The 44544-nt window shown below is 45.7% G+C and carries 38 protein-coding genes and 3 tRNA genes (1 of these 41 running past the window's edge); 18 read left to right on the top strand and 23 right to left on the bottom strand.

Features of this window, described 5'->3' with window-relative positions:
* The 5 genes from LZT21_RS09350 to acs form a co-directional block, all read right to left on the bottom strand.
* Nucleotides 1–1405: S8 family serine peptidase (locus tag LZT21_RS09350; protein ID WP_233990352.1), on the bottom strand; the 1405-nt coding region annotated here is incomplete at its 3' end.
* Nucleotides 1406–1474: 69 nt separating this feature from the next.
* A complete protein-coding gene (locus tag LZT21_RS09345; protein ID WP_233924320.1) occupies nt 1475–2161 on the bottom strand; it encodes an outer membrane beta-barrel protein in 687 nt (228 codons plus the stop codon).
* Between the two features lie 429 nt (nt 2162–2590).
* A complete protein-coding gene (locus LZT21_RS09340) occupies nt 2591–4630 on the bottom strand; it encodes a hypothetical protein (protein WP_233990351.1) in 2040 nt (679 codons plus the stop codon).
* Between the two features lie 741 nt (nt 4631–5371).
* Nucleotides 5372–5461, bottom strand: a tRNA-Ser gene (locus LZT21_RS09335).
* A gap of 92 nt (nt 5462–5553) precedes the next feature.
* Entirely contained in the window at nt 5554–7527 is a 1974-nt protein-coding gene (gene acs / locus LZT21_RS09330) for an acetate--CoA ligase (RefSeq protein WP_370634819.1), read from the bottom strand.
* Nucleotides 7528–7744: 217 nt separating this feature from the next.
* Here acs and LZT21_RS09325 point away from each other — a divergent pair, with 217 nt between their 5' ends.
* The 6 genes from LZT21_RS09325 (at nt 7745) to LZT21_RS09300 (ending at nt 12734) form a co-directional block, all read left to right on the top strand.
* Nucleotides 7745–9289, top strand: a complete 1545-nt coding sequence (locus LZT21_RS09325; protein ID WP_233990349.1) for a fumarate hydratase — start codon at nt 7745–7747, stop codon at nt 9287–9289.
* Nucleotides 9290–9314: 25 nt separating this feature from the next.
* Complete coding sequence (murI, locus tag LZT21_RS09320; protein WP_233924317.1) at nt 9315–10139, top strand: glutamate racemase; 825 nt, start codon at nt 9315–9317, stop codon at nt 10137–10139.
* Between the two features lie 10 nt (nt 10140–10149).
* Entirely contained in the window at nt 10150–10839 is a 690-nt protein-coding gene (locus LZT21_RS09315; protein WP_233924316.1) for an energy transducer TonB, read from the top strand.
* A gap of 8 nt (nt 10840–10847) precedes the next feature.
* Entirely contained in the window at nt 10848–11549 is a 702-nt protein-coding gene (locus LZT21_RS09310) for a MotA/TolQ/ExbB proton channel family protein (RefSeq protein WP_233924315.1), read from the top strand.
* 2 nt (nt 11550–11551) lie between these two features.
* On the top strand, nt 11552–11968 hold the full coding sequence (locus LZT21_RS09305; protein ID WP_233924314.1) for a biopolymer transporter ExbD: 417 nt from the start codon (nt 11552–11554) through the stop codon (nt 11966–11968).
* A gap of 70 nt (nt 11969–12038) precedes the next feature.
* Nucleotides 12039–12734 (top strand): outer membrane protein, encoded by a 696-nt coding sequence (locus LZT21_RS09300; protein ID WP_233924313.1) that lies wholly within the window; start codon nt 12039–12041, stop codon nt 12732–12734.
* Between the two features lie 3 nt (nt 12735–12737).
* On the opposite strand, the gene LZT21_RS09295 is transcribed toward LZT21_RS09300, so the two are convergent.
* Nucleotides 12738–14162 (bottom strand): transporter substrate-binding domain-containing protein, encoded by a 1425-nt coding sequence (locus LZT21_RS09295; RefSeq protein ID WP_233924312.1) that lies wholly within the window; start codon nt 14160–14162, stop codon nt 12738–12740.
* A gap of 24 nt (nt 14163–14186) precedes the next feature.
* Nucleotides 14187–14276 (bottom strand) — tRNA-Leu (locus LZT21_RS09290).
* Nucleotides 14277–14355: 79 nt separating this feature from the next.
* On the opposite strand from LZT21_RS09290, the gene LZT21_RS09285 reads away from it, so the two are divergent.
* The 5 genes from LZT21_RS09285 to LZT21_RS09265 all read left to right on the top strand — a co-directional run bounded on the left by LZT21_RS09285 (nt 14356) and on the right by LZT21_RS09265 (nt 19693).
* Nucleotides 14356–16824, top strand: coding sequence for a penicillin acylase family protein (locus LZT21_RS09285; RefSeq protein ID WP_233990347.1), 2469 nt, complete (start codon nt 14356–14358; stop codon nt 16822–16824).
* Nucleotides 16825–16880: 56 nt separating this feature from the next.
* Nucleotides 16881–17288, top strand: a complete 408-nt coding sequence (locus LZT21_RS09280; protein ID WP_233937352.1) for a surface-adhesin E family protein — start codon at nt 16881–16883, stop codon at nt 17286–17288.
* Complete coding sequence (locus LZT21_RS09275; RefSeq protein WP_233990345.1) at nt 17275–17604, top strand: hypothetical protein; 330 nt, start codon at nt 17275–17277, stop codon at nt 17602–17604. The genes LZT21_RS09280 and LZT21_RS09275 overlap by 14 nt, the downstream gene beginning before the upstream one ends.
* 68 nt (nt 17605–17672) lie before the next feature.
* Nucleotides 17673–18740 carry a tartrate dehydrogenase gene (locus tag LZT21_RS09270; RefSeq protein WP_233924308.1) on the top strand — a complete coding sequence of 356 codons (1068 nt, stop codon included), beginning with the start codon at nt 17673–17675 and terminating at the stop codon, nt 18738–18740.
* A complete protein-coding gene (locus LZT21_RS09265) occupies nt 18737–19693 on the top strand; it encodes a tripartite tricarboxylate transporter substrate binding protein (protein WP_233924307.1) in 957 nt (318 codons plus the stop codon). Before LZT21_RS09270 ends, LZT21_RS09265 begins: the two co-directional genes overlap by 4 nt.
* 15 nt (nt 19694–19708) lie before the next feature.
* Here LZT21_RS09265 and LZT21_RS09260 read toward each other — a convergent pair whose 3' ends face one another.
* Complete coding sequence (locus LZT21_RS09260) at nt 19709–20053, bottom strand: hypothetical protein (RefSeq protein ID WP_233924306.1); 345 nt, start codon at nt 20051–20053, stop codon at nt 19709–19711.
* Between the two features lie 489 nt (nt 20054–20542).
* On the opposite strand from LZT21_RS09260, the gene LZT21_RS09255 reads away from it, so the two are divergent.
* Nucleotides 20543–20926 (top strand): BLUF domain-containing protein, encoded by a 384-nt coding sequence (locus LZT21_RS09255; protein ID WP_233937349.1) that lies wholly within the window; start codon nt 20543–20545, stop codon nt 20924–20926.
* A gap of 7 nt (nt 20927–20933) precedes the next feature.
* Here LZT21_RS09255 and LZT21_RS09250 read toward each other — a convergent pair.
* From LZT21_RS09250 to LZT21_RS09180, 15 genes are all read right to left on the bottom strand, one after another.
* A tRNA-His gene (locus tag LZT21_RS09250) sits at nt 20934–21009 on the bottom strand.
* A gap of 16 nt (nt 21010–21025) precedes the next feature.
* Nucleotides 21026–22120, bottom strand: coding sequence for a tRNA dihydrouridine(20/20a) synthase DusA (gene dusA / locus LZT21_RS09245; RefSeq protein WP_233924304.1), 1095 nt, complete (start codon nt 22118–22120; stop codon nt 21026–21028).
* Nucleotides 22092–23909, bottom strand: coding sequence for a translational GTPase TypA (gene typA, locus LZT21_RS09240; RefSeq protein ID WP_233924303.1), 1818 nt, complete (start codon nt 23907–23909; stop codon nt 22092–22094). The genes dusA and typA overlap by 29 nt, the downstream gene beginning before the upstream one ends.
* Nucleotides 23910–23941: 32 nt before the next feature.
* On the bottom strand, nt 23942–24865 hold the full coding sequence (truB, locus tag LZT21_RS09235) for a tRNA pseudouridine(55) synthase TruB (protein WP_233990343.1): 924 nt from the start codon (nt 24863–24865) through the stop codon (nt 23942–23944).
* A gap of 18 nt (nt 24866–24883) precedes the next feature.
* Nucleotides 24884–25255, bottom strand: coding sequence for a 30S ribosome-binding factor RbfA (gene rbfA / locus LZT21_RS09230; protein WP_233924301.1), 372 nt, complete (start codon nt 25253–25255; stop codon nt 24884–24886).
* Nucleotides 25256–25270: 15 nt separating this feature from the next.
* A complete protein-coding gene (gene infB / locus LZT21_RS09225; RefSeq protein ID WP_233990342.1) occupies nt 25271–28042 on the bottom strand; it encodes a translation initiation factor IF-2 in 2772 nt (923 codons plus the stop codon).
* 13 nt (nt 28043–28055) lie between these two features.
* Complete coding sequence (gene nusA / locus LZT21_RS09220) at nt 28056–29534, bottom strand: transcription termination factor NusA (RefSeq protein WP_233924299.1); 1479 nt, start codon at nt 29532–29534, stop codon at nt 28056–28058.
* Entirely contained in the window at nt 29531–30022 is a 492-nt protein-coding gene (rimP, locus tag LZT21_RS09215; protein WP_233924298.1) for a ribosome maturation factor RimP, read from the bottom strand. The genes nusA and rimP overlap by 4 nt, the downstream gene beginning before the upstream one ends.
* Nucleotides 30023–30167: 145 nt before the next feature.
* Entirely contained in the window at nt 30168–31922 is a 1755-nt protein-coding gene (locus tag LZT21_RS09210) for a pseudouridine synthase (protein WP_233990340.1), read from the bottom strand.
* The gene (scpB, locus tag LZT21_RS09205) at nt 31915–32529 is read right to left on the bottom strand and encodes an SMC-Scp complex subunit ScpB (RefSeq protein WP_370634814.1); all 615 of its coding nucleotides are present in this window, start codon (nt 32527–32529) and stop codon (nt 31915–31917) included. Before scpB ends, LZT21_RS09210 begins: the two co-directional genes overlap by 8 nt.
* 156 nt (nt 32530–32685) lie before the next feature.
* The gene (locus LZT21_RS09200; protein WP_233937343.1) at nt 32686–33396 is read right to left on the bottom strand and encodes a C40 family peptidase; all 711 of its coding nucleotides are present in this window, start codon (nt 33394–33396) and stop codon (nt 32686–32688) included.
* 38 nt (nt 33397–33434) lie between these two features.
* A complete protein-coding gene (locus LZT21_RS09195) occupies nt 33435–35105 on the bottom strand; it encodes a dipeptide ABC transporter ATP-binding protein (protein ID WP_233924295.1) in 1671 nt (556 codons plus the stop codon).
* Nucleotides 35098–36129, bottom strand: coding sequence for an ABC transporter permease (locus LZT21_RS09190; RefSeq protein WP_233924294.1), 1032 nt, complete (start codon nt 36127–36129; stop codon nt 35098–35100). The genes LZT21_RS09195 and LZT21_RS09190 overlap by 8 nt, the downstream gene beginning before the upstream one ends.
* The gene (locus tag LZT21_RS09185; protein ID WP_233924383.1) at nt 36126–37187 is read right to left on the bottom strand and encodes a microcin C ABC transporter permease YejB; all 1062 of its coding nucleotides are present in this window, start codon (nt 37185–37187) and stop codon (nt 36126–36128) included. The genes LZT21_RS09190 and LZT21_RS09185 overlap by 4 nt, the downstream gene beginning before the upstream one ends.
* Before the next feature lie 11 nt (nt 37188–37198).
* Nucleotides 37199–39070, bottom strand: coding sequence for an extracellular solute-binding protein (locus LZT21_RS09180; RefSeq protein WP_233990338.1), 1872 nt, complete (start codon nt 39068–39070; stop codon nt 37199–37201).
* 48 nt (nt 39071–39118) lie between these two features.
* On the opposite strand from LZT21_RS09180, the gene fabI reads away from it, so the two are divergent.
* The 6 genes from fabI to LZT21_RS09150 all read left to right on the top strand — a co-directional run.
* Complete coding sequence (gene fabI, locus LZT21_RS09175) at nt 39119–39904, top strand: enoyl-ACP reductase FabI (RefSeq protein ID WP_233924292.1); 786 nt, start codon at nt 39119–39121, stop codon at nt 39902–39904.
* The gene (gene chrA, locus LZT21_RS09170) at nt 39901–41223 is read left to right on the top strand and encodes a chromate efflux transporter (RefSeq protein WP_233924291.1); all 1323 of its coding nucleotides are present in this window, start codon (nt 39901–39903) and stop codon (nt 41221–41223) included. The genes fabI and chrA overlap by 4 nt, the downstream gene beginning before the upstream one ends.
* Nucleotides 41224–41234: 11 nt before the next feature.
* Nucleotides 41235–42128 carry a MaoC family dehydratase N-terminal domain-containing protein gene (locus LZT21_RS09165; protein ID WP_233990336.1) on the top strand — a complete coding sequence of 298 codons (894 nt, stop codon included), beginning with the start codon at nt 41235–41237 and terminating at the stop codon, nt 42126–42128.
* An 18-nt stretch (nt 42129–42146) separates the two neighbouring features.
* Nucleotides 42147–43544, top strand: a complete 1398-nt coding sequence (locus LZT21_RS09160) for an MmgE/PrpD family protein (protein WP_233990334.1) — start codon at nt 42147–42149, stop codon at nt 43542–43544.
* Entirely contained in the window at nt 43531–44370 is an 840-nt protein-coding gene (locus tag LZT21_RS09155; protein ID WP_233990332.1) for a CoA ester lyase, read from the top strand. Before LZT21_RS09160 ends, LZT21_RS09155 begins: the two co-directional genes overlap by 14 nt.
* A 94-nt stretch (nt 44371–44464) precedes the next feature.
* Nucleotides 44465–44544, top strand: the beginning of a protein-coding gene (locus LZT21_RS09150; protein WP_233924287.1) for a tripartite tricarboxylate transporter substrate-binding protein. Its footprint extends 937 nt past the window's final position; the window shows 80 of its 1017 coding nt (coding positions 1–80); its start codon is at nt 44465–44467; its stop codon lies beyond the right edge, outside the window.

The raw sequence follows: 44544 nt of genomic DNA, 5'->3' as shown, positions 1-44544 counted from the left end.
CAAATCCATACCAATTCGAATAGTAAATTCCGGCTTGGTTCTTTTGCCAACCATAGTCAATTCTGGCTGAGGTTTGTCCATCAACCAATTCCTTACTGGTTTGATTTGAAATCGTCGGGTTTAATGTCAAATTGACCTGATGATTGCGATACCCTTGATTGCCGTAATCAACATCGATAAGCCGAGCTGTTTTTCGCAAAATATCGCGCACATCTCGCCAACCCAAATTCGGATTAGCGCTTAACATTAATGCTACAACTCCGGTAACAGTGGGTGCTGCAGATGAAGTGCCGTTCATTTGATCAAAATCACAATTTGGGTTTTTTTCTTTATTAATGGGCGAGCCACCAATCATGAATTGAGCAGTATCAACTGCAGACAACCCATTCTTGCTATAGCCTCGCTCACAGCCCATTAAATCTGTAGAATAAATCTGTGGCCCCTGCTTATTGGCTGCGCTACCTGCCTCGCCGTAATTACCAATTGACCGCAGCTCTCCACCAAGCCCTGTAATCCAGATCACTGAGCCTGCCGAGGAATAGCTTGATTTGTAGCCCATGGCATTGCCCGCTGCAGTGACAATGACCGGAAGCGCAAGCCTCTGGGTATCAGAAGATGGATTTACACAACTAACAAGGCGATAGAAAGAATTGCCGTATTGAAATTGTGGGCAATTGTAAGTGAAACCGAGAGTATAGTCGTCATGATCCTCGTACGCATTGCCCGCAGACTTAACCACCACAGCACCTTTGCCGCCCCGCAAATTCGGCAAGCTCTCAAGCCATGACGAGCGTCCGAAATATCGTGGTAATGGTGGTGCACTTCCAAAGGACGTATTAAATACATCCGTATATTTTGACCATTCTGCGCCACCGTAAGCGTCAAGGATATTGTTTGTAGTAGTCACAAAACCCACGAATCTTGCTCCGCCCAGCGTAGCTCTAGGGGCGATTCCCATGACGCCAATCCCATTTTGGGCGGCTGCAATCATCCCGGCAACATTAGTGCCATGGGCATCAGCTGGATTTGAAGGCGTTGAATCAGAAGTGCCGGTTTCAAAATTCCATGTCATTGCCGGATTGATATTGGCTTTCAGATCAATATGATTGATCTCCATTCCATCATCTAAGACCATGACATTGATGCCTTGCCCTTTAATGCCTAGCTTATGTACTGCCTCAACATTTAAATCTGTAAAACCATCGGCAACAAGGGGAAATCCAGCAAAGAAACTTTGCGCAGCATTTAAGGCCCATTGATAGGTATATAGGGGTTCTGTAGCGCCTGTTTGGCAGGCATAGGGACCAGATTCAGAACAAGATGAAGTACTAGTGCTATCTCCACAAGATACGAGCTGTGTTCCCAGCGCAACAATAACGAGCAACGCTAAAAAAGTCTTTATCAATTTATCCTCCGCCAAGCTAACAGACTAGTTCAATAGATAGGCATGATTTATCGTTTAACTATTTGTTTACTAAAACTTATAGCCAATACCTACTAATAGGTTATAGACATTGGCACTAAAGGTGGTTGAAAGAGACGCTGCTGTTCCGCTAACTTGGGCTTTGCTAGTAGAGGTTAAATTTCCATAAGTAAAGTAGTTAACTTCACCAAAGCCATACCAATTACCCATAAAGAATTGTTTATAGCCAAGGCCTAATGAATAACCTGTTAAGGTGTCGGTCGAGGTGTCACTTTGTAAAGTATATTTAACCGAACTGCCCGTGTAGCCAACTTTGAAATATCCCAAACCATCCTTACCGATATTCATACCCGGGGCTAGGTAAATGTTATAGACATTTTGTTTTTGGTAGGTACCATTAAAAGTATTACCAAGTGCGGTGGCAGAGAAGTTACCCGACTGACTATTCACGGGATAGTACTCAACCCCAAGGGCTAAAGTGAAGTCCTTATTAACTGCGGCGGTATAACCAACGGCGACATTTCCGGTAGCCCCTGATGTTGTACTAGCAGAAGTAGAAAGGGGGATGGTGCCAGTATTAGCTCCGCTAATTACCAAGGGAGAGTTTGTCAGGCTAGGATTAATGCCTTCAAAGCCAACGCCGACCTGACCATAAAAGCCTTCAAATTTAGACTGAGCAAAAGATGGTGCTGTAAGGCTAATTAATCCAACAGCTAGTATCAGCAATCTAACCTTCATATAACCTCCATTAGTTATCATTTTTATGAAATATGGTAAATCCACGACTAAATCCTAGTATAGGTTAAAGAGAATAAAAAGACGGAATTTCACTAGATTAGCCAAGGGCCTACACCAAAATATTAAATAATTAGAAAAATATCACCACCTTTTTTTGCTTTGAAATATTGAAGGGGGAGGTGTTGCATCTGAAAATTCTTTCAGATGATCTTGGGAATTTGCAACCCATGAGCAAAATACTATGTATAGGTTGGCTTAGTGAAGTGGTCGATTTAGGCTAGTGGGGGTACGGTAGGGTCTTGGTTATGGCAAAGCGTTAAGGAGTGACCCTACACATAAAATAAAACCCCCTTGGTTTGACTTGATGTCAAACTTTTGGGGGTCAGTTCAGAAGGTGGATGAATCAAGCAAATATGTCAATACATAGCACTAGTTAATCTGAATATTAAATCTATTTTCGGCTGGTTTGAACATATTAACTGCCGGACCAGTACCATCGGGCTTTGTCCCATTTTTAAATTGAATGGTTTGTTGATCGCCTAGTATTGTGCAATCAGCTGTCAAGCAAGAGAATTGATATTTATTGATCTCTTGGGATGCATTAAATACAAACCCGAGCAGATAGGTATACTTGCGCCCATTTATATCTGGTACGTAATCTGTGATTGCTAGGGCGGCAGATAAAATCCCACCATTACTATTCAGAGATTCATAAAAAGTATTATTAGGGTCGTAATTAAAATATGTTAAAACATAATTATTTCCTTCTGCCCCAACTCCATTTTTGTAACTTTGGGGGCAAGAAAGCTGTCCTCCACAAAAAACGGCCTTATTATTCACCATCATAGTTGACTGACTCTTAAGATAAAAATCATCTCTATATCCACCAGTTGTCGTATATGGGGTGGCCGTTAGTCTGCCTGAAGTATAAGAAACCTCGCTACCAACTAAAACGCCCATCACATTTCTAGCGGCAGTTGCGCCTGTATAATAAAATTTCGAGTAAGTTGTCTGACTGCCATTAGAGCAATTTGCCACTACATATGGCCCCCATGGAGTATTCGGGCCTGAATACCACGCCGAGATATTGGGCTGATAAGATGCGCCATCCGCATTCAATCTAGAGCAACCTAGATCTTTGTTAGCGATACTTTGTAGAATGGGAAAACCATCCATTAGGCCATAAGTTGCAGGTAAGCCATCAGTGACATTTGTCAAGGCTGCTTGAGCATAGCTTCTTACATCTACTTTTTGTAGCGCTACAGTTTCTCCTTTAAATGGGTTATCAAAACTCTGAGACAACTTAGCCAGCCTTGCTACCTCAAGCACATTAAGCTCATCTATAAGCATATTTTGGAACATACCTTGATAAGCGGTAATTTGAACCAATAAACTAATAATCATGTTATTGCATGCTTTACGAATAGCTAATAAATCACCAACTGCGTTTTTCATGCCCGGATCTGTTGCGCAGACGTTATTCAGGTTGGTTTTTATGAGATCAAATCGGGTTGGTTGTGCTATATCAGTTAGCAGTTTTCGTTGGACATCTAAAGAACTTATTAGCTTTATTGCGCCGGCCTGAACTCCATTTTTAGTGCTACCTGGAACCATCGAGGCAGTATCTAAGCCGCCAGTTTGAGCAAAAAAATCAACGAGACTTGCATATTGACCTTTTTGTGGGCCCACAAACTTTTGGTAACTGGCTAGTACACCATCCATGTCACTAATAATCGTTTGAATCTCCAAAAAACTAGTCTTAGCTTGATTCAGTGAGACGGTATTTTGTATTGCGTTAATCGAATTCTGTACATTGTCTAGGCCAGTTTGCAGACTTGTTAATTGGGCCTTTATTGAATCTAACTGATCAAAAATTGCCTGGAATCGGTTTTCAGTATCATCACAGGCAGCGCCAAAAAGAGCCGCTATTCCTTTTGAAATGGCCCCGAGGTAGGGTATGTTATCTACTATTTTATTTTCTATATTAATAGACTGTCCTCCCCACGCTGCGACTGCACCTGCGGCTCCACCCACGATAGCGGCAGCCCCCTTAGTGGCAACACTGCATTTTGGGGTTGGCGCAGCAGCAATGACTGGCGAAGCGGCAACGATTATTTTTGACTTAACTGGGGACGCTGATGGATTTGAAAGAGGTGTTGCAAGTATTTCACCTTTGTCTAAAGAAGCTTGTAGCTGTTGATAGTACCCCGTTGCAGATTGTGCTCCTGTCGCTGCAAAATAGGTATCACTATCCATCTTTAAGTTAAGAAAAAAATCTGGCGTCTGCCCTTGTGCTATTGCTGCAGCGTTACTTTTAGAAAAATAGTGGTTTATCTCCGCTACACTCAGATGGTTCTCTTCGGGGTTGGCCTTATCCAACTGCCCAAAAAGATAGGCCCCCAAATGAGTTGCAGAAGCATTGATTGATGTAAAGCTAGCTGGTGGTGAACTACTAGTCCAAGCACCCACTAAATCGCCATCTGCGTTATAAAATAAGACGGTGTATCCCTCCTTAGTGTTAGCTGCAATAGTAAGGCTACAGGTATTGGCACTAGGGCAAGAAAAAGGGCCACTATAAAGGTTGGTATTACTAGAATCAGTGGTAATGCTAACGCTAGTAAAATCTTGGCTTACGCCATTGGCGACTGAAAATTTGATGTTGCCATTAGGATTACCCTCTTGGGTACTTGAAGTGCCATCGCCGCCACAGGATACAAGACCTAACATCACTAAAGGGGTAACAAGCCCAATAATTAGTGATTTAAATTTCATATACCCACCTTTAGTTATTAATATTATGAAATATGGAAAATTCACTACTAAATCCTAGCATAGATAAAAGAGAAAATAAAGACTGAATTTCACTAGATTAGCCAAGGGTAGTTGGTACGCCAAAATATTAAATAATCAGAAAAAATACCCCCACTCTTTTGATTAGAAACAATGACGGGGGGGTGTTTCTATAAGCCCGCTTACTCCCAGTCTGGAAACTTCAGTAAGGGGTACCCCCTGAGCAAAATACTATGTATAGGTTGGCTTAGTGAAGTGGTCGATTTAGGCTAGTGGGGGTACGGTGGGGTCTTGGTTATGGCAAAGCGTTAAGGGGGGTGCGCTGTCACCTTAACATTGTTAGAGTGAGGAAAATAAGTTGCTACTTCACGCTCACAGGCGAATGATGTGTGAATTGCCGCTTTAAAATTTATGGGCTGTTGGCGGAGAGAGCGGGATTCGAACCCGCGGTAGGTTTAACCCTACGCACGCTTTCCAGGCGTGTGACTTAAACCGCTCATCCATCTCTCCGGAACCCGTAATTCTATACGCTTAAGTAGCCTAAAGAGAATGGATCGCGCTTCGTGCCTTATCTTCTGGCTGCTTTACCTTAAATACTGCCTTTATATCGGCTCTTTTAGCTGATCCAAAATAGCCGGATTTTCTAAAGTCGAGGTATCTTGGGTAATCTCCTCCCCCTTCGCAATCACCCTGAGTAAGCGACGCATAATTTTGCCCGAGCGAGTTTTAGGTAAATTATCGCCAAAACGCACATCTTTTGGTTTAGCTATCGGCCCAATTTCTTTGCCAACCCAATTACGTAGCTCAGTCGCAATCATTTTGGCTTGATCACCAGTCGGCCTGCCACCTTTGAGCACTACGAAAGCGCAAATGGCTTCACCGGTCATTTCATCGGGGCGCCCTACGACTGCAGCTTCGGCAACTAAGGGGTTAGCCACTAAGCAAGATTCAATCTCCATCGTGCCCATGCGGTGACCAGACACATTAAGCACGTCATCAATCCGTCCGGTAATAGTGAAGTAGGTCGTCTCTTTATGGCGTATCGCGCCATCGCCAGCTAAATACAAGGTACCACCCAATTCTTCAGGGAAGTAGGCTTTGACAAAACGGTCGGGGTCGCCCCAAATGGTCCGAATCATTGCGGGCCACGGCCGTTTTACAACCAAAATTCCACCGTGGCCATTGGGTACATCATGACCAGCCTCATCCACAATCGCCGCCATAATGCCGGGCAATGGCAAAGTGCATGAACCAGGTACCATGGGTGTAGCTCCGGGCAGCGGAGAAATCATATGGCCCCCGGTTTCAGTTTGCCAGAAGGTGTCTGCAATGGGACAACGCGAACCACCGACTTGTTCGTAGTACCACATCCATGCCTCAGGATTAATCGGCTCACCAACAGAGCCCAATAAGCGTAGTGAGGATAAGTCATATTTATTCGGATGTATTTTCTCGTCAACGCTTGCTGCTTTAATTAAAGAGCGAATTGCAGTTGGAGCAGTATAAAAAATACTAACTTTATGTTTTTGAATCATTTCCCAAAAACGGCCGGCATTGGGATAAGTGGGGACGCCCTCAAACACTATCTCAGTCGCACCTACCGCTAAGGGGCCATAGGTAATATAAGAATGTCCTGTCACCCAACCGATATCAGCGGTACACCAAAAAATATCATTTGGCTTAATGTCAAAAGTCCATTTCATGGTGAGAATTGCCCACAATAAATAACCACCAGTAGAGTGTTGAACGCCTTTGGGTTTCCCAGTGGAGCCCGAGGTGTAAAGAACAAACAAAGGATGTTCTGCACTAACCCATTCAGGCTCACAGCTAGTGGGTTGGCCGGCCATCGCATCATGCAACCAAGTATCGCGCCCAGCCTGCATAGGAATGGTTCTGCCAGTGCGTTTATAAACTATGACATTTTTTACTTTTTCACAATCGCCCAGCGCTAATGCTTCGTCAACAATCACTTTTAAAGGCAACTCTTTACCGCCGCGCATTTGCTCATCAGCAGTAATCACTGCGACAGCGCCCACATCAACAATGCGCTCTTGTAATGATTTTGCTGAGAAACCGCCAAATACCACCGAGTGGGTTGCACCAATTCGTGCGCAGGCTTGCATTGCAATCACGCCTTCAATGGACATCGACATATAAATAATGACGCGATCGCCAGATTGAATTCCCATCTTGCGTAAGGCATTAGCCAGTTGGCAAACCCGCCCGAGTAAATCCTCGTAACTTACTTTGGTAACAGTACTATCGTCCGCTTCAAAAATAATCGCTGTTTTTTTACCATCACCTTTTTCAATGTTCCGATCGAGGCAGTTATAAGAAGCGTTGGTTAAGCCATCTTCAAACCATTTATAAAATGGTGCTTTTGACTCATCAAGAACTGTAGTAAAAGGTTTTTTCCAATACAAATTTTCTCTTGCTAAGCGCGCCCAAAATCCCGCGTAATCTGCCTCAGCCTCGGCACATAATTTCTGATAGGCGGCCATCCCGGAAATTGCCGCATTTTTGGCAAAATCGACTGGTGGTTGAAAAACGCGGTTTTCATTGCTCATTGCTTCCATTGGTGCGGCCATAGTTGCATTACCCCTAAAAAAACTCTGATGAAATTAGTACTAGTTTTTGTACTATTAATAGCTATTGTATAAATAAAGCAAAATACCTTGAAATCTGACTTACATAGACCCTCGAAGATAATTCAAATCAATTTGGATTTGCCCTATGGCAAACCCTTAAAATAGGCTTTTAGTAAAAAATTCACCTCAATTTGGGCCCCAAACCATGACTAATATCAAGCAAGCCGACCTGATTAAAAGCGTTGCCGACGCCTTTCAGTTCATTTCCTATCTGCATCCCAAAGACTTCATTCAGGCAATGGGCAGGGCTTATGAGCTCGAAAAAGGCGATGCGGCGAAAGATGCTATTGCCCAAATTCTGACCAATAGTAAGATGTGCGCGGTCGGAAAACGCCCGATTTGCCAAGATACAGGTATTGCGGTGGTCTTTATTAAAGTTGGCATGAATGTGCAATGGGCCGATGCCACGATGAGCGTAAGCGATATGATTAATGAGGGTGTACGCCAAGCCTATTTGAATCCTGATAATCCTTTGCGTGCTTCGGTACTAAGCGACCCAGCCGGTAAACGTAAAAATACCGGTGATAACACCCCTGCTGTTATCCATTATGAAATCGTACCGGGCGATGGTGTTGAAGTCACCTGCGCAGCTAAAGGTGGTGGCTCAGAAAACAAAGCGAAGTTTGTAATGTTAAACCCCTCCGATTCAATCGTCGATTGGGTAATAAAAACAGTGCCATCCATGGGCGCTGGCTGGTGCCCCCCAGGCATCTTGGGAATTGGCATTGGCGGTACACCCGAAAAAGCCATGGTCTTAGCCAAAGAATCCTTAATGGGTCCGGTTGATATTCAAGAATTAATTGCGCGTGGACCCAAAAACCGAACTGAAGAATTACGGCTTGAAATTTATAAGCAAGTAAATAATTTAGGTATTGGTGCGCAAGGCTTGGGCGGTTTAACCACGGTACTTGATGTGAAAATTTTAGAGTACCCCACCCATGCGGCGTCTTTACCAGTAGCGATGATTCCGAATTGTGCGGCTACGCGCCATATTCATTTTTATTTAGATGGAAGCGGTCCAGCTATTTTAGAAGCACCTACCCTTTCGGATTGGCCAGACGTTTTATGGGTGCCGGATATTGAAAAATCCAACCGCATCAATCTCGATACCCTTACCGCTGCAGAAGTGGCTAGCTGGAAACCGGGTCAAACTTTATTACTCAATGGCAAAATTTTGACAGGTCGCGATGCGGCCCATAAACGTATTCAAGATATGTTGGCAAAAGGTGAGCCTTTACCAGTGAGCTTTAAAAACCGCGTTATTTATTACGTTGGTCCCGTTGATCCCGTGCGCGAGGAAGCGGTTGGTCCTGCTGGTCCCACTACCTCAACGCGGATGGATAAATTTACCGAAATGATGCTTAGTCAAACTGGCTTAATTGCGATGATTGGTAAAGCAGAACGTGGGCCGGTGGCAATTGAGGCGATTAAAAAACATAAATCGGCTTACTTGATGGCAGTAGGCGGGGCAGCCTATTTAGTCTCTAAGGCAATTAAACATGCAAAAGTAGTTGGCTTTGCAGACCTAGGCATGGAGGCAATTTATGAATTTGATGTCGAAGATATGCCTGTGACGGTTGCTGTTGATTCTACGGGGGTATCTATGCATCAGGCAGGTCCACGTGATTGGCAGACCCGAATCGGCTTAATTCCGATTACCGAACTGCATGACGCAGCCGAGTCGCATTAAACCCTGAATCCAGAGATTATTTTCAGTGGCGCTGATTGGCGTATTCGATTCTGGTGTGGGTGGGTTATCTATCTTGGATGAAGCGCTAAGGCAATTACCCCAAGACAATTTTATCTATTTAGCCGACTCAGCAAATGCGCCTTATGGCGAAAAATCAGCCGAGTGGATTGCACTACGCAGCCTTGAGCTATGCCGCTATTTAGTCGCGCAAGGCTGTGAAGCAATTGTAGTCGCTTGCAATACCGCGACCGCTGAAGCGATTGCACATATTCGGCTGGCTTTGCCGCAAATTCCGATTATTGGTGTCGAGCCAGGTATTAAGCCAGCAGCGATGCAAACCCAAAATGGCATTGTGGGCGTGTTGGCAACTCAAGCAACCTTAAATAGCGATAAATTTAATGCCCTACTTGCAACCTTACCAGGGAATTGCCAATTTATTAAACAGGCCGGCGCTGGCTTGGTGCCCCTCATTGAAGCCGGTCAAATTAATAGTGCTACGACCTTAACTTTACTCGAGCAACATCTTACGCCCATTCGTTTAGCAGGTGCTGATACCTTAGTATTAGGCTGCACCCATTACCCTTTTTTAAGTCCATTAATTCGAAAAATTATTGGCAATAAAATTAATTTAATTGATACAGGTGATGCGGTTATCAAACAATTAGCGCGGCAATTATTATTGCTAATACCAGGCCGAAATAGTTCAAGTCAAGCTAATGCTACAAACTTAGGTACGCTTACCCTTATCACTACAGGCGATCGCAATAAACTCCTTCACATGAGCGAACAACTACTCCAGTCGCCATTGCTGCGGCGTCAAGTCAGTACCCTACAGCTGCTGGTGCAATAACTCGGTCTCTATGAGAGCCTCTACTAATCCCTCAGCTAAGCGCCGCTTTTTACTCATTAGTCGTGATGAGTGGATCATCATTGCGATTGTGGTGTTGGTGCACGTATTATTTTTCGTGGTGCCATACCTTGAATTTCCTTACGAAAAAAAAGCGCCACCCGATGACACTCGGGTTATGGCTAATTTAGTCAGCCCCGAGCCCACTAAAGCCGACACCCCCAAACCACCCGCTCCACAACCCAAACCCAAAAAGGAAGAGCAAGCCAAAAAACCGGTTGAACCTAAAGTTGCAGAAGCGCCATCGCCCAAGCAAGCCGAGCAGCCTCCCTCACCCCAGAATAAGGCGAGCGATTCACCTATAGCAAATACGGCTGTAGCTCCCTCATCTAGCGGCGGGGCAAGTGGCACGCCGATTCAGACTGATATTGGTAAACTAGTCGTTTTATATCAACCTGATGCCGACCCCTACTATCCCTCATTCTCAAAGCGCGCAGGTGAACAAGGCGCGGTAGTAGTGCGACTCATTATTAACGAAAGCGGGGAAGTTTACGAAGTAGCCTTATTACAATCAAGCACCTTCCAACGCTTAGACCGTGCAGCAATTGAAATTGGTCGACGTTATCGTTTTAAACCTTTTTTAGTAAATGGCGCACCCGTAAAAATTTCTACTAACTTACTCATTAAATTTAACTTAAAGTAATTAACATTATGAATACTGCATTTGGCATGGCAAATCTCTGGCTCGAAGGCGATGCAATTACGCGCTTTGTCGCGGTTCTTCTAATCGCTCTGTCGATAATCACTTGGGTGATTTTATTGTCGCGCTACTGGAGTTTGCGCAAATTAGGTCAAGTAAAATTACAAACTGAACAGTTTTGGCGCGCGACTTCATTCGACGATGGGCTTAATAGCTTTACTGACCCCGCCATCAACCCTTATTACTTTATTGCTAAAGGCGGCGCCAATGCCTCGACCCACCATCAAAACCAAATGTCGAGCCGCCGTGAATTACTGCAAACCTTGAATTATTCTGAATGGATGGCTCGCTCGATTAAGACCAGTGTTGATCGCTGCGCAGGGCAATTACAAAAGGGCCTCACCTTCCTTGGTTCAACTGGTGCAGTAGCCCCGTTTATTGGCCTCTTTGGTACAGTCTGGGGCATTTACCATGCTCTTATAGCAATCAGCAGCTCTGGTAGCGCGCAACTTGATCAGGTAGCGGGCCCCATTGGTGAATCACTCATCATGACTGCCCTTGGTTTGGCAGTGGCAATACCAGCGGTTTTAGGTTTTAACGCCATTAATCGGGCTAACAAGTTAGTTATGGCTGATCTCAATCGATTTGGCAATGATTTGCTGGCTTATTTCGTGACCGGTGCACGTGTTATTAACCCAGAAATTGAAGCTTAATCATGTCATTTAATCAACTCTCCAACGAGGATGATGATTCCAACATCATGGCGGAAATTAATATGACGCCCATGGTCGACATCATGCTAGTTTTGTTGATCATTTTTATTATTACCCTGCCCGTGATCCAACAGGCTGTAAAAGTCGAGTTACCGAAAGCCAATAGTGCTCGCAATGAAGTTAAGCCTGAGTCAGTCCAGCTCACCATTAATGCAACAGGGCAAATTTTTTGGAATAGCGCACCCATCGACTTAAAAACCTTTACAGGCTACGCTGAAAACGCTGCCAAGAAAGAGCCGCAACCTGAAATTAATTTACGTGCAGATAAAGCGGTACGTTATGAAACGGTTGCCCAGGTCTTAGCTGCCTCGAGACGTGCGGGTTTAACTAAATTAGGCTTTGTCACTGAGCCTGATTAAGTAGATTGCTTTACACTCACACCTTAATTGTGAAGAGATCTATTTTTAGCAACTAAACTGGGGCGCTGCCATGGCAAGACAAAAGCTGCTGATCTTTACTGCCGTATTTGTTACTAGTTTTGCGGCCAATGGGCAAAGCTCTCAATTTATTGGCGCCTATGGGCAAATTGGCGTTGGTTATCAAAACGCCTCTCCCGCCTTTTCTAATTCTTCCCTCTCTGCTGGTGGTCAAACGCTCACACCAAATATTTCTGCGACCAATGCGACTGGTTTTACTGGAGCTGTTAGCGCTGGCTATAACTTTCAAATAGCACCCCAATTTCTGCTGGGGCTCGGGCTCGACTTCAATCCGATTGCTACCCCAAATGCGACAGCGACTGCAAGCTATAAAGGAATACAGGGCAGCTACCAGCAATCTGCATCAGTGCACATCAATAACTCACTTAACCTTTTTGTGATGCCGGCAATCGCCCTTGATCCCAGCAAATTACTTTATGGCAAAGTTGGGTATTCAGGCGCCAGCGCCAATGGAGTCGATACTGATTTTTATATGGCCGGTTACTCACTCGGACTTGGTTACAAGCAAATGATTAAAAATGGATGGTATGGTTTTGGTGAATTTAACTATGCCAATTATGGCAGCCTCAGTCGCTCGATTACTGGCACGCTGGTAAGCCCTACTGGTCTTCGCACTCCAGCAACTTTGAGCTCTACTGTCAGCGCAAGCTCTTCAAATCTTCTGTTTGGTATTGGGTATCAATTCTAAGATTTATTGCTTAGCGGGCATCTCTCTCACTAATTTATAGGCCACCGAGTATTTATAAATATTACTCACATACTGCACCGTTTCACTCCCAATCCGGTCTGCCACCACTCTTTCGACATTATCAAACCAGACATTAGGATCTAGCCCTCGTTTGGCGGCCTCCAAACGCATTTGCTGAATCTTACTAGGCCCTGCGTTATAAGCCGCAAATGCAAATAGCACCTTATCGAGCTCGGTCATTGGCTCATTGACAAAATACTTTTCTATTAAGTAGCGGACATATTTAACGCCGCCATTAATATTATTATTGAGGTTATGAATATCACCAACCTTTAATTCTTTTCCAGTTGCTGGCATCAACTGCATCACGCCTACTGCGCCCACTCGACTTTTTACATTTTGATCAAGTCTAGATTCCTGATAGCCCTGCGCCGTCATCAATAGCCAATCAATCTTATATTGATCGCCATATTGTTGAAAAATACTAGCCATCGAATTAAATTTTTCAATTTCTTGGGGATTTGTTGCCGCCTTAACCCACTTTACCGTCTTTAAATAAGTCTGTAATTTTTGATTACCAAAACTAGTGCCAATTTTATGATTATCAGTAAAGGCATCCAGCGCAAGCTTTAACTGTGGAGATTTTTTACGAAATGCAAAAGCAATATCACCCCCACTACGAATCACTAAATCCTCGTGGATTTGAATATTAGGAAAAATATTTTTCCAAAATTGAGCCAAATAAAGGTCACTTACCGTAATTTGCACTAAACCAGCCTGGACCATTTCTAAGATATCGTCAGTCTCAAAAATGCCTGGTGCTTCTTTAATGTTAATAGGTGCTAATTTTTCTTTAGCAAAATCGGTATTAACTTGTTTAAGGCTCTGGTAATAGCTCGAAGTGGGATTAACAAATACCATTTTTCCTGATAAATCATCAAGCTTATTTAATACTGGACCTTTTGCCGAACTGACAATGACTTCTTTAACTCCCTTAGCAAGCGGTGTTGAAAAATCGACTTGCGCTTCACGCTCGGGGGTAACTGTAAAGTTGGCAGCAATAATATCGCCGCGACCAGCAATTAAGCTGGGTATTAGCTGATTACGGGTGGTGGGTATAAAAATAAAATGAAGCCGTAAATTTTTCTTTGCATACTTTGCATTTAATTCCTTTTCAAATTCCGTCATCATGTCGTACATGAGTCCGCGTTGCTGGCCGCCTTTATCGAGAAAATATAAAGTTTTGTTATATGGCACTAATACCCGAATAATGCGGCGTTTCACCATGGCATCTAAATCACCTAGCCAAACTTGATTAGGCGAGCTAATCGTTAGGTGATCGCCAGGCAAAGGCTTTGCCAGTGCTAAATGGCAAATAAGTATGCCGCTGATGAATAAAGCAGCAAAGGAAAATCGCGGTAAAGTCATATAAGCGAACAAATGACAAAAAGATGGTGCCCGAGGCCGGAATCGAACCGGCACGACCGTTTTATGGTCGGCAGATTTTAAGTCTGCTGTGTCTACCGATTTCACCACTCGGGCTTGATACGAAGATACGAATACTAACATTTTCGGACCATCATCCTCGAAAACTGGGGCTTTTCGAGCCTAAAATAGAGGGATGATTCAGTCTTACCAACGTTCCCGTGCCCAATCCTTCTGGCGCATCACATTATTCAGTGCCCTAGCCCTAATTACCGTATTGGTCATTATTGTTGCCACTTACTTATTATCTGCCCACACTGAACTCAGTGGCAAGCGGGTGATTCAGGGCTTAAATGAGGCCGTCTCAATTCAATTTGATACTAACGAAATTCCCCATATCAAAGCAAAAAATCCCAGTGATGCTCTCTTTGCCCTAGGCTACTTACATGCCAGTGAACGCTCTTGGCAAATGGAAATAAATCGGCGCCTGGCGGCTGGGCGTCTATCTGAAATTTTGGGGGAAGAAACCGTCAAAATTGATCGCTTTATGCGCACTCTGGGTATTAAGCGTGCCGCAGAAAATCAACTTGAGCGCTATCCGATTGAAGCCAAACGGCTTTTACAGGCCTATGCTGATGGCGTTAATGCGGGTAATACCAATTTAGGTTGGGCTTTACCTCTTGAATATTTTTTGACGCGCTCTAAACCTGGTTATTTTTCCGCTGCAGATAGTGTCGCTTGGATGTTAGTAATGGCGCTGGATTTGGGAGGTAATTGGCAAAAAGAATTGCAGCGCCTAGGGCTAGCCCAATACCTTACGACTGCCCAAGTATGGGAAGTGATGCCGCCTTATCCTGATACAAAACCGGTGAGTAATGTCGATTTTTCGAAACTCTATCAAGACCTACAAGTTTACCCAGCAACTAAAACTGCACAGACTAATGCGGCGACGGTTACGCAAGATAAAGCGGATTTACAACTCAGTCATTTTTTACCTGGGGGCAAAGATGGCATCGGCTCAAACAACTGGGTAATCAGTGGTAATAAAACTGCTAGCGGCAAACCACTCTTAGCCAATGATCCCCATCTAGGTTTAAGCGCCCCTTCAGCCTGGTATTTTGTCCATATTGATGCGCCTAAATTACAAGTGATTGGCGCAACCATGCCCGGCATCCCTGCTGTCATAATTGGCAGAACCAAGCAAATTGCTTGGGGCTTTACCAATACCAACCCCGATGTACAAGATTTATACCTGGAGCAATTCGACCTAAAAAGTAGTGGTCTCTACCGCGGACCAGATGGACCACTTCCATTTCGGGTGCGCGAAGAAATTATTGATATCAAAGGCGAAAATTCCTTCCGTTTTATCGTTAAAGAAAGCCGCCATGGGCCAATTATTTCTGATGCCTATGAACTAGCTAAAAATACTATTGATGCCAAGCGCTATGCCCTTGCACTGCGTTGGACTGCACTCGATTTAGAAAATCAATCTCTGGCAACTCTGCTAGACATGAATCGCGCTGAATCTATCGATGAACTTAAAAATAGTCTGCGTCATTTTTATGCGCCGATGCAAAATATTGTTATGGCGGATACCTTAGGTAACATTGCTTTGCAGGTTGCTGGAGTTGCCCCCAAAAGAACCTTGTATCAAGGTTTATATGGTATTGCGCCTGTGCCAGGCTGGGACCGCCAATACGACTGGACAAGCTACATCCCTTTTGATCAGTTGCCAGCGATTACGAACCCTACTGAAGGCTGGCTGGCAAGTGCGAATCAACAAATTCTTGCTGACTATAATTCCAACCCCCTCACAGCGGATTGGGAACTGCCGTTTCGCTACGACCGCATTAAACAACTACTAGAAGCACAAAATAAACACGATCTGAACTCGATGCGCGCGATACAAGGAGATACTTTGTCACTTGGGGCAACGCCGCTACTGGAACTATTTAAGAGCGTGCAATCGACTCATCCATTAAGCAATAGTGCCAAGCAAATTACCAATACCTTTGCTGGTGACATGGTGGCTAATTCAGCAGCTCCCACTATCTTTAATGCTTGGGTCGATCAACTGACCCGCTTACTGTTCTCGCGCTTAGGTGACTTATTTAAGCAGGAATACGGTAAGCGGCGACAATTTCGTGAAGCCTTAATTTTACAACTTGCTAATCCAAATAGTCCTTGGTGCGACCAGCCCTCAAGCACCACGGTTGAAAATTGTGCCGAGACTGCAAAGCTTGCTTATGATTTAGCCTTAGATCAACTAAGTAGCGCTTACGGACCAGACCCGCAAAAATGGCTTTGGGGTCAAGCCCATTTAGCAGTTGCTGAACATCGTCCCTTTAGTAAAGTACCCTTACTCAATAAAATCTTTAATCTCGTGAATCCATTTCCAGGTGATAGCTTTTCGGTAAACGTGGGACGACTCGAATTAGGCAAATCAGCGTCGCCATTTAATACGAAACAAGCAGCTAGCATGCGGATTATTTTCGATTTTGCTAATTTAGACCAATCAACCTTTATTTATCCTACGGGCCAGTCGGGCTGGGTGCAAAGTAGCCGGTACCGCAACTTGAACGCGTTGTGGGCCAATAATGAGGCTTTACCCCTCACTAGTAAGCCAACCAGCTATTCGCGTCAGCTCGACCTCGCCCCTAAATGACAATGCTGTATAAAATAACTCGATTAAAATATCCCCTTAATAATAGAAAGATTCTAATGAAAAAAATACTTGCTCTAGCCGCTGGTTGTTTTGCTTTCATGTCCTGCGCGCCCGCATTTGCTGCTTGGCAAGAAATTGGCTTTAATGATCAAGTGACTATTTATGTTGATCCTGAAACGATTAAAAAAACGGATGGCGACAATCTGCAAATACTGTCAATGCTAGATTTAAAAACCCCTGGCAAAGATCCAAAAACCGATAAAGCCTTGAGCTCGATTATTGGACTTAATGAATTTGCTTGTGGTAAGCAGCAATATCGTCCTTTGGAAGTGAAACTATTTACGGGGAATAAAGGGGGTGGCAGCCTTATTTCTGATGAAAAATTAAGCAATAGCCCTTATGAGCAGATTGTTAGTGGCTCGTGGGTGGTGGGGGTTTATAAAACCGCCTGTGGTATTAAATAAGAACCAAGCACGGTCTTGCTGTCGCGCTTTGCTGCTGCTAGGCTTTTTGCTGCAAGGCTCTGCCTGCGCCCTACCAGCAACACTGTTTGCTAGTGGCACTACCTCTGCCACTGCCACCGCGACCGCCTACCCCATTACTACTGCAGGTGTAGCTACTACCGTAACTACCGGAAAATCACCTACTGAACATGCGGTCTCTCACTTAACTCAAAAAGATTGCAGCCTTTTTCATCTTTTTACTTTTGATAAAGACTTCTGTAGCGAGATACCGGCCGTTATTATGATTGATAAAAGTGCCCCTTATCAACTGCGCTAGCGTCATTGAGCTTGAACCTTGATTTAGCACTATCATCTAAAAAATTACCAGCCTAAGAAAGAGATGAGTTGAAGATCTATAAAATTGCATCAATTCCCGGTGACGGCATTGGCAAAGAAGTGATTCCTGAGGGTGAAATTGTTTTACAAGCGCTAGCTGTAAAACAAGCACAAATTGCCTTCGAATTTGAGCGCTTTGATTGGGGTGGTGATTACTATCGCCAGCACGGCATCATGATGCCCGTTGATGGCTTAGAACCCCTGCGTAATAAGGATGCCATTTTATTTGGCTCGGCGGGCGACCCCAATATTCCAGACCACATTACCTTATGGGGACTACGTCTCAAAATTTGCCAAGGGTTTGATCAATACGCTAATGTGCGACCGACCCGAATTTTACCGGGCATAGAAACACCATTACGGAATTGCAAACCGAATCAACTGGATTGGGTTATCGTACGTGAAAATTCGGAAGGTGAATACGCAGGTTTAGGGGGCAGAGCGCATCAGGGGCACCCCATTGAGGTAGCTTCTGATATGAGTATTCTGACCCGCGTTGGGGTTGAACGCATTCAACGTTTTGCTTTTAAGCTTGCCCAAGCTCGCCCCCGTAAACACCTTACGGTTATTACTAAATCTAATGCCCAGCGCCATGCAATGGTCATGTGGGATGAGATCGCCCGTGAAATTGCCCGCGAGTTTCCCGATGTAACTTGGGATAAAGAACTAGTTGATGCGGCTACTGCCCGAATGGTTAATCGCCCTGAATCGCTCGATACCATTGTTGCCACCAATCTTCATGCCGATGTTTTAAGTGATTTGGCAGCAGCATTAGCAGGCAGTTTAGGAATCGCGCCAACAGGCAACATCGACCCCGAGCGCCGCTATCCATCGATGTTTGAACCGATTCATGGTTCGGCCTTTGATATTATGGGAAAAGGCTTAGCTAACCCGATAGGTACTTTTTGGTCTGCAGTAATGATGCTCAACCATTTGGGTGAGCCAACACTTGCACAGAAACTAATGCAAGCAATTGAAACAGTTACTGCTAATCCTAAGTTACACACCCGCGATTTAGGCGGCAATGCCATGATGAAAGATGTCACTAACGCAGTTTGCGAGGAAATATCAAAATGAAAATACGTCGCTGGATTCCGCTATCTGTACTATGCACCTTTGCTCTAATTAATCTAAGCGTATGGGCGCAACCGTTGCCTGATAAAACCATTCAATACATTATTCCGTTTCCAGCTGCAGGTGAATCAGATTTAGTGGCACGTTTACAAGCCGATGTTTCTGCTAAAAAATATAATCAACCGATGATTGTGGTCAACCGTGCTGGCGCAGGGGGCGCCCTTGTGTGGTCGCAACTCAATACCTATGCAGCCGATGGCACAATCGTAGTGGGCGTCAATATTCCGCATATTATTTTGCAACCGCTCGAGCCCAGCACCCAATATAAAACCGATGATATTAATGCAATTTATTACTATCACTTCACCCCTGATGCATTAATGGTCTCGGCTGATAGTCCATACAAAACGTATCAAGAATTTATCGCTGCTGCCAAAAAGAATCCAGGAAAAATGACCTTAGCTGGCTCAGCCCAATTTTCTGCCAATCATATGGCGACTGAACGCCTCAATAAATTAGCTGGCGTCAATGTACAGTACATTCCTTTTAAAGGCACGGGTGATTTAATTTCCTCGCTCATTGGCATGCATGTGGACGGTGCAATGGGCTATTTACCTTTAGCAATTCAACAAAAAGGGAAGGTTCGTACGCTCGCAGTAGCTACTGAAAAGCGTCATCCCTCGCTACCCGAGGTGCCAACCTTCAAAGAATTAGGCTTAAGTTGGATTGATGGTGCCTATCGCGGAGTGGCGATGCCCAAAGCAACGCCGAAAGCATTGCAACAGAAAATGTCAGATTATTTTGCGCTCTTGAATGCCGATGCAGACAACAAAAAGCGGCTTGAAGAAGCTGGATTTGTCTTGGTTGACATCCCCCTCAACAAAATACCCGCATTCATGAAAGAAAAAACACCTGGCGCCCTAGAAGACGCGAAGAATGCGGGCTTACTTAAATAAAAAAACCTACAGTAACTAGATCTTAGCTGCCTTGATAACGCATTTAGCCATTTGATCGAAATAGTTACAGGTCTTTTGGGTTGGCTCAATGTATTTTCTGCGGCCATCACTAGAATCGAGAACTATTTTTACCATGCCTTTTTTCTTTAATTGTTTTAAGCGACCATGTAAGGTTGCTTGTGAGGCAATCTCTTTTAAAGAAATGGCATCGGCAATTAAAATTGGTTGATCTTTATTCCAGCGCAATGCCAACGCACTTAGCACCTCACGTTCAATTAAGTCAAGACTGGGAGCTGCAGGCGTTGCTTCAATGCTCTTAGTTAAGTTTAGGTATCGAAGATAGGCTACGCTTGATTTCATAGTAAGTAATAATCCAAAGTTGTTGTTAAGGTATTGCACTATAGCATTATCTTGCTATTTTTTCTGCGTGCGCCATTCAAAGTTGTCTAACAAATGTCATCTAAGAATTATTATTTTTAATATTTTTGGTAGATATGGAAAATAGAATCATTTTTGCCCGCCTCAAATCGTGATTCAAAGCAATTGCTTCTCTAATTAACCCTATTGCAATCATTAGTATTTTTTTCAAGATCCTGCCAGAGGATTAAGCCCAATGCGGAAGGTAATGTATTGGAAAAAATTGCTCCAAAGAGCCCGCGATCAGTAGCCCCCCAGTCGAGGATAATATTTTTACGTCAGCAACAGAGTTAGCAAACTACACATAACCCTAGTATGTATTTCTGCTTAAAAAATATTTTGAGAATTTTAGGTAATTTCCACTTTATTACTAAATTCATCACAAGATAGTATTTAATTTAATAAGCACAATAAATAGACTATAGTACACGCATGGCTTTACAAACAACCCACCCCTCTTCAGGTCCGGTCGGCGATACCGAGCTGGTAAGCCTGAGCTATGTGAGTGAACTGAAACAGCCCCTCGAAACTCTTGAATTAATGCAATTAGTCGACCTGGCTATTGCGCGAAATAGCAGTCTCAATATTACGGGCGTTTTATCTTGCGAGGGAAATCGCTTTTGTCAAATTATTGAAGGGCCAGCTGCTGCAATTGAGACGCTATGGAGTTCAATTAAAAATGACCAACGTCATTACAATATTTTTACTTTAGGTACTAAAAAAATTAAGCAACGCGCTTTTGCAAATTGGTCGATGCGTTTAATCGATAGTAAAAAAATGGCGACATTCAACCCTAAATTAAAAAATGGCGACTAAATTGATTTGGGGTGGCTGACGGGACTCGAACCCGCGACAACAGGAATCACAATCCTGGACTCTACCAGCTGAGCTACAGCCACCATCGTAGAAATCAAATTATAGGGCAGTTTCTAGGTCAAAGGCAGCCCAATCGCCAAGCTCAAGGCTAGCCTCAAGGAAAAAGTCGGCAATGGCGGCTTTACTCTGTACCCGCGCTAGCGCATGATGATCTGATAAACGCTGTCGCCAATATCGTGAGCCTGCTCTGCCGTGTGCCAAGCCAATAATATGGCGGGTTATTGCCCCCAAATAAAAGGGTTTATTTGCCTCATTGCACCAGTCAAACCAAGCTTGAGATTGGCGCACTAAACCGATTTGAATGCGGTGCCACTCGGTTTCGCAAAGTAAATATCCGGCAGCCTCCCCATTGCTCTCAAGTAAATCATCCCAACCCAATAACATAGCGGGAAAGTGATAGGCGGAGCGCCCCACCATAAAACCATCAAAGTCTTGCCAATGCCCAGCGATTTGTGCATTATTTTCAAGCCCACCATTTAGTAAAACCTTGAGCGCTGGAAAATGTGTTTGGGCATCCCGCCGCAGTTGCGCTGCTACCGCGTAATGTAGTGGCGGTTTGGTGCGATTTTCTTTAGGCGATAAGCCTTTTAATACAGCATTGCGCGCATGAATCGTCACTTGCTGAGCCCCCGCATCAGCCACGGCCAAAATGAAGTTCAAGGCAAATTGATAATCATTTGGCGAGGTAGAGGCATCCATTTGATTTAAACCTAAGCGCTGCTTTACCGAAATGGGTAAATGTGTAGCCTGGCTCATGGCCCGAACACATTGAGCCACTAATTCAGGTTCGGCCATTAAGCACGCGCCAAACGAGCCCCGCTGGACTCGCTCTGAAGGGCAACCACAATTCAAATCAATTTCACTATAGCCCCACTGCTCGGCCAAGACTGCGCACCGAGCTAAATCATCTGGCTCACTACCGCCCAATTGCAAAACGAGGGGGTGTTCTGTAGCAGAATAGTCAAGATGGCGCGGAATATCGCCATGCAATAAAGCACCCGTTGTGACCATTTCAGAATACAGCACTGCTTTTTTTGAAAGTTGACGATGAAATGATCGACAATGTCGATCAGTCCAGTCCATCATCGGGGCAACCGCTAAGCGTTTACTCGCGGGAGGCTTTCTTACGCTCATGCTCTTTAAGATACCGTTTACGTACCCGCACACTTTTGGGAGTCACCTCTACTAACTCATCATCACTAATAAACTCAACTGCATATTCCAAAGTTAAATCAATTGGGGTAACGAGGCGCACGGCCTCATCAGTTCCTGATGAGCGCACGTTGGTTAATTGCTTGCCCTTAATGGGGTTGACCACAATGTCGTTATCGCGACTATGAATACCAATTACCATACCCTCATATACAGGGCTGCCATGGCTAACAAACATCCGCCCACGATCTTGTAGTTTCCAAATTGCATATGCCACAGCCTCACCATCATCTTGGCTAATTAATACCCCATTATGACGCTCGCCTAGAATGCCATCTTTAGCAGGATAGTAGGCATCAAAGGTATGACTCAGCAAGCCATTGCCGCGGGTCATTGTCATGAAATCGCCTTGAAAGCCAATCAGGCCACGTGCGGGAATGCGGTACTCTAAGCGGGTGCGGCCTTTACCGTCGCTTACCATGTCGAGTAATTCACCTTTACGCTTTCCCAACTCTTCCATGACGCTGCCCTGAGTCGCATCTTCAACGTCAACGGTTAGGTTTTCAAAGGGCTCCATTTTTACGCCATTTTCTTCGTGAAAGACAACACGCGGGCGAGAAACGGCCATTTCAAAGCCTTCGCGGCGCATGGTTTCAACCAAAATCGTTAAATGCAATTCCCCGCGACCTGAAACTTCGAACACCGTGTCGTCATCGGTTTCCCGGACCCGTAAAGCCATATTCGATTTTAATTCGCGATCTAAGCGCTCACGAATTTGGCGACTCGTCACAAACTTGCCTTCGCGACCCGCTAATGGGCTGGTATTTACCATAAAATTCATAGTTAAAGTAGGCTCATCAATTTTTAGCATCGGCAATGGGTCCGGGGTATCCGGTGAGCAAATCGTCGTACCAATGGCTAACTCATCAATGCCGTTAACTAAAGCAATATCGCCAGCAATCGCTTCATCCACAACCTCGCGCTCAAGCCCCTTAAATTTCAGCACCTGATTTACTTTGCCCTTAAATGGCAAGCCATCTGGGCCATTCATGCAAATGACCTCCATACCTGGCTTAACACGGCCACGATTAACCCGACCAATACCAATCTTGCCAACATAGCTGTTGTAATCAATTGACGAAATTTGAAATTGCAAGGCGCCGTCGGGATCATCATCGCGCACTGGCACATGCTCTAATACGGCATCAAATAAAGGGCGCATGTCGCCCGAGCGTACATCCTCAGTAAGACCAGCGTAGCCATTTAAACCCGAAGCAAAGATTACTGGAAAGTCGAGCTGCTCTTCAGTGGCGCCCAACTTGTCAAACAACTCAAATGTGGCATTAATTACATAATCGCAACGGGCGCCAGGGCGGTCGACTTTATTTACGACCACGATTGGCTTTAATCCTAGTGCCAGCGCTTTCTTGGTCACAAAGCGGGTTTGTGGCATGGGGCCCTCAACCGCATCGACTAACAACAACACGCCATCCACCATCGAGAGCACGCGCTCTACTTCGCCGCCAAAGTCTGCATGGCCTGGCGTATCGACAATATTAATATGCGTACCATCGTATTCAACTGCACAATTCTTCGACAAAATCGTAATACCACGCTCTCTTTCAAGATCGTTCGAGTCCATCACCCGTTCAGTCATTTTTTCATTGCTACGGAAAGTGCCAGACTGACGCAGCAGTTGATCTACTAAAGTAGTTTTACCGTGGTCAACGTGAGCGATGATGGCAATATTACGAAGGGCGCGTTTGGTCATGTAATGCTTCTATCTAAGGAAAGGGAAATAAATTAAGAAACTTGGGAAATCAGGCGTCGTGGATGAAGGACGCCAGAGCGCCAATCAGCAGTGCCAATAAAATTATGGGGCGCAGAAGTAGCACGATAAATGCGCACTAAAACATCGGCCCAAGGGATGGCATGGCTTAGTGCTAACGGGACGCGCTGGCCAAGACCGAGACGTTTTGCCTGAAACTCATCGACCGTTAATTGTGGCAAGGTTTGTAACAAAGCGTCAATGGGAAGTAAGTCAACTCCTTTTTCAGCTCCTTTGGTTTGCAAGGCATCTAAAGTAATCGATTGTTGTAACGATAAATGACCCACAGCGGTGCGACGTAAGCCGACTAAATGCGCCCCGCAACCCAACATCGCGCCAAGATCTTCAGCCAAAACGCGAATATACGTACCCTTACTACAACTTACTTCTAGAGTCGCTTCAGGCCATTGAATTGCAAGCCAGCGAATGGAATGAATGGTAATATCGCGCGCAGTGCGCTCTAATTCAACCCCAGCGCGAGCATACTCATACAAAGGCTTGCCATCCCGCTTAAGCGCAGAATACATGGGCGGAACTTGTAAAATAGGTCCAGTAAAGCGGGGCAAAAGCGCCTCTAAAGCCGCTTGCAAAGCTGCCGCATCAGCAAATTCCGGTAAGACATGCTGTTCAATAATATCGCCTTCCGCATCGCCCGTGCTGGTACGAATACCAAAACGAATTTGGGCGATATAGGTTTTATCGGCATCTAATAAATCTTGTGAATATTTAGTCGCCTCTCCCAGACAAATCGGTAAGAGTCCGGTAGCCATTGGATCGAGGGTGCCCGTGTGGCCGGCTTTCTCAGCCTGCAAAGCACGCTTCACCGCAGTGACCGCGCCTTGGGAGCTAAGACCCACAGGCTTATCTAGCAATACCACTCCATCAACCCGTTGTGACATAAGAATCTCGGTCTTCGCTTAGTCTTTAGTCTCGCCAGCTTGATCACTTTGCACAGCTTGATCAATTAAGCGCGACATCTCAATACCACGCTCAACGGAAGTGTCGTGCACAAAATGCAAAGTAGGAATAGTGTGAATATGCAGGCGTTTAAATAAGATGGAATGCAAGTAGCCAGCTTTTTCTTGCAAGGCGGCTAAAGCATGATCGGGCTCAGCACCTAATACAGTAAAAAAAACTTTGGCATGGGCTAAATCGGGTGATAACTCAACCCCTTGCAAGGTAATTAAACCCAAAGATTTATCACGCAGTTCACGGGGAATCAGCTCAGCCAAATCACGTTGAATTTGGTCGGCTAATCGTTCATTGCGATGCGGGCTCGTTTTATGCATAGTATTGGCTGGAACTTAAAGTGTTCTAGCGACTTCAGTGACTTCAAAAACTTCGAGTTGATCACCCTCTTGAATATCATTTTGGTTTTTGAGTGACAGGCCACATTCAAAGCCGCCTTTGACTTCTTTCACGTCATCTTTAAAACGTTTAAGCGAATCTAATTCACCAGTCCAAGTAACGACGTTATCGCGCAGTAAACGGACTTTTGAATTGCGTTTAATTACGCCCTCTAAAACCATGCACCCTGCAATCGACCCAACCTTAGAAACGGTGAAGACTTGGCGAATTTCTACTAAACCGGTTATTTCCTCTTTCTTATCAGGTGTGAGCATGCCGCCTAAAGCCAATTTAACTTCATCGACTGCGTCATAAATAATGTTGTGATAACGAATATCAACACCATTGTTTTCGGCCAATTTACGCGCTAAGGCATCGGCGCGAGAATTAAAGCCAATAATGACGGCTTTCGAAGCTACCGCTAAGTTCACATCGGTTTCAGTAATGCCGCCTACACCTGCGTGCACAATTTGCACTTTTACTTCAGGGGTAGATAACTTTTGCAATGATTGTGATAAAGCCTCTTGTGATCCTTGAACGTCAGCCTTAATAATAATGGGCAAGAGCTTAGCCTCAATTGCGCCTTCACCCATATTTTCCATTAAGGTTTCTAACTTAACCGCTTGGGCTTTAGCTAACTTCACATCGCGGAACTTGCCTTGACGGAACAAAGCAATTTCGCGCGCTTTGCGCTCATCAGGAACAACTTGGACCGCTTCTCCAGCATCGGGAACTTCTGACAAGCCTTGAATTTCGACTGGAATCGATGGGCCGGCCTCATTACAAGGCTTACCGTTTTCATCTAACATGGCGCGCACGCGGCCAAACGATGAACCTGCTAACAACATATCGCCGCGACGTAAGGTACCCGATTGCACCAAAATTGTCGCTACCGGGCCTTTACCTTTATCTAAACGTGCTTCAATGACTAAGCCTTTGGCTGGTGCATCACGTGGTGCTTTGAGTTCGAGCACTTCAGCTTGCAGTAATACGTTTTCAAGCAAGGCATCGATACCTTCACCCGTTTTGGCAGATACCTGAATAAAAGGTGAGTCGCCGCCATACTCTTCGGGAACCACTTCTTCAGCAACCAATTCGGTTTTCACCCGATCAGGGTTTGAGTCGGGCTTATCAATTTTATTAATCGCGACGACTAAAGTCACTCCAGCAGCGCGAGCATGGTGAATCGCTTCTTTGGTTTGCGGCATCACACCGTCATCAGCTGCAACTACCAGAATAACAATATCCGTGGCCTTGGCGCCACGGGCGCGCATCGCTGTAAAAGCTTCGTGACCAGGGGTATCAAGGAAAGTAATGACGCCACGGGGCGTATCAACGTGGTAAGCACCAATGTGTTGGGTTATGCCGCCTGCTTCGCCAGAAGCTACCTTTGCTAAACGAATTTTATCGAGCAGTGAAGTCTTGCCATGATCAACGTGACCCATTACCGTTACTACTGGAGGACGAGGTAATAATTCAGCGTCTTGCCCAGTAATACCTAAATCGAGATCAGGATCATCGAGCTTTGAGGCAATTGCTTTATGACCCATTTCTTCAACCAAAATCATCGCTGTATCTTGATCAAGCACTTGGTTAATGGTAACCATTTGACCCATACCCATCAACAGCTTAATTACTTCCGCACTCTTCACTGCCATACTATGTGCCAACTCTGCAACCGTGACGGTTTCTGGAACGTGCACATCGCGCACGATAGGCTCAGTGGGCGCTTGAAAATTCGTTTCGGGATTGCTCTCAGCAGCTGGAGTTGCGTGATGTTGCTTCCTGCGACCACCTCCGGAACGCCACCCACCACCAACACCACCCGAACTATCGCCGCGAGTTTTTAAAGTTGTTTTGCGTTTAGCTCCTTCTTCTTGCCAAGTTGAGGAAGTTTCGGCGGATTTAATTAACTTGCCGCCTACTTTAGCTGGCGTTTTTTTCTTGTCGTCCGCACCATCAGCTTTTAGGGGTTTATGTAAAGTGCCTTTTTTATCTTCTTCAGCGGCAATTTCACTGGGGGCTTTTAGTACGCGAGCTGGGGTACTCATCATTTCGCGAATGGCTAAAGCCTCGGTTTCGGCGGCCGCACGCCGTGTACGTAAATCGGTCAGCTTTGCTTCGGCCGCATCATGCAATTCTTTGGCAACCTTTTTGGCGGCCTCTAATTTCACTTTAGCAGTGGCAGCCTGTGCACCGGGAGTCGCTTTTTCTTCGGCTTCAAAAGCATCTTTTTGACGCTTTTCTCTTGCCTCTTCTGCCGCCTTCATTTCATTTTCTTGCAAAGCCAAGAGTTCAGCTTGACGAGTTGCTTCAGCGGCGCGTTTTTCTAACTCTTCCTCAGAAAGAATCGATTTTTTATCTCCGCCAGAAGGTGATGCAGACTTTACGATAGGCTCTTCAACTGCCGCTTTAGCAGCCTCATCACCGCGCTTTACTAAGACTCGCTTTTTGCGCACCTCAACTTGAACGGTACGGGTACGACCAGCAGAATCGGCCTGACGAATTTCGGACGATTCACGCTTAATTAAGGTAATCTTTTTACGATTGCCTGTATCGGCATTACCATGCTCTTTTTGTAAATGCTCTAACAAGACGGTCTTATCCTTTTCAGTGATCTTATCGTCCACTGATTCTTTCGTAATTCCAGCCGCGTTTAATTGCTGCAAGAGCTCAGCTGCCGAGCGTTTGAGCTCTTGAGAGAGTGCTTTTACTGTGGTTGTTGCCATACCCTGCTTCCTCTCATGAAGTAAACCAATGTTCGCGCGCTTTCATGATGAGCGTTTTCGCAGTTTCTTCGTCAATCTGGGTTGCCTCTACCAGTTCATCTACCGCCAGCTCAGCGAGATCATCACGAGTGTGGACATTGTTTTGAGCTAATTTAGCAAGCAACTCTGGCGTAACGCCATCGAGCGACAGTAAATCTTGAGATACTTCGCCCAAGCGTTCTTCTTTAGCAATTTCCATGGTTAATAAAGAATCGCGCGCACGGGTACGAAGCTCATTAATCGTATCTTCATCAAAGGCTTCGATTTCTAACATTTCAGTGAGAGGAACATAAGCCACCTCTTCTAAAGTATTAAAGCCTTCTGCGATCAAAATCTCAGCCACCTCAAGGTCGACGTCGAGTTTATCGATAAACAATTGACGCGTGACAACTGCCTCTTTCTCGGTTTTCTCAGCCGACTCTTCAGGCGTCATGATATTGATTTGCCAAGCTGTTAATTCGCTGGCTAAGCGCACGTTTTGGCCGCTACGGCCAATAGCAATGGCGAGGTTCTCTTCGTCAACCACCACATCCATGGCATGGCGCTCTTCGTCAACCACAATAGATGAAACCTGTGCTGGTGCTAATGCGCCAATGACAAATTGGGCCGGGTCTTCGGACCACAAAACAATATCTACCGCCTCACCAGCAACCTCGTTGCGCACCGCAGTCACGCGCGTACCACGTACGCCAACGCAAGTGCCAATTGGGTCAATTCGTTTGTCGTAAGTTACGACCGCAATTTTGGCACGAATACCAGGGTCACGAGCAGCGCCTTTAATTTCCAATAAGCCCTGCTCCATTTCAGGAACTTCGTTTTCAAATAATTTTATTAAAAACTCGGGACAAGTGCGTGAGAGTTCAATTTGCGGGCCCCGTGCCTCACGGTCAACTTTGAGAATATAGGCTCTAACTCGGTCGCCCGAGCGTAAATTTTCTTTTGGAATCATTTGATCGCGACGTAATAAGGCTTCTACTCGACCAGACTCAACAATCAAACCATTTTTATCAGCACGCTTAACTGTGCCCGTCATAACCTTTTCGCCACGCTCGAGATAATCATTCAAAATTTGTTCGCGTTCCGCATCACGAATGCGTTGCAAAATAACTTGTTTGGCAGCTTGCGCACCAATACGCCCAAAAGCCATCGATTCAATTTGCTCTTCAATGAAGTCGCCAACTTCCATTTCAGGAATTTGTTCTTGCGCTTCAAAATGCAGAATTTCTTTATCTGGCTCTTGCAATCCAGCTTCGTTGGGCACAACTAACCAACGACGAAAAGATTCATACTCGCCACTTTCGCGATCAATGGATACGCGAATATCGACACCTTCGTCGTACCGTTTTTTTGTTGCTGATGCTAGCGCTAATTCAAGGGCCTCGAAAACAATTTCGCGATCCACATTCTTTTCGCGCGCTAGCGCATCTGCCAACATGAGAACTTCTCGACTCATGATTTTTTTCCTTTGAAATCAATAACAGGGACTAACCGAGTTTTTTCTACCTCGGCCAATGAAAAAACCAACTCTGATGGCGTACCATCACTTGCTGCAAAAATTAAACCAAATTTGGCATCGGCAGAATTCAATTCACCACTCACCAAACCTTGCAATACCCCTTGGAAATGCTTACGGTTCGCAACCGCTACCCGTAATTTCAAATCGACTTCAAAACCCACAAACCGCATAAAATCAGCGGCTGTTTTTACTGTGCGATCGAGACCTGGCGAGGAAACTTCCAAACGCTCGTACGGAATGTTTTCCACTGGCAGGGTGTAAGTCAATTGATGACTTACCTTTTCGCAATCTTGCACTGAAACTAAACGTTCAAAATCGGGGTTTTCAATCGTGATGCGCAGCAAACCGCGGCCCTCACGCTCAATATCAACGAGCGTATAGCCTAAATTTTCCACCTCGGCAGCAATAACTTGCTGTTCTTTCACGCGATTCCCCAAAAAAAAATGGGCTTCAAAGCCCATATTCTTAAATTCAGAACAGGCCAGCTTACGTTGATCGCAACATCGGCTGGTTACTACAAACAAACTACGAGAGCGAAATTATAGCTGATTTAGGAAAACCTGAGTGAAATCAGAAGCTTTCGCTGGGGGTGCGTGGCTTTCTGGGGCCTTTATGAAAAGGCTTGCGTCCTTTAGGGCCGGTTCTTTTAGGGCCATTTCCAGGTGAACCACCGCCTAGTTTGCCTCCTCCCCCAGTACCTGGTGGATTAAAGGCATGCCCATGGTGCACCTTTTTCCCTTTGTATTTACTGCTGCCGTTACTGGCTCCATGGCTATTACCGCCATTACCCGAACGACCTTGATGGGTTAAGCCGCGATGTTGGCTCGCTAACTGTAAGGCCTCTCTTGAACCCCAATAAGAAACTGAGGTTTGCATTGGATCAGGCTGAAAATCAGGGCTATCGACTGAGTTTGCGCCGCCAATGCGGCCGTGGGAACCTTGACCAGCCTGGCGGTGACCTTGCCCAGAACGACCTTTGTCTTGACCGCCCTGTGGCACCTTTAAACCCGCCGCTTTCATTAATTGGGTAACGCCTTCAGGGGGAACCTCCTCCCATTTGCCCCGTCGTAAACGGGGTGGCAAGAGAAAAATACCGTAGCGCGTGCGAAGTAAACGCGACACAGTATGTCCCGTAGCTTCAAACATCCGGCGTACTTCACGATTTTTACCTTCAGTTAAGGCCACGTGATACCAGCGGTTAGCGCCCTCGCCTCCACCAGCAGAAAGGCGTAAAAAGCGAGCCTGCCCATCGTCAAGTTGAATGCCACTTTTCAGCTCAGTTTGTTGCTCATTACTCAGTTCGCCCAAAATGCGCACAGCGTATTCTCGCTCAACCCCATAACGTGGATGCATTAAACGGTTAGCTAGCTCACCGGAAGTGGTAAATAGCAATAAGCCTTCAGTATTAAAGTCTAGGCGCCCAACCGCAATCCAGCGACCCTGTCGGGCTTTAGGCAAGCGGTCAAAAACAGTAGGACGACCCTCAGGATCAGATTGACTCACAATTTCACCAGCGGGCTTGTGATACAAAATAACGCGCGGTGGTTTGGTATGAATTTTGCGATGTACCGGCTTGCCATTAATTCGGACTTGATCGGTAGGGCCCACCCGCTGGCCAATATGCGCCGGCATACTATTAACTGAGACGCGCCCTTGCACAATCAAGTCTTCCATTTCGCGACGGGAGCCCATGCCAACATCAGCTAAAACTTTATGTAATTTAACCGTATCTTCGTCATCCGCATCATCATCTAAACCGTCTAGATCTGACCAGACTTCATCGCGCATGCTTAAGGGCAAATCATCCACATTAGAAAACTGCAGATTACTTAAATCGTTGTTTGCGCTGTCTTCATCCTCAGAATCATCGCTGATATTTAACTCATTACTTTTTATTTCGCTAGCTTGATGTGAAATCGCAGATTCATCCTCATCATTTAATAAGGGCGTAGCAACGGTTTCCAATTCAGGGGCATCTAGAGCAGCATCAAATTCTCCCGATACAACTGCATTAAATAGGGCTGCGCTTTCTGCGGCCAAAGCTGGATCAGCTTTCGCTACCGCATGATTGGGTTTGTGGTTAGACTGATGATTAGGCTGGTGGCCACCTGAGCGATCGCCTTCGCGCTTCGCTTTATCACGAAAATTGCGTGATTTAAATGGATGCTTACTCGGGCGTCGAGGACGAACTGCTGAACTCGTATCACCACCTTCGCTATTTACTGCAGTTGCGCTAGCAGGGGTGGAATCAGCGGGCGCTGCATTCGCGGGTACTGCACTGGTGGGCGCTGATCCTGCTGCGGCGTCGTTGTTATCACTACTCATTGGGGCGGTCTATTGGGTTGGTTTCAATCACATCGGTAACGCTTAACTTCGTTTCAAACTCAATTACCGCTTGCGCCAAAGGCTCCATAGATGGATTAGCGTCTTCTAGCATCGGCAAGCTTTGTAAATTGCTTAAACCAAGATCATTTAAAAATTGTTTGGTCGTCGCGTACAAGCCAGGGCGACCGATCGTCTCTTTATGGCCAATGACCTCAACCCAAGAGCGGTCTTCTAACTGTTTCATCACATTGGTACTGACGGTAACACCACGAATTTCTTCAATCTCACCACGCGTGACGGGTTGACGGTACGCAATAATCGCCAACGTCTCCATGACTGCCCGTGAATATTTAGGGGGCTTCTCCGGCGTGAGGCGATCGAGGTATTCGCGCATCGATAAGCGGCTTTGAAAGCGCCAGCCGGTAGCAATGCGGACTAATTCCATACCACTCTCTTGCCACTCTCCTTGCAGTTCGAGCAAAATAACTTCCAACTCTTTGGCACTCACCTCTTCGACAAATAGACGGGTTAAATCAACCGTGGTGATGGGCTCTTGAGCACAGAGGAGCGCAGTTTCAACAATGCGCTTAGTTTGAATTGCATCCATAAAATTCTGCCATCAGGGTAGCCTGAAAAGCATTTAAAAAGGTAATCTGTTCAGGTTTATTGGGGGTGATTTTCTTTTACTTCGCGCCACATACACAAAATGCGATGCTTGTAGCTATGTGCTCTAAATTCACCAATTGGTGAGTATAAAGGAGGCTTAGAGATTACGGGTGGTTTTCTTAAGGGCCTTAAATTCTTTCATCAGGGCATTGCGCTCTTCATCACTGAAGGAATCGGAGCCATCTAAACGTCGAGCACCATCAAAACGCTTATCCCAATAGACCTCTCGCATATCGTCAACCCGCACACTGGCATTTTTGGCGGGCGAATGTAAAAACTTGTTATCCCCCACATAAATGCCAACGTGAGAAAAGGTTAAACGCATGGTGTTAAAGAATACCAAGTCCCCAGGCTGCAGTTCCTCGCGGGAGACTGGCTTACCCACTCGACTCATTTGGGATGACTTGCGGGGCAGCAAAAAGCTCAACTTATCATTAAAAACATAACTTACGAAGGAGCTAGCGTCAAAGCCAGACTGAGCAAACTCACTACCCCAACGGTAGCGCACACCAATCATTTCCATCGCCTGATTAATGAGATTTTCCGAGTTACCGGTAACCGAACCAACGAGCTTATCTGTGACCCGCGCGAATAGACTTTTACTGCTGTCCTTGCCAGTGTCTTTATACGCGTCTTTCGTCGTCTCGCTAATGGCGTCTTTATTCGCTTCTTTACCGTTATCGGCTAGCGATTGAGCCTGTACCGCGGTCGAAAACACAAAAGCCAAGCAAATTATTCCTGCTAAAGGCTTGAGGCAATTTATAAGCCCTTGATTTGCAAGGGTAATCTGTTCATTTTTCAGTGACATTACTCGATTCTATCAAAAAATAAAGGGGCTGGGGAAGATTAAGTGAGTTCCGCAGCTTTAAACAGATCGCGCGTGTAAGCATGGCGCGGGTTAGCGATGACCATTTCAGTATCCCCCCGCTCGATAACCTTGCCCCCTTTTAGAACCATAATCTCATGCGACATAGCCCGAATCACGGCTAAATCATGGCTAATGATGAGATAAGCCAAATTATATTTGTGCTGCAGTTGGCTGAGCAAGGCCAGAACTTGTTTTTGAATCGTCACATCGAGTGCAGAAGTGGGTTCATCTAACACTAAAATTTGAGGTCGCAAAATTAAGGCTCGCGCTATAGCGATACGCTGGCGCTGACCTCCCGAAAATTCATGGGGATAACGATTTAATACTGAACGATCTAAGCCAACCTCGCGCAAGATATCTACCACCCGGGCCTCACGCTCAGGCGCACTTAATTTTGGAAAATGCACATCAAGACCCTCGGCTACTATTTCCATCACCGTCATGCGGGGAGATAAAGAGCCAAATGGATCTTGAAAAATCACTTGTAAGTTTGAGCGCATTGCGCGGCGTTGGAGCGCGTTTAACTTGCCCCACACTTGCCCCAACACATCCACCTCACCCGAGGTCACGGCACTTGAATCACCTAATAAACCGAGAATAGCCATTCCTAAAGTTGTTTTGCCAGAGCCAGATTCGCCAATCACGCCAATCGTTTGACCTTGCCGTAAGGTCAGACCAACCTGCTTTAAAACCGTATGTCGCGGCGCTTTGGCAAACCAGCCCTTACGCGCAGAGCTGGGATATGAAACGGATAAATCATGCGCTTCTAGCAAAACCGGTGCTAATGGCATCAGTGGTAATAATTCCCGTACAGGTTCGCTATTTACTAAAGCTGCGGTATATGCATTCTCTGGATGCTTAAACACTTGCTCGGTTGGCCCTACTTCCATTAGGCAACCTTGATTCAATACGGCAACCCGATGCGCAAAGTGGTGCACTAAATTCAGATCATGGGTAATTAATAAAATAGCCATGCCACCATCCGCCTTGGCTTCTTCTTGTAAATCTTTCAACAAATCTAAAATTTGTAATCGCAAGCTCACATCTAAAGCGGTAGTCGGTTCATCGGCGATTAAAAGTCGGGGCTTACAAGCCAGCGCCATCGCAATCATCGCGCGTTGACGCTGCCCACCTGATAACTGATGAGGATAGTCGTAAAAACGCCGCTCGGCTTCTGCAATGCCAGTTTTTTTCAAGAGGCTGATTGCTGCACTAACGCACTGGGCCTTCGAGAGTAGCGGTTGATGAATCAATACCGCTTCTATTACCTGATTACCAATGGTATATAGCGGATTTAGCGCTGTCATTGGCTCTTGAAAAATCATCGCAATTTCGCGCCCCCGAATCGAGCGAATTTGCTCAATTGGCAAACTTAATAGATTCACTTCGCGGCTGGCATGGGCATCTAACCCAGCATCGCCATGCCACCAAATTTTGCCGCTGACCTTAGCGCCTTCGGGCTCTAATTGCAAAGGTGCTAAAGCAGAAAGGGTTTTACCAGAACCCGACTCGCCTACTAAGGCTACCCGCTCGCCAACGCCAATGGATAAATTAAAGTCGCGGAGGGCAAATTTTTCACGGCGCCCCACACCAAAAGAAATGGACACATTTTCATAGCGCAACAAACTGGTTCGATCTAACTCAGACACCACTCGGTAACCCCGCTAAAGAACCACTTTTCCGCGAATCAAATGCGTCACGTAAAGCCTCGCCCATAAAAGTCAGTAAAAGTAATAGGGCCACTAGCACAATAAAAGTTGAAATTGAAATCCACCAGGCATCTAAATTTCCTTTGCCTTGGGACAGTAATTCACCCAAGCTAGGAGTACCAGGGGGAACACCTAAGCCTAAAAAGTCTAGGCTGGTTAAAGAAAGAATCGCCGCACTCATGCGAAATGGTAGGAAGGTAATAACTGGTGTCAAACTATTTGGCAGAATATGACGCCGCATTATTTGTAAATTGGTGAGCCCAAGGGCCCGCGCAGCACGTACATATTCAAGCGCACGATTACGAAAAAATTCAGCGCGTACATAATCGGAAAGCCCCATCCATCCAAAAGCAGCTAATAAAATAATTAATAACCAAATACTCGGATTGAAGATCGAGGCAAAAATGATAAGTAAATATAATTCGGGCATTGCCGACCAAATTTCAATGAGGCGTTGCGACACTAAGTCAAACTTACCGCCAAAAAAACCCATTAAGGAGCCTGTGATAATGCCTACTGAGACACCCACTACCGTTAAAGCAATGCCAAACAAAATGGATAAACGTAAGCCGTAAATTAAACGTGCAAGCACATCGCGACCACGATCATCGGTGCCAAGCCAATTTTCAGCCGAGGGGGCTGCAGGATTTGGTTCGCGGGAAAAATAATTCAGCGTCTCATAGCTATAGGGAATTAGTGGATAGATTGCCCAATTCCCATGCGTCGTGATATTGCGACGAATATCGGGATCTAAAAAATCAGTTGGGGTAGCAAAATCGCCACCAAACACTGTTTCCGCAGGGTTATGGGCAATCGGAAAATAAAACTGGCCTTGATAGCGAACAATCAATGGTTTGTCATTGGCAATGAGTTCTGCACACAAACTTAATCCAAAAAGAATCGTAAAAATCCATAGGCTGGCATAGCCAATACGATTGGCTTTAAAGCGCGCCCAGCGATTCAAGAGCCTCCTCCAGCACCAAACTGAATACGCGGATCAATGAATACATAACAAAGATCAGAAATCAACTTGGTAAATAGCCCAATTAATGTGAAGAGATATAAAGTACCAAACACCACGGGATAGTCACGGCGCATAACTGATTCATAAGATAACAAGCCTAAGCCATCAAGTGAAAATAAGGTTTCGATGAGTAATGAGCCAGCAAAAAAAGCGCCAATAAAAGCCGCTGGGAAACCCGTCACCAATGGTAATAAAGCATTGCGAAATACATGCTTCCACAAAACCTGACGCTCTGTTAAGCCTTTAGCCCTTGCCGTAAGAACGTATTGTTTTCGAATCTCTTCCAAAAAAGAATTTTTGGTCAGCATGGTAATGACCGCAAAACTGCCTAAGACCATGGCCGTAATGGGTAAGACTAAATGCCATAAATAATCTAGAATTTTACTGAGAAGATTTAAATCATTCCAATTGTCAGAAGTAAGTCCTCGCAAAGGAAATATTTGTAAAAAACTGCCCCCACCAAACAAGACTAAGAGTAAAACGCCCAAAACAAATCCTGGAATGGCATAGCCCACCAAAATCAGTAAGCTAGTCACCGCATCAAAACGCGAGCCCTCACGCACTGCCTTCGCAATACCTAGGGGGATCGAGACTAAATAGGTAATAAAAAAAGTCCATAAGCCAATACTGATTGAAACCGGTAGCTTCGTCACAATTAAATCCCAGACCCGTTGGTGTTGGTAATAACTTTCACCCAAATCAAACTGGATAAAGCGTTTTAGCATGGTGAAGTAACGCTCTAGAGGCGGCTTATCAAAGCCATACAAGGCTTTTACTTCCGCTAAACGTTCAGCATCTAAACCTTGACGTCCCCGATAATTACTGCCACCGCCGGATGACTCAGCGCTCACCGCTGCGTCGCCCTTCCCTTTTAACTCCATCATTAATTGCTCAACAGGACCACCAGGCACAAACTGTACAACTACAAAGGTGAGGGTCAAGACCCCCAAAATTGTGGGGATCATTAACAGTAAGCGCTTCAGAATATAGGCCCAGATTTGTCCGCGCATTATTTTTCCTCTCGCCACCAGTTCGATAAAATCCAGCCCTCAGCCATGTAGTACAAAGGCGGCTTGGGAAAGCGCATCTCTTTACGATAGGCGATCCGATGCGTGGGGTTGTACCACTGCGGAATGACGTAATAACTATTCCACAAGACGCGATCGAGAGCACGACTAGCCGTGGTCAGTTGTTCACGAGTTTCGGCTTTTACAATTGCGTCAATGAGTGCATCGACTACTGGTGATTGCACCCCGATGACGTTATCAGAACCCTTTTCTTTGGCCGCATTACTACCAAAACGATCCCATAACTCATTACCAGGGCTTTGCGAATCAGGAAAACGAATGGTGGTCATATCAAAATCATACTCATCCATACGCTTTTGATGCAAAGCAAAGTCGCTAGTGCGAATTTCAACTTTAATGCCGAGCTTCTCTAAATTGCGCACATAAGCTGAGATGACACGCAAAAAGAAGGGGCCATCTTCAACCATCTCAAAGCGAAACTGTTCGCCTTTGGCATTACGTAAGGCCCCATCCCGATAAGTCCAGCCCGCTTGGGCTAACAAATCACGAGCGCTACGTAAGTTTTGTCGCAAACTGCTTGGCGGAGCAGTTGACGGAGCCGCAGGCATCGCACCAAAAACTGCAGGGGGAACCCACTGGGGATAGCGCGCCTGCAAGGGTAGTAATAATTTCATTTCAGCAGCAGTGGGAACCGTTTCGCCAGCAAAATTGGCACTCAAATCACTATTGGTAAAGTAACTATTAATACGACTATATTGATTATAAAAAAGCTGTCGATTAAGCCATTCAAAATCTAAGGCGTAGCCTAAGGCTTGGCGTACTCGTGCATCTTGAAATAGAGGTCGCCGCAAATTCATCGCGAAGCCTTGCATGCCAGCGCCATTAAAATTCGGAAAATCTTTTTTCAATAAAGTGCCATCATTAAACTTCGGCCCGACAAAACTTTTCGCCCAATTCTTGGCGCGATACTCGACTAATGCATCAAACTCTCCAGCTTTAAATGCTTCTAATCGGACGGCATCATCGCTATACAACTTATAGACCACTCGGTCGAAATTAAAGAAACCGATCCGGACATTGACCTTGAAGTTGGGTTGATCAGCCCAGTAGCGGGGGTTACGTTTAAAGATCATGGTCTTACCCGCTTTATATGACTCAATTAAATAGGGTCCGCTTCCCAAGGGGATTTCAAACGCTAACTTATCAAAAGCAGTTATCGAGCCATCAGGTCGCTTGCCCCAGAAGCGTGAAAAAATAGGTAGGGAGCCAACCATAACGGGTAACTCGGTATTGCGATTTTTAAAATCAAACCGAATCTCGCGCTCCGAAATCACGACTGCTTGTTTTACATCGGCATAGACGGTGCGAAATTGGGGGTTAGCTAGCTTGCTCATTAAAGTGTCGTAGCTATGTTTCACATCAGCCGCCAAAATAGGGCTACCATCTGAAAAACTCGCTTGCGGCCGAATTCGGAAAGTAACTGACATTTTGTCTTTGGCCACCGCAATATCTTCGGCAATGAGGCCATAAGCGCTAGATACTTCGTCGGCACTGCCTACTGTCAGCGATTCAAACATCAGTTGCGCTACGCCTGGAGCGGTAACCCCCCGCAGCGTAAAAGGATTGAACTTATCAAAACTCGTGCGCCGGTCCGGATTGGGCAAAGTTAAGGTGCCACCCCGTGGCGCTAGGGGGTTGACATAATCAAAGTGGGGAAACCCAGTGGCATACTTAGGGTTACCGTATTGGGCTATTCCCTCACTGGCTAAGGCTTGGGGCACCGGTATTAATAAAGCGAAGCTAACTGTCAGATAGCTCGCTAGGGTGCGAATTGGGGGTTTAAGACGAAGCATATGCAACAATTGTAGATAGCAAACCACATTTGATGCAAAGGATCTAAGATGGGCTTTCTCGCTGGCAAAAAAATTCTCATTACCGGACTATTGTCAAACCGCTCCATAGCCTATGGCATCGCCACTGCCTGCAGGCGTGAAGGGGCTGAACTCGCCTTCACTTATGTCGGCGAGCGCTTCAAAGATCGAGCCGTTGAATTTGCTAAAGAATTCGAAACTAGCCTCATATTTGACTGCGATGTTAGTAGCGATGATCAAATAAAAGCCTTGTTTGTGGATTTAGGCAAACATTGGCCCCAATTCGATGGGCTAGTTCATGCGATTGGCTTTGCCCCACGCGATGCAATCGCGGGCGAATTTTTAGACGGCTTTACCCGTGAAAATTTTCGTATTGCCCATGACATCTCGGCCTACAGCTTCCCAGCTTTAGCTAAAGAGGCCATGCCTTGGCTTAGCGCTGATGCCTCTTTACTAACCCTGACTTATTTAGGCGCTTTGCGCGCGATTCCGAATTACAACTTAATGGGGCTGGCGAAAGCCTCCTTAGAATCGTCGGTACGTTATTTGGCAAGTTGCTTAGGACCCAAAGGTATTCGCACCAACGGAATTTCAGCTGGTCCAATTAAAACACTTGCTGCTTCTGGTATCAAAGACTTTAGTAAGCTTCTCAATATCGTTGCTAGCTCGGCCCCCTTACGCCGCAATGTCACTATCGATGATGTTGGCAATACGGCAGCCTTTTTACTGTCGAATTTATCGAGCGGTATCACTGGCGAAATTATTTATGTCGATTGTGGTTTTAGTCACACCGCAATCGATTCAGGATCAGTTTGAAGCCAGTCGCACTGCGCGAGGCGCTCAGTTTTTGGCTTAAGCTCGGTTTTATTAGTTTTGGCGGCCCCACTGGACAAATCGCTATCTTGCATCAAGAAGTCGTTGAAAAACGCCACTGGATATCAGAGCGCCGTTTTTTGCATGCGCTAAATTACTGTATGGTTTTACCGGGGCCCGAAGCCCAGCAACTAGTAACTTATATTGGCTGGTTAATGCATCGCAATCTTGGTGGAATTTTAGCGGGTAGTTTATTCGTGCTGCCATCCTTATTTATTTTAATTGCGCTTTCGTGGGTTTACATCCGCTTTGGGCAAGTACCGATTATTGCGGCGATTTTTTTTGGCATCAAACCCGCCGTTACTGCAATAGTCATTCAGGCAGTTCAGCGCATTGGCTCACGAGCGCTTAAACATCAAGCGCTTTGGTACATTGCAGCAGCCTCCTTCATCGCCATCTTTATTTTCAATTTAGCGTTTCCAATAATTATTATTTTGGCTGCGCTAATCGGCATGTGGGGAGGCAAGCGTTATCCCACTGTGTTTGCCATCACAGGAAGTTCCCATGGCAAAAAATCTGACGGGACAACTGTACCGGCCCTAATTGATGATGACACGCCAATACCCGAACATGCCCGTTTCCATTTAAAAAAATTCATCATGCACTCAGTTGTTGGTCTTGGTCTATGGATTGCCCCGATAGCCTTACTCATTGCACTCTTTGATTGGAAATCACTTTACCCGCAACTGGCCTGGTTTTTTACCAAAGCTGCCCTTCTCACTTTTGGCGGCGCTTATGCTGTACTACCCTATGTTTATCAGGGCGCGGTTGATCAATACCATTGGCTTACTGCAGGGCAAATGATTGACGGACTTGCTTTAGGTGAAACCACGCCTGGACCTTTGATTATGATTGTGGCCTTCGTTGGTTTTTTAGCGGGCTACGCCCAACATCTTTTTGGCAGTATGAATGCCTTTTGGGCTGGTGCCTTTGCTGCGACTGTCGTTACTTGGTTTACTTTTTTACCATCTTTCTTATTTATTTTGCTTGGCGCACCGCTCATCGAATCGACACATGGCAAGCTGAGTTTTACAGCGCCCCTAACTGCAATAACCGCAGCAGTCGTTGGCGTGATTGCCAATCTTGGCCTGTTCTTTGCCTACCACGTCTTCTTTCCCCATGGTTTAGCAGGTACGATTTCTTGGTTCAGTATCCTGATCTTTATTGGCGCAGCCATTGCCCTGTTACGCTATAAAAAAGGGGTCATGCCAGTTCTGGGTTGCGCAGCACTAGCGGGGCTGGCAAGCTTACTATTGCCGTAGCACAATAGCGTATGCGCATCGAACCGAATACCATCAAACACCTGCAAGAGTGGGTTGGCAAAACTGAAGTCGTCCATGATCAAGTTACCGTAGCGCCAATCAATTGCTTGGCTGCCACACTCGATTACCCCGATCTCGTCAATTCCTCTGAGCCTACAGCTTTAGCGTTACCCGAACTATGGCATTGGCTTTATTTTTTGCCGCATGCACGCCAAACAGAAATTGGTCCTGATGGTCATCCCCAACGCGGTGGTTTTTTACCGCCCGTGCCATTGCCACGACGGATGTGGGCAGGTGGGCGCCTCGACTGGCCTAACCCTCTTAACCCATTACGTGTCGGCGATCAAATTGAAAAGGTATCAACTATTGAATCAGTAACGCATAAAGCAGGCCGCAGCGGCGATCTTATATTTGTCTTGGTACGCCATACCATTTCAAATCAAGCGGGTTTAGCTTTAATCGAAGAGCATGATATTGTTTACCGCGATTCGCCTAGCGCTAACGAAAAACCGATCGTTCCTACCCCCGCACCCCAAAATGCGCGCTGGACTAAAACAATTACCCCGACCGATGTCCTTTTGTTTCGTTATTCTGCCCTTACTTTTAATGGCCATCGAATTCATTACGATCGACGCTATGTCACTGAGGTTGAGGGCTACCCTGGCTTAATCGTGCATGGGCCCTTAATTGCAACTTTACTAGTTGATTTAGTGCGGCAAAGTATTTCAAATTGCACCCTCAAACATTTTGAGTTTCGTGCCATCCGACCTAGCTTTGACCTTAACCCATTCACCGTTTGTGCGGTTCCAGATATCACTAGCGATCCTAGTGGTAAAACCATTCAGGTGTGGGCGCAAGATCATGAAGGCTGGCTCACCATGCAAGCTACTGCAGTTTTAAATTAAATATCTCCCCTTTCAACCATGAAAAATTACTCAGCCGAATTAGCCCACTTCGCGGCAAACTTATCTGCTCAAGCAATTCCTGCCAGCGTCATGAATCGCGCCGAGGATTTATTGGTTGATTGGTTTGGTTCAGTAATCGCCGGAAAAGGTGCTAAGCCAGTAGAAATCATCGCGCAATTTGCCCAACAAATGGGGCCCCATTTCAGTCATTCCCAAACTAATCTTGCAGGTACTGCAGAAATACTCTTGACGCGTCAACCCTCTAGTCCCTACTTAGCAGCCATGGCTAATGCTGCGGCTTCACATGTGGCCGAGCAAGATGATGTGCATAACGGCTCAGTTTTTCATCCCGCCACCATAGTCTTTCCGGCAGCGCTAGCCTGTGCTCAGGCCTTAGGTCGGTCAGGCGAAGAATTGTTAGTGGCGGCAGTAGCAGGTTATGAAGTCGGCATTCGGGTGGGAGAATTTTTAGGTCGATCGCACTATAAAGTCTTTCACACTACGGGCACTGCTGGCACCCTCGCCGCGGCAGCAACAGTAGGTCGCTTACTCAATCTCTCTACTGCGCAAATGCTGCATGCCTTTGGCTCTGCAGGAACACAATCGGCTGGTTTATGGGAATTTTTACGCGATGCTGCAGATTCAAAACAATTACATACCGCGCATGCCGCAGCGGCAGGCCTCATGTCTGCCTATCTAGCCCAAGCCGGCTTTACTGGAGCGCAACATATTTTGGAAGGGCCGCAAGGTTTGGCGGCAGGCATGTCGAGCGATGCAGATCCTAAAAAATTATTAGATGGCCTCGGACAACGGTGGGCCTTAGCAGAGACCAGCTTTAAATATCATGCCTCGTGTCGCCATACGCACCCTGCGGCTGATGCCCTTCTTCAGGTCATGCAGAGGTATCAACTGCAAGCGAGTGAAATTCAGCGCATTGAAGCATTGGTGCATCAAGGTGCCATTGATGTTCTCGGACTTGTAATTGATCCAAGCTCAGTCCACCAATCCAAATTTTCAATGGGCACAGTCTTAGCTTTAGCCGCTTACTATCAATTTTTAGGCTTATCTGAATTTGCCACCCACTATCACGATGAGGCCATTTGTAATTTACGTGATCGCGTAACCATGATTTTGGATGACGAGGTTGATCAAGCTTACCCCCAACGTTGGATTGGCAAAGTCAAAATCTTTTTGACCGATGGTCGATGCCTTGAGGGGCGCGTCGATGAACCCAAAGGCGATCCTGGCAATACCCTTAGTCGCCCCGAAATAACCGCAAAAGCCATGCGCTTAGCACAATTTAGTGGCGGGGCAAGTGCAGCTGAAATGACTGCAGCGATCGAAGCCCTTTGGCACATTCGTAGTTGTCCTAAAATAGGTTTTTTATTAAAGCCCCGTGATCATGAGCCCTCTTGAAACTTCGCTCGCCTTTTGTACCAACTTTTTGTTTGTCCCTGGTACTAGGTCTGATCGCTTTCTTAAAGCCCTTAATAGCGGGGCTAGTGGCGTCATTATTGATCTCGAAGATGCAGTTGGTCCAAATGATAAAGAAACTGCGCGAACCCAATTACGGGAAGCTTGGGGCACGTTTAGCGCGGCTCAAAAAAAACAGCTGGTCATCCGTATTAATGCCCCAGGAACAAAATATTATGGTGCCGATTTATCCCTGGCACAGGAAATCCATGCGCCCTGTTTACTAATTCCAAAAAGTGAATCGCTCGACCAAATTAATGGTGTTGCGCAAATTTTACCCAACACTGCCATTATTCCAATGATAGAAACTGCGCTCGGCCTTGATCGACTCAAAGAAATTGCTAATGCCCAACAAGTTTTACGTTTAGCTTTGGGTAATTTAGATTTACAAGCTGATTTAGGAATGGTGTGTGATGAGCAAGAAAGTGAACTGCTCACTGCCCGTTTCCAATTAGTCTTTCAATCACGGGTGGCCGAAATTGCACCCCCAATTGATGGCGTAACAACTAGCACGACCGATGAAAACAGGATTAGCGCTGACGCTGCCCGGGCTAAACGCATGGGCTTTGGCGGTAAATTATGTATTCACCCTAAACAAATTGGCTTAGTACGCCAAGCCTTTGACCCTAGTAGTGCCGAAATTGAGTGGGCTAAACGGGTTATAAAAGCGGACTATGAATCCCACGGAGGAGCTGTCAAATTGGATGGGCGCATGATCGATCGGCCAGTCGTAATATTGGCGCAAAGAACCCTCAATCAAGCCAAATAGCCCTTATTTTGGCGCTGAATTGCTGGTAAACACCTATCTTTTCAAATCATTGCTAGTGGCAGAATAAACGAGTTATCTATCGGAGGCCTGCCCAATGAAATTACTAAAAATGCGCCACCATTTTGCGAAACCAGTCTTTTCTCTACTTTTAGGTATTAGCGCCCTATCATGCCT

It is taken from the genome of Polynucleobacter sp. IMCC 30228 (assembly GCF_021395205.1).
Taxonomy (GTDB): domain Bacteria; phylum Pseudomonadota; class Gammaproteobacteria; order Burkholderiales; family Burkholderiaceae; genus Polynucleobacter.
The sequence above is the reverse complement of the archived record's forward strand: the minus strand, read 5'-3'. Positions and strand labels throughout refer to the sequence as shown.

Bases quoted from the DNA above. Each gene is read 5' to 3' on its own strand.
- LZT21_RS09345 (WP_233924320.1), bottom strand. From the start codon at position 2,161: ATGAAGGTTAGATTGCTGATACTAGCTGTTGGATTAATTAGCCTTACA.
- acs (WP_370634819.1), bottom strand. From the start codon at position 7,527: ATGGAAGCAATGAGCAATGAAAACCGCGTTTTTCAACCACCAGTCGAT.
- LZT21_RS09325 (WP_233990349.1), top strand. From the start codon at position 7,745: ATGACTAATATCAAGCAAGCCGACCTGATTAAAAGCGTTGCCGACGCC.
- LZT21_RS09315 (WP_233924316.1), top strand. From the start codon at position 10,150: ATGAGAGCCTCTACTAATCCCTCAGCTAAGCGCCGCTTTTTACTCATT.
- LZT21_RS09310 (WP_233924315.1), top strand. From the start codon at position 10,848: ATGAATACTGCATTTGGCATGGCAAATCTCTGGCTCGAAGGCGATGCA.
- LZT21_RS09305 (WP_233924314.1), top strand. From the start codon at position 11,552: ATGTCATTTAATCAACTCTCCAACGAGGATGATGATTCCAACATCATG.
- LZT21_RS09300 (WP_233924313.1), top strand. From the start codon at position 12,039: ATGGCAAGACAAAAGCTGCTGATCTTTACTGCCGTATTTGTTACTAGT.
- LZT21_RS09295 (WP_233924312.1), bottom strand. From the start codon at position 14,162: ATGACTTTACCGCGATTTTCCTTTGCTGCTTTATTCATCAGCGGCATA.
- LZT21_RS09285 (WP_233990347.1), top strand. From the start codon at position 14,356: ATGATTCAGTCTTACCAACGTTCCCGTGCCCAATCCTTCTGGCGCATC.
- LZT21_RS09280 (WP_233937352.1), top strand. From the start codon at position 16,881: ATGAAAAAAATACTTGCTCTAGCCGCTGGTTGTTTTGCTTTCATGTCC.
- LZT21_RS09265 (WP_233924307.1), top strand. From the start codon at position 18,737: ATGAAAATACGTCGCTGGATTCCGCTATCTGTACTATGCACCTTTGCT.
- LZT21_RS09260 (WP_233924306.1), bottom strand. From the start codon at position 20,053: ATGAAATCAAGCGTAGCCTATCTTCGATACCTAAACTTAACTAAGAGC.
- LZT21_RS09255 (WP_233937349.1), top strand. From the start codon at position 20,543: ATGGCTTTACAAACAACCCACCCCTCTTCAGGTCCGGTCGGCGATACC.
- dusA (WP_233924304.1), bottom strand. From the start codon at position 22,120: ATGAGCGTAAGAAAGCCTCCCGCGAGTAAACGCTTAGCGGTTGCCCCG.
- typA (WP_233924303.1), bottom strand. From the start codon at position 23,909: ATGACCAAACGCGCCCTTCGTAATATTGCCATCATCGCTCACGTTGAC.
- truB (WP_233990343.1), bottom strand. From the start codon at position 24,865: ATGTCACAACGGGTTGATGGAGTGGTATTGCTAGATAAGCCTGTGGGT.
- rbfA (WP_233924301.1), bottom strand. From the start codon at position 25,255: ATGCATAAAACGAGCCCGCATCGCAATGAACGATTAGCCGACCAAATT.
- infB (WP_233990342.1), bottom strand. From the start codon at position 28,042: ATGGCAACAACCACAGTAAAAGCACTCTCTCAAGAGCTCAAACGCTCG.
- nusA (WP_233924299.1), bottom strand. From the start codon at position 29,534: ATGAGTCGAGAAGTTCTCATGTTGGCAGATGCGCTAGCGCGCGAAAAG.
- LZT21_RS09210 (WP_233990340.1), bottom strand. From the start codon at position 31,922: ATGAGTAGTGATAACAACGACGCCGCAGCAGGATCAGCGCCCACCAGT.
- scpB (WP_370634814.1), bottom strand. From the start codon at position 32,529: ATGGATGCAATTCAAACTAAGCGCATTGTTGAAACTGCGCTCCTCTGT.
- LZT21_RS09200 (WP_233937343.1), bottom strand. From the start codon at position 33,396: ATGTCACTGAAAAATGAACAGATTACCCTTGCAAATCAAGGGCTTATA.
- LZT21_RS09180 (WP_233990338.1), bottom strand. From the start codon at position 39,070: ATGCTTCGTCTTAAACCCCCAATTCGCACCCTAGCGAGCTATCTGACA.
- fabI (WP_233924292.1), top strand. From the start codon at position 39,119: ATGGGCTTTCTCGCTGGCAAAAAAATTCTCATTACCGGACTATTGTCA.
- LZT21_RS09165 (WP_233990336.1), top strand. From the start codon at position 41,235: ATGCGCATCGAACCGAATACCATCAAACACCTGCAAGAGTGGGTTGGC.
- LZT21_RS09160 (WP_233990334.1), top strand. From the start codon at position 42,147: ATGAAAAATTACTCAGCCGAATTAGCCCACTTCGCGGCAAACTTATCT.
- LZT21_RS09155 (WP_233990332.1), top strand. From the start codon at position 43,531: ATGAGCCCTCTTGAAACTTCGCTCGCCTTTTGTACCAACTTTTTGTTT.